This is a genomic window from Jatrophihabitans cynanchi, assembly GCF_027247405.1.
Taxonomy (GTDB): Bacteria; Actinomycetota; Actinomycetes; order Mycobacteriales; family Jatrophihabitantaceae; genus Jatrophihabitans_B; species Jatrophihabitans_B cynanchi.
Map to the genome: position 1 here is coordinate 3,516,451 of NZ_CP097463.1, position 55,709 is coordinate 3,572,159.

The following is a 55,709-nucleotide window of genomic DNA, read 5'->3' on the forward strand; positions in this document are numbered from 1 at the left end:
GCCACGTCGCTGCCGCGCGCGGATCCGCCGAGCCGTCCTACGCGGTGTCGGTCGTCTCGCCGCGCAGAACCGTGCGCGCCGCGGGCAGAGCGCGAATCGAGGTTGCCCGGCCGGGCCCGGTGGATGTGCTGCTCGTCCCCGGCTTCGAACTTGCGCCCCGGATCGACCTCGACGCGATGCTGGCCGACCTCGCCCCTGAGCTCGAGTGCATTCGGGAGCAGGCCGAGTCCGGCATCGCGGTCGTCTCGATCTGTGTCGGCGCGTTCCTGCTCGCCGAGGCCGGCCTGCTGAACGGACGCTCGGCGACCACATCCTGGCTGTTCGCCGACAGGTTCGCGCGGCGCTACCCCTCGATCCGGCTGCGACCCGACCGGCTTGTCGTCACCGACCGCGGCGTGACCACAACCGCAGCGTTCAGCGCGATGTACGACTTCGCGGTGCAACTGGTCCGCGGCCACGACGGCCCTGCAGTTGCCCGCAGCACGGCGCGCATCGCGCTCGTCGATGACGCCCGCTCGAGCCAAACGCCCTACGTCGACGCCTCACTGCTGCCGAGCGGCGGGCAGGAGTTCTCCGACGAGGTCCGCCGCTGGCTCGACCAGCATCTGCGCACCCGCTACGACCTGCCGGCGCTCGCGAGCCGCTTCCACGTCAGCACCCGGACGATGCTGCGTCGTTTCGGGGAGCAGACCGGGCAGAGCCCGCTCGCCTACCTGCAGTCGGCGCGGGTGCGCCGCGCCGCCCACCTGCTGGAGACGACCGACCGGACCGTCGCCAGCATCGCGGCCGCGATCGGGTACCGGGATCCCGGAACGTTCAGCGCGATGTTCGCCCGCCACACCGGCAGGCGGCCGAGCGACTACCGCGCCACCTTCCAGCCGTCCCGGCATCCTGCTGGCCGCTGGCCCAAGGATCGGGGCAGCAGGCTCGGCACCTCGACGCTTCGGACGAGGTGACGCTTCGGACGAGGCGACGCTTCGGACGAGGTCACCACCTGCCGCCGCACAACCGTATTCGACGCGTCACAGCGGCCCGATCCAGGCAGGCCCCAGCCTGCCTACTGCACGTCGAGGCCGTGTCGTCCGGCCGCGGCCGCGCTGAACTCCGGCCACCTTCAGGTTATGGCACGGTGGGGGGCTTGCGGCAAGGCCCCGGTGGTGCGCCAGACTCGCACGTCCCAACACAGCGAACGATAGGAGTGCGGGTGACGCGCCCACTCGACGCCGGACCGTTTTTCCACGGCACCATCGCGGATCTGCGCATCGGTGACCTCCTCACCGCGGGCCGCAGATCGAACTACCGTCCCGAGATCGTCATGAACCACGTGTACTTCACCGCCCGCGTCGAGGGGGCCGGACTCGCCGCGGAGATCGCGGCAGAACTTGCCGGGGGAACTCCGGCGCCGCGCGTCTACCACGTCGAGCCGACCGGAAATTTTGAGGACGACCCGAACGTGACCGACAAGAGGTTCCCTGGCAACCCCACCCGCTCCTACCGGAGCAGCGCGCCGTTACGAGTCATCAGCGAGATCACCGAGTGGACGCGATTGACGCCCGAAGAACTGCAGACCTGGCGCGAACGCCTCGCCGACCTTCTGGTCAGTGAGCGAGGAGTGATCATCAACTGAGCAGAGGACCGCACCGCGACAGACGAAGGTCGAGACCATCGCCTGGGACGCGCAGGGCGTCAGCGGGCTCGAACACGTCGGGCGACCCGGATGCGCCCGTACGCCAGCGGCGAAATCGCTACGCAGCGCGGATCGACTGCGATAGGCAGGAACGATGCAGACGGTCGCAGTGCCCGGTGGACGCGTGGCGTACGACAGCGCCGGACGTGGTCCGGCGGTCGTGTTCAGCCATGCGAGCCTGACGGATCGCCGCATGTGGCGCTACCAGTTCGACGCGCTGGCCACCGGCTACCGAGTGGTCGCCTTCGACCGGCTCGGCTACGGACAGTCCAGCCCGGCACCGCCCGCGGTGCGCCACGGCGCCGGAGTCCTCGAGGTGCTGGACGCGCTCGGGATCGAGCGGGCGGTATTGGTCGGCAGTTCGATGGGCGGCGGTTACAGCCTCGACGCCGCGCTGCTCGCACCGGATCGCGTACGGGCCCTCGCGCTGATCTGCCCGGGCGTGCCCGGCTACGAGTGGCCGGCCGAGATGCGCGCTGAGGTGCTGCCACTGCTGCATGCCGCGGTTCCCGCCGATCGGCTGGCGGCCTACGCCGCGCACGCCGCCGATGCCGTCCGCGACGACGACGTGCGCGCGATGGCCACGATGCAGTTGCGCTATATGGCGGTGGGCGCACGAGGATCGGAGTCGATGTTCTCAGCCGAGGCATGGGCGCTGTTGCAGGACATGGCGCGCGGCGTCTTCGCGCGCGGATGGGGCGAACCGGAGACGACCGAAACCGCCCCCGAACCGCCCGTCCTCGGCCGGCTGAGGGACGTCCGCGTCCCGACGCTCGTGATGAACGGCGGGCACGACGTGCGCTTCATCCAGGACCTGGTCCGCCAGGTGGCGAACGGCATCCCGGGTGCGCAACTGCTGGAGCTCCCCGAGGCCGGCCACCTGCCGCCGGTCGAGTGCCCGGAGGCGGTCACGAGCGCGCTTGCGACGTTCCTCGACGGCCTGCTTCTCGACGACCCGCTTCTCGACGACCCGCTTCTCGACGACCCGGCCTGATCGGTCGGCTCGACGGCCCGGCAGGGACGGCGCCCGCCCCGACTCGCCGTTGATCAAGGCACGGTGGGGGGCGCGTACCAGCGATCCGCACGGGGCTTGCCCACGCCGCGACGCTGTGCCTCGTCGCAGTTCAGTCGATGACCCGGCTACGGCGTTCGATGAGGACGACGTCGCGCCAGCGGCCATGATGTTTGCCGAGGCGCTCTCGGCGTCCGACCTCGCGGAATCCGGCCGCGCGGTGCAGTGCGGCGCTCGCGGCGTTCTCGGCGAAGATGCCGGACTGGATCGTCCAGATGCCCGCGGATTCGGTGGAGGTGATCAGCGCGTCGAGCAGGGCACATCCCACCCCGCGGCCGCGAGCCGAGGGGTGGACGTACACCGAGTGTTCGACGACGCCGGCGTAAACGCACCGGTCCGAGACAGCGACCGCAGCGACCCAGCCCAGCACCCTGCGCTCGTGATCGACAGCGACGAAACGGTGCTCGGGTAGATGGGTGGCGTCGAAGCGTGGCCACTCGGGCGCGGTGATCTCGAAAGTGGCGTTGCCTTCGTCGATGCCCGCCTGGTAGATCGCGAGTACCGCCTCGGCGTGCTCGGCCAGCATCGGCTCGACGTCGAACCCCGGCTGCTCGGTGCCCGGCGGCGCGGCCGGCGCAACGTCGTCCACCAGTCCTTGGACCCGCTCGCGGATCTCGTCCCGGATCCGGCGGACTACGTCGATGCTCTGCCCGGCCGGGTCGGCGAGGTCCCAATCCTCGTAGCGCTTACCGGGGAAGACCGGGCAGGTGTCGCCGCAGCCCATCGTGACGACGACGTCCGAGTCGCGGACGGTGTCGACGGTGAGCAGTGTGGGTGTCTCGGTGGTGATGTCGATGCCGACCTCGCGCATCGCCTCGACCGCTACCGGGTTGAGCCGGTCGGCGGGCTCGGATCCGGCCGAGCAGACCTCGATCGCGTTTCCGGCGAGGTGACGCAGCCAGCCCTGAGCCATCTGGGAGCGGCCGGCGTTGTGGACGCAGACGAAAAGAACGCTGGGTCTGTCGGCCATGGGGGATCCCTTCGCTCGGTCAGGAGGCTGCGACACTGTCGCGGTAATAACGGCAGCGGGCCCAGAGTGCGACGTAGACCAGGGCGACCAGTACCGGCACTTCGATGAGCGGGCCGACCACGCCTGCCAACGCCTGTCCCGACGTCACGCCGAACACCCCGATGGCGACCGCGATCGCCAACTCGAAGTTGTTGCCTGCCGCGGTGAACGCCAGCGTCGTGGTCTTCGGGTACCCCAGCCCAAGCCGGTGGCCGAGGGCGAACGAGCCGCCGAACATGATCGCGAAGTACCCGATCAGTGGCAGTGCGATGCGGGCCACGTCGCCCGGGTGCGCGGTGATGGTGTGCCCCTGCAGGGCGAACAGCACCACGATCGTGAAGAGCAGCCCGTACAGTGCGACCGGCCCGATCCGCGGCAGGAACCGCGTCTCGTACCAGTCGCGTCCGCGGCGTGCCTCCCCGAAGGTGCGGGTAACGAACCCGGCTGCCAGCGGGATACCGAGGAACACCAGCACCGAGACGACGATGGTGCCCGGTGAGAAGTGCGCCTCCGTCCGGGACAGCCCGAGCCAGCCCGGCAGGGCGTGCAGGTAGAACCAGCCGAGGCCGGCGAAGGCGAGCATCTGGAACACCGAGTTCAGCGCGACGAGAACCGCGGCCGCGTCCCGGTCGCCGCAGGCCAGTTCGTTCCAGATGAGCACCATCGCGATGCAGCGAGCCAGCCCCACGATGATCAGCCCGGTGCGGTAGGCGGGCAGGTCGGGCAGCAAGACCCAGGCGAGCGTGAACATCAGCGCCGGCCCGATCACCCAGTTCAGCAGCAACGAACTGACCAGCAGCCTGCGGTCGCCCATGACGTGATCGAGCTTGGTGTAGCGGACCTTGGCCAGCACCGGATACATCATCAGCAGCAGTCCGAGCGCGATCGGCAGGCTCACCGAACCGATCTTGACGGTGTCCAGGTCGTCGGCCAGCGAGGGGATCAGCCGGCCCAGCCCCAGCCCGGTAGCCATCGCGGCGAGAATCCACACCGGCAGGAACCGGTCCGACGTGGACAGCCTGGCGATGACGGGCTCGTCCGTCCCGGACCCGGTGTGGTCCGTGACCAGGTCGCTCATCCTCGGCTCGCTTGGTTCCGGATCACGGTCGGCAGGGGCGGCGCGCTGCCGCTCACGCGGGGACGGCGGCGGGGGAGCCGATCAGCGTGGCCAGGTTCGCCAACTCCTCGGTGCGGGCCCGGTAGTACACCCAGACACCACGCTTGTCCCGGTCGAGCAGCCCGCTTTCGTGCAGCACCTTCAGGTGGTGGCTGATCGTGGGCTGCGACAGGGTGAACGCGTCGGTCAAGTCGCACACGCACGCCTCGCCACCCTCGTGCGACGCGACCAGAGACATCAACCGCAGCCGCACCGGGTCTGCCAGCGCCTTTAGCAGCGGTGCGATCTGTTCGGCCTGGGGCTGGGACAGGGGTTCGCGCGACAGGGGCGAGCAGCAGGCCACCGTCTCCGACGGTGACGGCACCCGATGTGACTTCGACATGCATCTATCTTGACGGACGTCGATGTCTCATGGCAACCTGGCTCGTGCACAACACATAGACGCGCGTCTAACTCTTGGAGGTAGCAAATGTCCCGCGTCCAACTCGCCCTCAACGTCGACGATCTCGACCAGTCGATCGCCTTCTACGCCAAGCTCTTCGACACCGAGCCGGCCAAGGTGCGTCCCGGCTACGCCAACTTCGCGGTAGCCGAACCACCCTTGAAGCTGGTGCTCATCGAGAACCCGGGGCGCGGCGGCAGCCTGAACCACCTCGGTGTCGAGGTGCTGGACGTCGACACGGTTGACGCCGAGCAGGCCCGCCTTGCGGCAGCCGGGTTCGCCGCCGTCGAGGAGCGTGACAGCACCTGCTGCTACGCCAAGCAGGACAAGTTCTGGGTCGAGGGCGCCCCGAACGGTGAGCGCTGGGAGATCTACACCGTCCTCGCCGATAGCCCCACCTTCGCCGCCCCCGCCGAGGGCGGCTCCACCTGCTGCGGCACGGACGTCAGCGCCACCGACCGGCCCACCGCCGGCGCCTGCTGCTGAGGGCGGGCCCGGAGGCGAGCTCTGTGTCCGAGCGCGGCGTGCCGCTGCCCATGGCTACGGTGTAGCCGCGCGGTCCGGCACGGCGGGTATCAACGAGGTGGGCGCAGCGCGGCGAAGGGGTCGGTGACGGTGAGCTCACGCTCGCAGAAGCGGTAGATCGTTGCGGGCCGCCCGCCGGACTGGCCGGAGGGCGCGGTCCGCTCGGTGGGTTCGATGACGCGGCGGCGGGTCAGCACCCGGTTCAGGTTCGTCGCGTCGATCTCGTACCCGAGCGCTGCGCTGTAGATGCGGCGCAGGGCACCGATCGTGAACTCGCGCGGCGCCAGCGCGAAACCGAGGTTCGTGTAGGACAGCTTCGCGCGCAACCGCTCGACCGCGGCCGCGATGAAGTGGCGGTGATCGAACGCCGTGGTCGGCAGTGCGTCGACCGGGTGCCAGCGCGTGTCGGCCGGCAGGTGCGGCTCGACGTCGTCCGGGACCAGTCCGAGGTACGCGGTTGCCAGCACCCGTCCGCGCGGATCGCGGCGCACTGCACTGTGCGTCGCGAGCTGCTCCAGGTGGGCCAGTTCGCGCACGTCGACCTTCGCGGCCAGATGCCGATGGATAGCCGCGCGCAGCCGCTCGGTGCGCGCGACGCCACCGCCGGGCAGTGCCCAGCGCCCTGCCTGCGGCGCCAGCCCGCGCCGCCACAGCAGCACGCCGAGCCGTCCCTCGCGCACCGACAGGACGACGGCGAGCACCTCGTGCGGATAGCTCGGGAACGGCACCGAGGTAGGTCTCACACCGGTGGCCACGAGGGCCGATGGTAGCCTGTCCGACGAGTTAGCGACTATAAGTCGAAAACCGGAAAGGGGCGCCGTTATGTCGACCACGCAGACCCGAACCTGGCAGGACGAGGTGCGGGCACTGGCCGCCGAACGGGACGCGGTCATCCTCGCGCACAACTACCAGGAGCCGGCGATCCAGGACGTCGCCGACCACGTGGGCGACTCGCTCGCCCTGTCCCGGCTCGCGGCCACGACGGACGCGAGCACGATCGTCTTCTGCGGCGTGCACTTCATGGCCGAGACGGCGAAGCTGCTGAGCCCCGACAAGACCGTGCTCATCCCCACAGCGCGTGCCGGGTGCTCGCTGGCCGACACCATCGACGTCGAGCAACTGCGCGCCTGGAAGCGTGAGCACCCGGGCGCGGCGGTCGTCGCGTACGTCAACACCAGCGCGGCAGTGAAGGCCGAGTCCGACGTCTGCTGCACCTCCTCGAACGCCGTGGACGTGGTGAACTCGATCCCGGCGGACCGCCCGATCCTGTTCCTGCCCGACCAGTTCCTCGGCGACCACGTCCGTCGCCAGACCGGCCGCGACAACATCGAGGTGTGGCTCGGCGAATGCCACGTGCACGCGGCGATCAGCCCGACCGACCTCATCGACACCGTGCGCGCGCACCCGGACGCCGAGCTGTTCATCCACCCGGAGTGCGGCTGCGCCTCGTCGGCGATCTGGCTGGCCGGCCAGGGCGAACTGCCCGAGGAACGCGTCAAGATCCTGTCTACCGGCGGGATGCTCGACGCCGCGCGCCGCACGAGTGCGAGTACCACCCTCGTCGCGACCGAGATCGGCATGCTGCACCAGCTCGGCAAGGCGAACACCCGCACGTCGTTCCTGCCGGTGAACCCCAAGGCGTCGTGCCGGTACATGAAGATGATCACGCCGGAGCTCTTGGTGCGTTGCCTGCGCGAGGGACGCGACGAGGTGAGCATCCCGCAGGACGTGGCGGCTGCCGCCCGGCGCGCCGTGCAGCGGATGATCACGCTCGGCAGCCCGGGCGGCGGCGAGTAGCCGGACGCGCCTGCGGGGATACTCGCGGCATGCTCGGGATGTCCAGCAGCCGCGCGATGGCCATGCTTCGCGCCCTGGGCCGGCTGTAACGATGTTCGACCAGCTCACCCAGCTCGTCGCGGAGGCTTCGGCGTGGGCGTACGTGGTGGTGCTGCTGTTCGCCGTGGTCGACGCGGTGTTGCCGGTCGTGCCGAGCGAGACCGCGGTGATCACCGCCGGCGTCGTCGCAGTGTCCGGCGACCTGTCGCTGCCCGTGGTGATCGCCGCGGCCGCCGTCGGCGCCTTCGCCGGCGACAACCTCGCGTACGGCATCGGCCGCCGGTACGGCACGCGGGTGACGGACCGGTTCTTCCGGGGCGAGAAGGCGAAGCGACGTCTGGATTGGGCCAGCACGAAGCTCGAGGAGCGCGGCGGCGAACTGATCGCCGTCGCGCGCTTCATCCCCGGTGGCCGGACCGCGGTGACGCTCACCGCGGGGCTGACCCGGTTCCCGTGGCGGCGGTTCGCCGTGTTCGACGCGATCGCCGCGCTCATCTGGGCCGGCTATGCCGCGCTGCTCGGCTACTTCGGCGGCCAGGCCTTCGAGCATCAGCCGTGGAAGGGACTGCTCGTCGCGCTGGGCATCGCGTTCGCGGTCACTTTGGGCACCGAACTGGTGCGCTGGCTGCTGCGCCGGCGCCGACGGACCTGAGGCGACCGCGACCACGTCGGGACCGCGACCCTGTCGGCACCGACCGCGATACTCGGCTGATGGTGAACCTTGGCGTGATCTTTCCGCCCGACCGTCCGCCGGAGGAGTTGCGCGAGGTGGCGCAGCAGGCGGAGCGGTCCGGCGTCGCCGAGCTGTGGCTGTGGGAGGACTGCTTCGCCGAGAGCGGCATCGCCACCGCCGCTGCCGTGCTGGCGTGGACGCAGCGGCTACGTGTCGGCATCGGCCTGTTGCCGGTGCCGCTGCGCAACGTCGCGCTGACCGCGATGGAGCTGGCCACCCTGGCTCGGCTGTTCCCCGGTCGGCTCAGTCCGGGCATCGGTCACGGGGTACTCGACTGGATGGGTCAGGTGGGTGCACGTGCGCAGTCGCCGCTGACACTGCTCGGTGAGTACGCCACGGCACTGCGTGAGTTGCTCCGGGGGGCGACGGTGAACGCGGCAGGCCGCTATGTGCGGCTCGAGGACGTCACGCTGGCCTGGCCGCCCGAAGCGGTGCCCCCGCTACTGGTCGGCGCGGTCGGGCCGCGCACGCTCGAGCTGGCCGGATCAACAGGTGATGGCGTGATTCTCACCGGCGAGACCAGCGTCGAGCAGTTGGCCGCGGCGCTGCCCCGCATCCGGGCCGGACGCGACGGGGCCGGCCGCACCGGCGAGGCGGAGGTGGTGGTGTTCCACGCCGTCGAAGGCGCGCCGCCCGCGGGCGAGGTCGCGGCAACCGTGGCCCGTTACGCCGCGGCCGGCGCAACCACGGTCGCCCTGCACTCGGTCGGCGAGAGTGCGCCGCCGCTTCGCGAGTTCGCCGGCTTCGTCGGCAGCGAGGTCAGCCCACTCGTGCGCGGCTGACGGACGCGCGGCTCAGCCTCTGGCCGGCGTAGGCGAGTCGCAGAAGCGCACCTGGTCGCGGCCGCTGGCCTTGGCCGCGTACAGGGCCACGTCCGCAGTGGCGATCAGTTCATCGAGCGTTCGCGCGGCCTCGGAGGCGATGGCGACACCGATTGACGCGGTCAGCCGCATCCCGCCGCCGAAGGCCAGCCCGCGGATGCACGAGGTCAGGCGCAGCGCGATGCCCAGCGCGCCCGCCCGGTCGATGCCCGGCAGCAGCACGACGAACTCCTCGCCGCCGTACCGCCCGACGGCGTCGTGGCCGCGCAGATCGGTACGCAGGCACTCGGCGACCGCCCGCAACGCCTCGTCCCCGGCCAGGTGGCCGTGGGTGTCGTTCACCTGTTTGAAGTGGTCCAGGTCGATGAGCAGCAACGAGCTGGGCTCGCCGTTGTGCGAGCTGCGGGCCAGGTGCCTGTCGGCCAGCCGGCGCCACGCCCCGGCGGTGAGCAGCCCGGTCTTGTCGTCGGTCCCCGCCTCGACCTCGAGCACGCTGACCATCGCGCTGCGCTGCAGCACGCCGAGCAGGATGAGCAGAGCGGGTGTCAGCCAGGCGGTGTGCCGGATCACGTCGGCGGTGAGCGCGCCGACGATCAGCGAGGCGATCTCGAACGCGGCGACGTCCCGGTTGGGCAGCACGCTGCGCAGCGTCGGCGGCCGGACGACCAGCATGATGCCGGCCGTGAGCAGGCACAGGCTCAGCACCCCGGACGTGAGCACCGCCGCAACGGTAGCGGCAGCGCGAACCGGCTCATTGGCCGGAGCGAGGCCGCCGAGCGCGTGGTAGGTGGCGGACGCGGCGAGGATGCCGAGGGTAGCGGTGGTGGCGCTGAAGACTTCGCGGTACGGGCGCAGACCCTGGCCGCGACCGGTGCGGAGCACGACGTAGGCCGAGCCGAGCGCGGTGAGCAGGCCGGCGTACCCGGCGGGCACCAGCAGAGCGGCAGCCACGGTCCACACCGACAGGTAATCGGCGCGCACCCGGTCGCCGCCGAGCCAGTGCCGCAGCCGGGAGAAGTAGGCGACCGATTCGGTGAAAACTACGGCGAGCCCGGCCAGCGTCGCCAGCCGGGCAAGGTCGGTGCTGGTTGGGTCTGCAGCCGTCAGTGCGACGACCAGAATGATCACGGCCGCCAGCTCCACGGCCAGCATGAAGCGCCGGCCGGAAGCATCGAGCGACCACAAATCCCAGTCGCGCACGCGCAGGATCGGGCGGCGTGTGGCGTCGTCGCCTGGTGCCACCGTTCCTCCCGATGCAGATGCCGTGGCCATTTGTATGCATATGCCGTTTTCGAACAGCGACCCCGAGCGTGAGCACACGGCCGCTTTACTCGTGTTCATCGACCATAAAGAACCGGAGCTGAGTTCGGCGGCTGCTCCAGGATTCACGGCAGGAACCTGACCCGCCGCGTCCCGCTACGAGGAGGTGTCCTGATGCAGCACTGGAACTGGGGCTGAGCCGCCGCCGCCCGCCGCTGTCCCGGCCGTATGCCGGGACGGCGGGGGCACACCCGTCATGAGCCGCGCCCATCCGTCCATGGGACGGGCGCGGCTTTGCTGTGCCTGAAAGCTCAGCTGTGCTTGATCAGCTGCCACGGCGTCTGTCCGGGATCGGAGACGACCAGGCCGGGTACCTCGCCCTGGGTGAACCATTTGGCCTGGTAGCCGATCCCGTCGTACAGCACCCGCGCACCCGCGCGGTAGGTGGTCGTCGCCGACCACGCGGGATACGTACCGGCCGAGAGCGTCGGCGTCGGTTGCGGATGCTCGCCCGGCAGCACCGGCCCGATCAGCGTCCACGGCGTCTCGAAGGCGCTCGTGACCGGGGTGTCGGGCTGATCGCCCTGGGTCCACCACTTGGCCTGATACACGTTGTGCCGCCACACGATCTTGGTGCCCTGTGCGTAAGGCAGCGTCGGGTTCCAGATCGCGTAGGGCGAGGTCGCCGGGTCGTCCACGATCTGGGTGGCGACGGGCGCCGGAGCACCGGAGTCGACCGCGGTCGAGGGTGCGATCGCGGGCGTGACCTGCCCGGCGGTGAACGGCACGAAGATGCGGGTAAACGCGGCTGTCTTCTGGTCGATTCCGCTGCAGTTGACCGACACGATCGAGACGTTGGCGTAGTTCGGGCCGCACGCCTGGTCGCGGTTCACCGACCACATCGACAGGCGCCGCAGGTGGTGCGTCTGCGCGAACACGAGCAGCGACTTGGCATCCTCGAGCCCGAACCGCTCGGCGGCGACGTCGTTCTGCCCGATCATCGGCGTCGCGCCCACCCGCTGCCACGCCTGGGCGCTGCTCAGGTGTACCCCGGCCACCCGGTAGGCGTCGACCAGCTGGCCGGCGACCGCGGTGAGCGCGGAACGGTTCGCGCCGGCCAGGCTCTGGCCGTCCAGTGAGTTGCCGTAGTCCATCGTCATCGCGTTCACGCCGGCGAGCTCGACCTTGGCCCGCAGCATCGCGGCGAGGACGGCCTGCCCGCTGGCGGTCAGTCCGGACGGCGTGACCGGCAGGGTGAGCCAGACGGCGAGGCGGTGGCCGGAGCGCTCACGAGCTAGCTGCAGCGAGCGGATCGCCTCGGCGCGGCGGGTGGACACGTCGCTGCTGGAGGCGTCGGTGCCCTCGATGTCCAGGTCGACGGCGTTGACGGAGTATCGGTCCACGACCGCTCGATAAGCGGCGGCGAGGTTGCCGGTGTCCGCGCAGCCGATCGCGAGTTCGGAGTTCGCGGCGCCGCCGAAGGAGACCATGACCTGTCCGCCGCGCTGTCGCAGCCGGGCGATGCGGCGGTCGAGGTCCATCGTGCTCGCGGCCTGGTCCAGCGAGTAGCTCGCGCCCCAGCTCGGCTCGCAGGCGTTCGCCTTCGAGCTCACCACGAAGCCCAGTACGAGGTTGGCCGATATCGCCTTGGACGCGTCCTCGAAGGCGTACTGCGGCGTCGCGGTCACGTCCACGTACGGCATGAACGAGGACACCGGCGCGGCGACCCGGGCGCTGTGCGAGGCAGTGCGGAAACCGACTACGGCTGCCGAGCCGGCGACCAGTAGCACGATGAAGCCGGCGATGCGCAGCCAGGACAGCCGGCGCACCGCATCAGGTTGTGCTGAGCCGCCTTCGCGGCGCGCGGCCGCGTAGGCGCGCTCCTCAGGTGTCACGCCAGCACTGCTCTCGGGTTCGCCAGATCGATTCGCTGCACGACCTACGAATCGGCGGACGGCTGCCGAAGTTAAGGGTTCGAGACCGCCTGAGGCGGCCAGCACCCGTGGGGAGCGCACTATATGAATCTGCGCCGCAAGCCTGGCGTCCGCGTGAAGAAGCAGTGGGGCGCCGACAAGCGGACCCAGCCCGCGTCGCCGGTAGCGCCGGCGGCCAGCGATGCGCTGATGACGCTCGGCAGGCTCGGCATCGTCGTCACCCTGCTCGCCTGGCTGGCCTATTTCAGCGTGACGGTCCTGTCGCAGCTGGTCAACAAGGGCTTTCAGGGAATGCGGTACACCTCCGAGGCCACGCTGTACGTGATAATCATGTCGTTCTTGACGCTGTCCTCTCTGCTGTACCTGGTGGCCCGCCAGGGCGCGCTCTACCGCACCCGGGCCCACCGCCGGATCCCGCGGGCCGTCATCGACGACGCGTTCGAGGAGACCCGGCCCACGATGACCGCGCTCGTCCCGTCCTATCGGGAAGAGGTCGCGGTCGTACGCAAGACGCTGTTGTCCGCCGCGTTGCAGGAATACCCGTTCCTGCGGGTCGTCCTGTTGCTCGACGATCCACCCAACCCGCAGCCCGGCCCGCACGCCGACTCGCTGGCCGCCGCGCGTGCCCTCGCGGGCGAGTTGACCGCCTGGCTCGCCGAACCGGCCACCCGCTTCGCCCGCGTGCTCGAGGGTTACGAGACCTCGGCGCCGGACGGCCCGGCGAGTGTCGCGGACGTCCTCGACCTGGCTGCCGAGTTCGGTTGGGCCGCTGCCTGGCTGCACGCCCGCGCCGAGGAGGAGGTCATCGCCGACCACGTCGACCGGTTCTTCGCCGACCAGGTCCTGGGCACGCTCGCGGCCGACTTCGACGCCGCCCAAACCGCGCTGCGCGCGGCGGCCGCCCAGGGCGGCCGGATCGAGCGCAAGCGGATGGTGCAGCTGTACCGCCGCCTGGCGTGGACGTTCCGCGCCGAGATCACCTGGTTCGAGCGCAAGCTCTACGCCTCCCTGTCGCACGAGGCGAACAAGGCGATGAACCTGAACAGCTACCTCGGCCTGATGGGGCGCAGCGTCGAGCCGCGCCAGACGCCGGAAGGGCTGATCCTCGCGCCCTCGACGGGCAGCCGGTCCATCGCCTTCCCGGACGCCGACTTCGTGCTCACGCTGGACGCCGACAGCATCCTGCTGCCCGAGTACTGCCTGCGCCTGGTGCACCTGATGCACCAACCCGAGAACCACCGGCTGGCTGTGGCGCAGACCCCGTACTCGGCGTTTCCCGGCTCCCGCACCCGGATGGAGCGGCTGGCCGGCGCGACGACGGATCTGCAGCACATCATCCATCAGGGGATGAGCTATCACGACGCGACGTTCTGGGTCGGCGCCAACGCGGTCATCCGCAAGCGCGCCCTCGAGGACATCGTCGAGGTCGAGCACAGCGGCGGCCACGAGATCCGCCGCTACGTCCAGGACCGCACGGTCATCGAGGACACCGAGTCCTCGCTCGACCTGGCGATCCACGGCTGGTGGTTGCTGAACTACCCGGAGCGGCTCAGCTACTCGGCGACGCCGCCGGATTTCGGTTCGCTGAGCATCCAGCGCCGCCGCTGGGCGAACGGCGGTCTGCTGATCCTGCCGAAGCTCTGGCGCAACGGGCGCGAGCGCGCCAAGCGCGGCCAGCACGGTAGCACCTCGCAGACGCTACTGCGGGTGAACTACATGGCCTCGACCTGCTGGAGCAGCCTCGGGCTGCTGTTCCTACTTGCCTACCCGTTCGACAGCAAGCTGCTGAGCCCGCTGATCGTCCTGGCCGCGCTGCCCTACTTCCTCGCGATGGCCAGCGACCTCAAGCGCTTGGGCTACAAGCGGACCGACGCGATGCGCATCTACGGCTTCAACCTAATCCTTCTGCCGGTGAACCTCGCCGGGGTGGCCAAGTCGCTGCAGCAGGCGATCAGCGGCAAGAAGATCCCGTTCGCGCGCACCCCGAAGGTCGCGAACCGGACCGCGACACCGCTGCTGTTCGCCCTGTCGCCGTTCCTCATCATCGCGTACTCGGTGTGGACGGTGGTGCGCGACGTCCACGAGCACAACTGGGGCAACGCCGCGTTCGCCGGGATCAACACCCTCGCCGCCGCCTACGCGATCGTCGCGTTCATGGGCGTGCGCAACGCGCTCGTCGACGTGCTGCTCGGCTTCGTCGAACACTTCTACGTGACCGACCAGCGCCGCGACGTCCAGGTCGTGCGGCGCAACCGCGTGCTCGCTCCCGCGCCGACGCGGGAAGCGGATTGGCAGGAGATGCTGTATCGCGGCGCGGCCGGCACCCAGACCGGCGAGTACTCCTACGGCGACGGCGGGTTCCGCATCCTGGCCAGCCCGCCCGTTGCCCCGAAGCTGAACCGGCGGGCAACGGACCGCCGCCGCGCCACCGACGTGCGGCACGATACCGCCGCCGGACCCGACACCGTGGCCGGACCCGACGCCGTGGCCGGACCGCAGCGCAGGGAGGCCGATCGCGCGCCGTCGTCATAGCCTGGACGCAGCGTGGCCGGCAACGCCGCGCCCAGGTGAAGGAGATGGCCGAGTGAGTACGTCCGGCGAGTTGTTGCGCACCGCACGGGATCTGCTGCTTGCCGCCCGTACCGACTACGAACGCGCGCGCGCCGAGTTCGCCTGGCCGCGCCCGGAACAGTTCAACTTCGCACTGGACTGGTTCGACGGCGTGCTCGCGGTCGAGACGCCCGATGCGATCGCGCTGCGCCTGATCGAGAGCGACAGGTCCGAGGCGAGCTACACCTTCGCCGACCTGGCGCGCCGCTCGGACCGGCTCGCCGGCTGGCTGCGCGCGCAGGGCGTGGCGCGCGGGATGCGGGTGCTGGTGCTGCTCGGAAACCAGGTCGAGCTGTGGGAGACGACGCTGGCCGCGATGAAGCTCGGGGCCGTGATCATCCCGGCGACCACGCTGCTGGCGCCCGCCGACCTGCGCGACCGGATCGGCCGCGGGAACGCCGGCGCGGTGATCGCCCGTTCGGACGTGACCGCGGGCTTCGCCGACGTCGCCGGCGACTACCTGCGGATCGCGGTCGGGGAGCGCGTGCCGGACTGGCTGGACTACGCCGAATCGTCCGGCTTCGACGAGCCGTTCGAGCCCGACGGTGTGACGCGGGCGGACGACCCGCTGCTGCTCTACTTCACCTCGGGCACCACGGCGCTGCCCAAGCTGGTGGAGCACACCCACGCCAGCTACCCCATCGGGCACCTGTCCACGATGTACTGGATCGGCCTGCAACCCGGCGACGTGCACCTGAACGTGTCCAGCCCCGGCTGGGCGAAGCACGCCTGGTCGTGCGTGTTCGCGCCCTGGCTGGCCGGTGCGACGATCGTGCTGTTCAACTACGAGCGGTTCGACGCGCGCGCGATGCTGGACGTGCTGCGCGAGGCGAAGGTGAGCACGTTCTGCGCGCCGCCGACAGTGTGGCGCATGCTCATCCAGCAGGACCTCGGCCGGTGGCAGACGTCGTTGCGCGAGCTGGTGGGCGCGGGCGAGCCGCTCAACCCGGAGGTGATCGAGACCGTGCAGCGCGCCTGGGGGCTGACCATCCGCGACGGCTTCGGGCAGACCGAGACGACGCTGCAGATCGGCAACCCTCCCGGCCAGCGGCTCAAGCTCGGCTCGATGGGGCGGCCGATGCCCGGCTTCGCGATCGACCTGGTCGACCCGGTCAGCGGCGAACTCGCCGACGAGGGCGAGATCTGCGTGCGCTGCGATCCGCGTCCGGTCGGGCTGATGGTCGGCTACCGCGACGACGCCGAGCGCAACGACGCCGCCTTCGCAGGCGGCCGCTACCACACCGGCGACGTCGCGAACCGCGATGCGGACGGCTACATCACCTACATCGGGCGCAGCGACGACGTGTTCAAGGCCAGCGACTACCGGATCAGCCCGTTCGAGCTCGAGTCGGTGCTGCTGGAGCACCCGGCGGTGGCCGAGGCCGCGGTCGTGCCCGCCCCGGACGAACTGCGGCTGGCCGTGCCGAAGGCATACGTGGCGCTCGTCGCCGGGCACACGCCTGGCCGCGAGCTCGCAGGTGACATCCTGCGACACTGCCGCGAGAATCTGGCGCCGTACAAGCGGATTCGCAGGTTGCAGTTCGCTGACCTGCCGAAGACGATCAGCGGGAAGATCCGCCGTGTGGAGCTGCGGGTGGCCGAGGTCGAGCAGGCCGGGTCGCGTCCGGAGGGCGAATACCGGGAGGAGGACTTCGCCGCGCGCTGACCGCATGCACGGCCCTGAGCGCGGGCAGCGCGAGCAGGGTCACCGCGGCGAGCGCGAGGAACGCAGGCAGCGGGTGGTGCACCGACGTCCCGATCGCACCGGTGATCACCAGCGCGCCGAGCTGCCCGGACAGCCAGATCAGCCCGGCCGCCGTGCTCGCAGTCGCCACGGCGGCCCGTTCGGTGAGCTCCAGGACCATCGGCAGGCAGGGCAGCAGCACGAACCCGATCACGGGGAACACGACAAGCGCGAGCGCGAAACCGGGGGCGAGCGCCAGCAGGGCGCATCCCGCCGCGGTCACCATGACCGCGGCGGCCATCACGTGCAGTTGCCGCCCGCGCCGCGCAGCCGCGACCGGCAGCAACGCCGAGCCGCCGACCCCGGCGACGATGTTGAGCAGCAACAGGACGCCTGCCTGCGTGCTGCTCACCCCGGCCGGGTCGAGTAGCGCCTCTGCCCAGGTCGTCAGTGCGGTGAAGGTCCCGAACGGCACGAACACGAGCAGCGCGAGCCGGCGCAGATACCTGTCGTTCCACGTCGCGCGGAATGCGCTGACGCCACCGGCGGACGGCGCGGCACCGTACGTGGGCGGGCGGCGTAGTGCCACCGCGAGGCCGGCGACGGCAGTGGCGGCGAGCAGCGCGTTCACCACCAGCAGCCCGCGCAGCGGCAGCGCGGTGCCCAAGGCGAACGCGACCACCATGCCGGCGAACGTGCTCGCGGTGCCGAGCGCGATGCCCTTCGCCCGGTCGTCATCAGCCAGGTACCGTGCCGCGACTCCGGTGATCGCGTTGAGCACGAGCGGCTGCCCGATCGCGACCAGCACCTGACCGGCGAGCGCCCAGCCGAAACTGTCGCCGGCCAGCCGCAGCCCGCCACCCGCGGCGGTCAGGAGCGCGCCCAGCAGCACGCCGCCGCGCAGCCAGCGGTCGAGCACCAGCCCGGCGGGGATCGCGAGCACCACGTAGCAGAGCGGGAACACGTTGGCGAGCCAGCCGATCGCCCCCTCGGACACGCGGTAGTGCTTCGCGGCGTCCGTCGTGATCGGCGCGAAGGTCAGCCACAGCAGCTGGGTGGTGGCAGCGGCGGCGGCGAACCCGGCGAGCGCGGCCCAGTTGCTGCGCGCAGGTGCGGGTCCGGACACGGCGGCTTCCTGATTCGGTACGAACGGCTGGGTTCGGTGAAGAACCGTTGACCGACGGATTGTGCCCGGTCCGGGCGGCCGTTCGCCCGGCACCCCGGCGACCGCACGCTCAGCCGGCCGGTGTCCGCCCGTGGGACCCGAGCAGCCGGGCCAGGTTGCCGCCGAGGATCGCGCGCAACTCGTCGGTGTTCAGGCCGCCGGCGCGCAGCGCCGCCGGCGTGTTGCTCGTGACGAACGTGTTCGGGTACGAGTAGATATCGCTGCCGAACAGCAGCCGACCGGCGCCGACGGCGCGCACGAACTGGCCGATCGCGCTCGCGTTGAACGCCATCGCCGAGTCGAACACGAGGTTCGGATGCCGTTCGGCGAGCGCGATGCACTCCAGCGTGTGATGGTAGGTCGACATGCCGTCCAGCACCACGATCGTGAGCTCCGGGTGCGCCCGCGCCAGATTGCCCACCAGCACCGGCGCCTCCAGTGTGGAGTCTGCGTAGCAGTGCACGAATGGGACGAGGCCCAGCGCGGGCATCAGCTCGAGGTGCCGGTGGATCCAGGCGTCGTCGGTCGCCACGCCCTGGAAGCGGGCGTGGTAGCTGACCCCGACCAGACCGAGTTCGGCGATGCGGCGCACCTCTGCCAGGCCCGCCGCACCGTAGAGCGGCTCCACCACGCCGGCACCGGCAGCGAACCGGGTCGGGTCGGCGGCGCAGTAGCGCGCGATCGCGTCGTTGACCGCACAGGTGTCGCGCAGCCCGTCGGGGCGCAGGTAGGAGTTGCCGGGGAGTACGAGGGTGCGGCCGATGCCCAGCCGGTCCATCGTCGAGACCCGGGCCGCGACCTCCGCCTGCAGCCACTGCGCGGCGTCCGTCGGCGCAGCCGCTCCGGCCACTGCCGAGTGTGCCACCGTGCCGTGATGCTGATGGACGTCGAACACGTCGAACCCGTCGAGGACGTCGAACCCGGCCATGCCCGCATCGCTCGCCGTCTGCATCGGGCCAGGTTAGCAACCTAGTTGACGGTCCGTCAGATGTGCTGCAGAGTGCGAGGATCCCACCGAGAGAGGAGCACACGTGCTCGTCGCCGACCAGTGTGCGATCGTCGGAATCGGCAACACGGCCTACACGCGCGGCACCGCGCGGAGCACGGTCGAGCTGCACCTGGAGGCATCGCTACGGGCGCTGGCCGATGCCGGGCTCACTCCGGCGGACGTCGACGGCGTCATGCCGAGCGCGACCGCCGGCCGCTGCGCCGAGGACTTCATCGCGAATCTGGGGCTGCGCGATCTCGCGTTCAGCTCGACGGTGCACATGGGCGGCAGCAGTTTCATCGCCTCGGTCCAGAGCGCCTGCCTGGCCATCAGCGCCGGGGTCGCGTCGTGCGTGCTGATCCCGGCCGGTCGGCGCGGCTACTCCGGTGAGCGGATCTCGACCGGTCAGGGGCCGGTCGAGCCGCTGCTGAACGCGGTGCGCGAGTTCGAGGCCCCGTACGGCAACCTGGTCGCCGTGCAGTGGTTCGCCCAGGCGGCCCAGCGGCACATGCACCTGTACGGGACGACCAGTGAGCAACTCGGCCACGTGGCGGTGAGCGCCCGGGCGAACGCGAACCTGAACCCGCAGGCGCTGATGCACGGGCGGCCGATGACGCTGGCCGATCACCAGAACTCGCGGATGGTCTCCAGCCCGTTCCGGCTGTTCGACTGCTCGCTGGAGTCCGACGGTGCCGGAGCGGTGGTGGTGACCAGCGCTGAGCGCGCGCGAGACCTCGCCCAGCCGCCGGTGCTGATCGGCGGTGTGGGGGAGGGGCACGGTTATCCGCCGACGTCGCTCACCCAGAAGCCCGACATCGCCTCGGTGCCCAGCCTGAGTGCCGCCGCCCGACGCGCGTTCACGATGGCCGGCGTCACGGTGGCCGACCTGCAGTGCCTGCTGATCCACGAGGGGTTCACCTGGTACGTCCTCGCGGCGCTGGAGGCGCTCGGGGTCGTAGGTCCCGGCGAGGCCGGCCCGTTCGTGGCGGACGGGCACATCACGCTGACCGGTTCGCTGCCGGTGAACCCGCACGGCGGCGCGCTCTCGGAAGGGCACGTGTCCGGCATCAACCACGCGATCGAGGCGGTGCGCCAGTTGCGCGGCAGCGTCGAACCGGAGCGGCAGATCGCGGACTGCCACCAGGTGGCGGTGGTCAACGAGGGCAACTTCTTCGACGCCGCCGTGATGGTGCTGCGGAGCCGGTCGTGAGCGCGGGCCGGCCGATGCTCGAGCCGGGCGCGCTCACCGAGCCGTTCTGGGCAGCGGCGGCACGGCACGAACTCGTCGTGCAGAAGTGCGCGTCCTGCGGCGCGCTGCGCCACTATCCGCAGCCGATGTGCCCGGATTGTCACGGCATCGAGTACGCCTGGCAGCCGCTGTCCGGCCGGGGCACCGTCTACACGTTCACCGTCTCGCACCAGGCGTTCCATCCGGCGTGGCGCGACCGCGTTCCCGTCGCGATCGCCACGATCGAGCTCGAGGAGGGCGTCCGGATGCTCAGCGACCTTCCCGCGCAGGACGTGGACCGGGTGCACATCGAGATGGCGGTCGAGGTCTTCTTCGAGGACGTAGTAACCGAGTCGGGCCGCGCCGTCACCCTGCCGCGATTCCGGTCGGTCGAGGATTCCTAACAATCGACCAAGCGTTTGCTCGTCTGGCTGACGGTTGGTCAGATTCATGGATTCCAGGTGATGACCAAGCGCTTGGTTGTGTCGTAGAGTGACGGCCATGACACGGCAGGGGACCGCGCAATGATGACGACACTGCTGGCCGGGCTGGCCCTCGGCGCCATCTATGCCCTGATCGCCCTGGGCTACCACATCGTGTTCGTCAGCTCGAACGCGTTCAACTTCGCGCACGCGCAGCTGGTGATGCTGGGCGTGTTCATCTCGTACTGGGGCCTGGTGACCCTCAAGCTGCCGACGGGCATCGTGTTCGTGCTGGCGGCCGTGATCGTCGCAGCGGTGGCCGTGGTCGAGGAGCGCATCGCGATCCGCACCGTCGTCGGCACCGAGGGGCAACTGATCACCACGGTCGGCTTCGCCACCCTGCTCGACGGCGTCACCCAGGTGATCTGGGGGGGTGAGCCGCTGCAGGTGCCGTTCTTCGGGCCGGACGGCGTGTGGAACGTCCTCGGCGGGCGGGTCTTCCCCGTCGAGCTGCTGCTCATGCTGATCGCGATCGCGATCGCCGTCGTGATCGCGTTCACCGGGCGCAATACGATGCTCGGCCTGGCGATGCTCGCCGTTTCCGAGGACCGCGAGGCGGCACTGATGCGCGGCATCAACGTGCGCGCGCTGGCTATCGGCGCGTTCGCCGTGTCCGGCGTGATGGCCGGCCTGATCGGACCGGTGATCGGGCCGAAGACGTTCGCGGTCGCGACGCTGGGTTCGGCACTCGCGCTCAAGGGCTTCGTGGCGATGGCGATCGGCGGCTTCGGCAGCGCGGCCGGCGCGCTGATCGGCGGCTTCGCGGTCGGGCTCATCGAGTCGGTGGCCGGCCGCTACCTGGGTGCGACCTACTCGACGCTGATGGTCTTCGCCGCGCTGCTCGTGGTGCTGCTGCTCAAACCGACCGGACTGTTCGGCACGACACGAGAGCGGGCGGTGTGATCATGTCGCTGAAGGCTCTGGTCTGGAGGGTGCCGTCGTGGACGGTGCCGCTGATCGCCGCCGTCGCGGTGATCCTCATGCCGGTCGTCGGCATCGAGTCGAACGTGCAGCGCCAGCTGGTGCTGATCTGCATCCTCGCCCTCATCGTGAGCGGCCTGAACCTCAGCCTCGGCTATGCGGGCGAGCTGGCCCTGGGGCAGGCCGCGGTCTACGCCGGTGGTGCGTACGTGAGCGGTTACCTCGGGGCGCACGGCCACACCGAACTGCTCGTGCAGCTCGCGGCCGCGGTCGGCGTGGCCCTGTTGATCGGGGTCGTGACGGGCATCCCGGGATTGCGGCTGGGCCACTGGTCGCTGGCGATGGTGTCCTTCTTCCTGGTGCTCCTGGTGCCGGATCTGCTGGAGATGTTCAAGGACGAGACCGGCGGTTCGTTCGGGCTCAGCGGCATCTTCCCGGCCACGCTGTTCGGGCACACCCTCGACCCGCGGGAGTACTGCATCGCCGTCACCGTCGTCACGGCACTGTGGCTGCTGGTGCTGCGCAACCTGGTCCGGTCACGGCACGGCACCGCGTTCCGGGTGCTGCGCGAGAGCCCGGTGCTCGCCTCGTCGATGGGCATCTCGGTGTTCCGGATGAAGTTCGCCGCATACGCGATCGGCGCGATCCCCGCGGGGCTTGCCGGTTGCCTGTTCGCCAACCTCGACCACTTCCTCGCGCCGTCCTCGTTCGGGTTCAAGCTGGCGATCTCGATCCTGGCGGCGTCGATCCTGGGCGGCTCGGCGAGTGTGTACGGCGCGGTGGTCGGCGCGATGCTGCTGCAACTGGGCCCACTGGAGTCGACCGACTTCCAGGAGTACGCGCTGGTCGTCTACGGCCTGCTGCTGCTGGTCGGCGGCGTCGTGCTCGCCAAGGGAATCGCCGGGCTGCTGGAGCTGGCCGGCAAGCGGGTCGAGCGGCGCTGGTTCCCTCGGCCGCGCTCGGCGCCCTACGCCGGTGACCTGCTCGACGGCGTCGACGGGGTCGCGCTCGACGTGGCCGGCGTGTCCAAGACCTTCGGTGGCCTGCACGCCCTGTCCGACGTCTCGCTCACCGCCGCCGCCGGCAGCATCACCGCGCTGATCGGGCCGAACGGTTCGGGCAAGACCACGCTGCTGAACATGATCTGCGGCTACTACCGCCTCGACGAAGGGGCCATCCGGCTCGGTGACGGCGAGCTGTCCCGCGTCCCGTACAAGGCGGCCCGCGCCGGGGTCGCACGCACCTTCCAGACGCCGACCATCCCGCCCGGCATCAGCGTCGGCGAGGCGGTGCGCTCGGGTCGTTACACCACGCAGCACGCCTCGTTCCTGTCCGCCGTGCTTCGGCTGCCCAGTTACCGGCGCGCCCGCGCCCGCGACCTGGAGGAGTCGCGGCGCGTTCTTGCGCTGGTCGGGCTGGCCGACCTCGAGAACGAGGAGGCCGTCTCGCTGCCGCTCGGCACCAGGCGGCTGCTGGAGGTGTCGCGCGCCCTGATCGCCAAGCCGCGGCTGCTGTTGCTCGACGAGGTGGCGTCCGGGCTGGACGAGGACGAGGTCGACCGGCTGGCCGAACTGATCCGCCGGATCCGCGACGCCGGTGGAACCGTCGTGCTGGTGGAGCACAACTTCCGGCTGGTGCTGTCCCTCGCGGACAAGATCTACGTGCTGGCGCGTGGCGAGATCCTCGCTGCCGGCTCACCGGCCGAGATCGAGGCACACCCGCAGGTGCTCACCGAGTACCTCGGGGTCAAGGCGCCCGAGGCCGAACAGCTGCTGCAAGCAGGCGGCGTCACCGAGGGGGGTCAGCATGAGTGAACCGTTGTTGAGCGTGCGCAACCTGGCGACCGGTTACGGTGACCTGCGGGTCGTCTGGGACGTCTCCTTCGACGTGCTGCCCGGCCAGGTCACGGCACTGCTCGGCCGCAACGGAGCGGGCAAGACCACGACGCTGCGGGCGATCGCCGGGCTGAACAAGGTCCAGGGCGGATCGGTGCTGCTACGCGGCAGCGACATCTCCGGGACGCCGGCGCACAAGCGCATCCGCGCCGGTATCGGCATGGTGCAGGAGAACAAGCGCGTCTTCAAGCGCCGGACGGTCGAGGCGAACCTGCTGCTCGGCGGATACGCGCGCGGTGTGGGCCGCAAGAGCCTGCGCACCGCGCTGGATGAGATCTACGAGTTGTTCCCGGTGCTGCGGACGCGTGCGAGCAACCCGGCCGGGCAGCTGTCCGGCGGGCAACAGCAGATGCTCGCGATCGGGCAGGCGCTGATGGGCAAGCCGGACCTGTTGCTTCTCGACGAGCCGTCCGCCGGGCTCGCGCCCGCGATCGTCGGCGAGGTGATGGCCAGCGTCCAGCAGCTGAAGCAGACCGGGCTCGGCGTGCTGCTCGTCGAGCAGGCCGTCGAGGCAGCTGTCGGCGTCGCCGACCAGGTGACCGTGCTGGACATCGGGCGGATCGTGATGTCCGGCAGCGCGAGCGAGCTCGACGACGTCGAGATCATCAAGGACGCCTACTTCGGGCGGGCGCCGAAGCCGACCGCATGAACGAAGCCGGGCCGGCCGGGTCCGGCCGCCGCGAGGTGATCGTCGCGCGTGCAGCGGAGTTGCTCGCCCGCAAGGGGATCGCGGGCACCACGGTGCGCGAGATCGGCGAGGCCGTCGGGATCTTGTCCGGAAGCATCTACCACCACTTCGAGTCCAAGGACGCGATCGTCGACGTGCTCATGTCGGCCTACCTGCAGGAGCTGCAGGCGCAGTATCGCGCGGTGCTGGACGAGGCGACGGACGTGTCGGCGACCTTCGAAGGCCTGGTGCACGCGTCGCTGCGCACGATCGAACTGCACCCGCACGCCACGCTGATCTACCAGCACGAGGCGCAGTACTTCCGGGAGACGCCGCGGTACCGCTACGTGCGGGTGGCCGGCGAGCGGGTGCGCGAGACCTGGATGGGAGTGCTCGAGACCGCGGTCGCCGACGGGGTCTTCCGCGCGGACCTGCCCACCCGGCACCTGTACCTGCTGCTCCGCGACGGGCTGTGGCTGTCGGTGCGCTGGTTCCGCCCCACCGCGGGCTACGGGTACCCGCAGCTCGCGACGGACTGCGCGCGGCTGTATCACCAGGCGTTCGCCTCGCAGTCGACCCTGCGGCGGATGCTCGCCCGACCCTAGGATGTGAGACCGTGCCCGACTCAGAAGCAGAACGACTGCCCCGCGAACCCGGCGGACGCATCCCCGGCCGGCGCGGGACGGCAACGCGGGAGCGGCTGCTCGCCTCGACCGCGGAACTGCTGGCGCGCAAGCCGTACCGCAGCATCACCGTCACCGAGATCGCCCGCGGCGCGCGCACGTCGCCCGCGACGTACTACCAGTACTTCCTGGACATCGAGAGCGCCGTGCTCGCCCTGGCCGAGGCGTCCGCCGCGGAGGGCGCCGAGCTGTCCGCACCGCTGCTGGCCAAGCGGTGGCGCGGTGCCGACGGCTGGCAGAACTCGCTGGCGGTCGTGGACGCGTTCCTCGACTTCTGGCGCAGCCACCAGCCGATCCTGCGGGTGGTAGACCTGCTCACCGAGGAGGGCGACGAGCGGGTTCGGGCCGTGCGGGTGGGCATGCTCAACGTCGTCACCCGCGAGTTGGCGAGCGTCATCACCGAGGTGCGCGGTGCCGCCGACGGGCGGCCCGGCGCGGATCCGATGGCGACCGCCGCCGTGCTCGTGTCGATGCTCGCTCACGTCGCCGCGCACCAGGCGAGGTACGAGGACTGGAGCATCAGCATGGCCAGCATCCGCGACGCGATGGCCGACGTCGTCTACTGGGCGATCACCGGCCCGCGCGTGCCCGAACACGAGCGTCCGAAGCCCGCCACCAAGCGCGGCGTGCGCGCCTGACGTAGTCCCGCTTCCCCCATGCCCCGCCGAGAATCCGGCCGGAATATTGGGAACGGGGTGGGGGAAGCGGCGAGCGTCTCGTCGGGCGGTGGGGGAAGCGGCGACGGCCAGCGCCGACCGGTCGGCCAGGTCACGCGCCGCCTGCTGCGCCGACCGGTCGGGGGACGACGGCTGCTGATCAGCCGAACAGCAGCTCGGCGTTGCCGACGAAGAACTGCTCGAGCATGTCCTCGCCGAGGCTGCCGACACTCTGGAGGAACCGGCCCACCGGATCCTTGCCACCTTCGACGTGCGGGTAGTCGGTGGAGAACATGAACGTCTCGGCGAGGCCGTACCGCTCGATGTAGCGGTCCACGGGCTCGCTCCAGAACGGGGTGACCCGCACGTTGCGCGCCACGTACTCGCTCGGCTTCAACGGCAGCCCGACACCCACCTTGGTCAGCAGCGCGGCGTGCAGGTCCATCCGCTCGACGAGCGGGCCGAGCCACTGCGCGCCGAACTCGATGATGCCGAACCGCAGTGCCGGTACCCGCTCGAACACGCCGCCCATCACCATCGCGGTCAGCACCACCTCCATGCCGATCGGCGCGATGATCGTCCAGATCGGGCCGATGCGCTCCTCGGCACCGGGCTGGTCCGGGAACGCCGAGCGCAGCGTGGGGGAGTCCCACAGCTCGCGCGGCAGCAGCATCGGGTCGTCGCGGTCGGCGGAGAACTGCCCGGTCGCGCCGAGGTGTGCGAGCAGTGGCACGTTCGCGTCGGCGAGCAGGTGCCAGAGCGGGTCCCAGACCGGATTGGCCGGCGAGGTGCCCGCGGGTGCCGGCGCGAACGACACGCAGATCCCGCGCGCTCCGGCGCCGATGACGCGTTCGGCCTCGGCGAGTGCCTTGGCCGGATCGCTCAGATTGAGCTGGCAGACGCCGATCGAGCGGCCGCCGGTGTCGCGCGTCCACTTCAGGCAGTAGTCGTTGTAGTTGCGCACCACCTGCCAGGCCTGCGGCGTGGCCAGCCGGGCTTCGCGGCCGAGCGTGTTCGGGAACGCGAACTGGCGCGCGATGCCCATGCGATCCATCGCGTCGACCCGGCCCGCGGGGTCGGCCGAGCCGAGTGCGGCGAGGCCTTTCACCGTCCACGGGTCCTCCTCGGCGCGCAACCGGTCGGCGGCGAACGTCTCGGCGTTGCGGAAGCCCGCGAGCATGTCGATCACCCAGTCCGAACCGATCGGCTCGAGCAGTTCGGCCATCACCTCCGGCTCCATGTACAGATGCGAGTCGGCGTCGAGCAGGCGGCCGGCCACGTGGGACGGCGCTGATGTCGCCATCGAAACCTCCAAGGCTGATCGGTGTCCTGACACTATCAAGCGCTTGCTTGATCGGCTAGTGATGCCGGATCCCGCAGCGACAGCCTGCTGATCAGTAGGCTGTCGCCGTCGATTCGTGAGCGGAGCAACCATGGTGGAGACCAGCAGTCGTCGGGACCTGATCCTGGACAGGGCGGCCGAGTTGTTCGCGCGCAAGGGCGTTGCGGCGACGACTGTGCGCGAGATCGCCGACAGCGTCGGGCTGCTCTCCGGCAGCCTCTACCACCACTTCGAGTCCAAGGACGCGATCGTGGACCAGTTGCTGCGCAGCTACCTCGACGACCTGCTGCAGCGCTACCGCGCGGCGATGGCGGAAGATCTCGGCCCGCGCGAGATGTTCGACCGACTCGTGCACGCATCCTTCGAGGCGGTCGACGCCCACCCGCACGCGACCGAGATCTTCCAGAACGACTTCAACCTGCTGCGCAACGAGCCACGCTTCAAGTACCTCGAGAAGGCTGCCGGCGAGGTGCAGAAGACCTGGCTCGCGGTGATCGAGCGCGGCAACGAGACCGGCGTGTTCCGCACCAGCATGCAGCCGAAGGTGATCTACCGGATCGTCCGCGATGTGGTGTGGCTGTCGGTGCGCTGGTACGACCCGAAGCCGGACTACGGCTTGCGCGAACTGGCCGACGACTGCACCTCGACGTTGCTGGACGGCATCTCGGCCAAGGCGGCGCCCCGGCGAAAGGCCGCTCGCTAGCTCACGCGTTGGGACGGGCGCCGGTCTGCGCAGCGGCGGCGCGCTGCGCGATCAGATCCAGGCTGGGCATCCGGTCCTGACCGACAGCGGCCGGCAGCCGCTCGGCGAGTTCTTGCGGCGTCCACCGGCCGGCGCCGTACATCGTGCGCAGCTCGCGCGGTTGCGCCCAGACCGCCACCTTCGAGCCGGCAACCGTGTACACCTGCCCGGTCACCTCCGCCGCGGCGTCCGAGAGCAGGTACACCGCCATCGGCGCGACGTCCTCCGGGCCGCCCATGTCCTCGATCGCGAACGGCACCAACTCGGACATCCGGGTCCGGGCGACCGGCGCGATCGCGTTCGCGGTGATGCCGTACCGGTGCAGGCCCAGGGCCGCGCTGCGCACCAGCGAGATGATGCCGCCCTTCGCGGCGCTGTAGTTCGCCTGCGCCACGCTGCCGGTGAACGCGCCCGACGCGAAGCCGATCAGCCGCCCCGAGCCCTGCTTGCGCATCACCGCGGATGCCGCCCGGAACAGGGTGAACGTGCCCTTCAGGTGTGTGGCAACCACCGAGTCCCAGTCGTCCTCGGTCAGGTTGAACAGCATCCGTTCGCGCAGGATCCCGGCTACGCAGACGACCCCGTCCAGGCGCCCGTACGTGTCGAGCGCGGCGCGCACGATGTTCTCGCCGCCGTCCATCGCCGTCACGTCATCGCCGGACGCGACGGCCGATCCGCCGCCGGCGCTGATCTCGTCGACGACCGACTGGGCCACCGAGGACGTCGGGTCGCTGCCGTCCAGGGCGACGCCGAGGTCGTTGACGACGACCCGCGCGCCGTGTTCGGCGCAGGCTAGCGCGATCGCGCGCCCGATTCCGCGCCCGCCTCCGGTCACGGCGACGACCTTGCCTTCGATGAACCCAGCCATCAGTTCTCCTCTCGTGGCGCGTGTGCAGGACGGAAGACCGGAGCGGCCGGTGCGCCGGCGTCGTGCCGGAACGTGACCTGCAACGGCATGCCGACGGTGAGCTCGTCGGGTTCGCAGTCGACGAGGTTGCTCATCAGCCGCGGCCCTTCGGCGAGTTCGACGATCGCCGCGACGTACGGCACCCGCCCGGCGAACGGGGGCAGGTCGTTGAAGCGCACGACCGAGTAGGTGTACAGGCTGGCCGCGCCGCTCGCCTGCTCCCAGGCGACGTCCTCGCTCCAGCACGACGGGCAGAACGGGCGCGGGTAGAGGTGTGCCGCCGTGCACGAGCGGCAGCGGCGCAGCAGCAGCCGCCCCTCGGCGGCGGCCTGCCACCAGAGCGCGGTGTCCGCCTCGATCGTCGGCAGGTCGGTGCGCGGCGCGCTCATCGCGGCTCGATCGCGTGCAGCAACGGCTCGCCGCGGCGGGCGGGGATCGCGTCGACCTGCCGGCCGCACCCGGGGCAGTAGAAGCGGCGGACCGTGAAGCGCTCGGCGCCGGCGTAGCCGAGCCGGAAGGGTGCGAAGGTTCGCGCCGGCTGCTCGTCGAGCAGCAGGTGCGCGAAGACGTTCTCGGTGGCATCGCACAGGGCCAGCGCGCATCGGCTGCAGGTGATCACCGGGGTTCCACCGTCCTCGTCCAGCCGCAACGTCGCGCTCAACCGGCGCCCGGTCGGCGTCGGCGCCACCGGCCGCGGAACGCCTCCGCCCAGCCGGGTCCGCAGCCGCTCGGTGCGCAGTGCCTCGGTCGCGGCGCGGTCGACGGTCGGGCCGCTCGCGGTGTCGGCGAACCGGACTGCGTAGTCGGACGCCGCCCGCTCACGGCTCACCAACGAGTCGAGGACGTCCTCGAGCACTGCGTCCGGGTCGCGCTCGAGCGGATCGCCGTACCCGCCGCCGCCCTGGGAGACCGCGACGTGCACGTCGGACCCGGTCAGCGCGGCGTCCGGGCCGGGAATGGGTAGCTCGCGGGGTCCGAGTCCACCGGCCACGAGCGCGCGCGCCTCGTCCGGGCCGAGGATCGCGAACGCGCCCGAGCCGCCCGGCTCGCCGCCGGCCAGCCCCATGGCTCCCGGGTGCTGCAGCCCCTGGGCGAAGGAGAGCACGCCGACCGGCCCGCGGACGTCGTGCGGGGTGAGCAGGTGCAGCGAGCCGACGCCGCCGCGCAGCCGGCCGGGTCCCGCGCTGTCGGCCAGTTCGGCCCGCATCAGGTACCGCACCGGCAGGTAGCTCTCGTTCACCTCGATGTTGGCGCACCCGCCACCGGGCGACGTGGTCGGGCCGGACGAGTCGGCGCCGTCGGCGAAGGTCCGCGCGCCGCCACCACCGGCCACCTCGTCGAGCGTCATCCCGGCGAACAGCCGGCCGTCGTCGGTGTGGCCGGTCAGCACCACTCCGCCACCGCCGGCGAGCTGGCAGCCCGCCATGACGTGCTCGGCGTGCTCACCGCTGCCGTCGAGCATCCGGGCCAGGCACACGTTGACGCAGGTCCGGACCGCCTGCGCGACGGTCGCGGTGCTCATCGCGACGCCGGCCGGCCACTGCGCGTCGACGACCGAACCCTTGCGGCTCACGATCCGGACCGCCGGCCACAGCGCGCCCGGCACCCACGGCAGCCCGCCGCACAGGTAGACGAGCACCGCCGCCATGGTGAACCCGGCGAGCGCCGGGTAGGCGGTGTTGATCGCGCCGGCAGCCTGGTCCGAGCTCTGGGAGAAGTCGAGCTCGAGCTGCTCGCCCCGCTTCGTGGCCGTCAGCCGCACGGCGTAGACCGCCCCGCCCGGCGACCCGTCCGGATCCGGCCCGTACTCGAGGTGCGCCACGTGCCGCCACCGCCCGTCCGGCAGCTCGGCGAGCCGCTCGCGTATCCGGCGCTCGGTGCCGGCCAGCAGTCGCGCCATCGCGCCCTCGACCTGGTCGGCGCCGTACCGTTCGCACAAGCGGAGCAGCGCCGCGACCGAGGCGCGGTTGGCGGCGACCTGGCCGGCCAGGTCGAGCGCGTTCAGCTGCGGGGTGCGCGAGCGGATCAGGTACTCGCGCTCGAGATCGCGCCGGATCCGGTCGGCCTCGACGATCTTCACCGGCGGCATCGGGATGGGTTCGTCCCAGATCGAGCCCGCGGCCATGCTCATTCCGCCGGGAGTGGGGCCGCCGACGTCGGCCTGGTGCACGGTCGAGCCGACCCAGCCGATCAGCCGCGACCCGGCGAACACCGGCGCGACCAGCACCACGTCCGGCTGGTGCAGGGTGCCGACGTACGGATCGTTGGTCAGGAACTGATCGCCCGGCCCGATGCCGGGGTTGTCCTGGTAGTTCGCCAGGATGTCGGCGACCACGAGGTGGATCGAGGCGACCTGCGCGAGGATGTAGCGGCCACAGGCGACGACCCGGCCGTCGGCCGCGGTGATCGCGGTGTTCAGGTCGTTCGACTCGACGGCGATCTGCGAGCCGGACACGTGCTGCAGCGTGCTCGCGGCCTCGTCGTTGATGCTGTCCAGGCGGTGCCTGATGATCTCGAAGGTGACGGCGTCCGGGGTCATGACCGCGCTCGGATCGTCAGCCGAAGGTGCCCGTCGGTGCCGATGCGTGCGCTGTGGCCGGGGTGCACGACGACGGTGGTGCTCTCGGACTCGACGAAGGCCGGCCCGGGTACGCACTGGTCGGCGCCCAGGTCGTCCCACGCGTACACCGGGCACTCCTGCCGGTGCCCGTCGAACAGCGCCGCCCGGTGCCGCCGCGGTGCCGCGGTCCCCGCTCGTCGCGGATCGCCCGCCGGGAGCGGCATCGGCAACAACGCCTCGGCAGACACCGCGACCACCTCGATCGGGGTGTCCGCCTTCCCGCTGCCCGGGCCGACCACCTGCTCGTAGCGCTGCCGGAACCGATCGGTCAGCGCAGCGACGTCGTCCGGGCCGATCGCACGCTCGGGCAGCACGATGTCGACGCGATGCACCTGCCGGTAGAAGCGCAGCCCGATCCGGCGCCGGACGGTGACCTGCCGGCCGGGCGGGAGCGGCGCCTGGCCGAGTTCGAGCTGCGCGCGCACGCTCGCGGCAAGCCGCGCGGCCGCGGCGTTCACGGCGTCGAGCGATTCGTGCAGCGATGCCGGCGCGAGGTCGTGCTCGGCCGCGGCGCGGATGTCGCTGGCGATGGCGCCGAACGCGGAGAACTGCGCCGCGAACGCGGGCACCAGGATCTCGCGCACCCCGAGGTCTTCGGCGTAGCGGCCGGCGTACTGCGGTCCGGCGCCGCCGTAGGCGAGCAGCGCGAAGTCGCCGGGGTCGTGGCCGCGTTCGACGGTGGTGCGGCGCACCAGGTCCTTCATCTGCTCGCAGGCGACGTCCAGGATCCCCTCGGCCGCTGCGTCGACGCTCAACCCGAGCGGCCGCGCGATCATCCGGTCGATGGCCGCCGCGGCCGCGGCGACGTCGAGTTCGAGCGTGCCGCCCAACCGCTCGACGTACCCGGCCACGGCCGCTGCGTCGGTGAGCGTGGGCTGCGTCCCGCCGCGCCCGTAACAGGCCGGGCCGGGATCGGCGCCCGCGCTCTGCGGACCGACCCGCAACGCGCCCAGCACCGGGTCGACCCAGGCGAGGCTGCCGCCGCCGGTGCCGATCGAGGTGATGTCGACGACCGGCATGGCGAGCGCGAACCGGTCGATCATCGGCCGCGCCGCGTACCCGGGCTCGCCCGCCAGCACCAGGCCTACGTCGAAGCTGGTACCGCCGACGTCCGTCGCGACCACGTTCGGGTGGCCGAGGGCGGCGCCGACCTTGGCGGTCGCGGCCAGCCCACCGGCCGGGCCGGATCGCAGCGTCTGCACGGGGGAGCGTCGCGCGGCATCGACCGACTGCACCCCGCCGCCCATCCGGGTCACCAGCAGGGTGCCGCCGAACTTGCGGTCGGCGAGAGCGGCGTGCAACCGGCCGAGGTAGGACGAGACGAGCGGGGCGACGTAGGCGTCGAGCACTACCGAGCAGGTGCGCTCGTACTCGCCGATCCGCGGCGCCAGCTCGCTGGACAGGCTCACGTGGCAGCCGGGCAACTCCTCGGCGGCGATCGCGGCCACCCGCTGCTCGTGGGTGGGGTTCACCGGCGACCAGAGCAGGGCGACCGCAACCGCGTCGACCCCGCTGGCCGCGAGCGAGCGCAGCGCGGCGCGCACGCCGGCCTCGTCCAGCGGTTCGACGACCTGACCCGACCGGTCGATCCGTCCCCGGACGCCGAGAACGCGCCGCCGCGGCACCAGCAGCGGCGGCTTGTCCCAGCTCGTGGGGCGGCGAAGGTCCTCGTCGGTGAGCCCGTGCACCTTGTTCGCCTTGGCGATCGCGAGGGTCGACTCGAACCCGGCCGTGGTGAGCACGCCCACGGTGGCCCCGGTGCCGGTGAGCACCGCGTTGAGCCCGACCGTCGTGCCGTGCGCGAACACGTCGGTGCCGGCCAGCAGCTCTTGCGGGCTCAGCTCCAGCTCGGCGGCGAGGAGCTCGATCGCTGCCAGCACGCCGGTCTCGACCTGCGCGGGCGTCGACAGCGCCTTGCTCGCGACCACGCGGCCGTTGCCGGTGACCGCCACCGCGTCGGTGAACGTGCCCCCGGTGTCCACCCCGATCAGCTGCATCAGGCGCCGTACCCGCCGTCGACGTCGAGCTTCTGCCCGGAGATGAAGCCGGCCCGGTCCGAGGCGAGGAAGCAGACCGCCTCGGCGATGTCGGCGGCGGAGCCGAACCTGCGCAGCGGGATGTTCGCGCGGGTGACCTCGAGCGCCCGCTCGTCGAGGTCACCGGATCCGATCAGCGTCTCGGCCATGCCGTCGGTGAGCATGCCGGGCCCGACGCAGTTCGCGCGGACGCCGAACCTTCCCTCCTCGGCGGCCAGGCCGCGCACGAGCGCCTCGACCGCGCCCTTCGGGCCGGCGGACAGGCCGTCGCGGACCGGGAAGCGTGTGGTGGCCGCGGTGGTGACCGCGACGATGTTGCCGCGTGCGGCGCGCAGTGGCGGCAGCGCGGGATGGGCGATGTTGAAGAAGCCGGCCGCGTCGGCGAGCAGTTGGCTGCAGAACTCCTCGGGGGCGACCCGGCTCAGGTGCACCATCGGCACGTGCGGGCCCGCGGCGTACACCAGGGTGTGCAGGCCGCCGAAGTCCGCCATGACGGTGTCGACGAGTCGGGCGCACGCGTCGGCGTCGGTGAGTTCGAGCTGATAGCTGCGCAGCGTTCCGTCGGGCGTCCTCATCGCAGTGAGCCGGGCCGGGTCGGGGCGGCGGTGGGTCGCGGCCACCCGGGCGCCGCGCGCGAGCAGCAGCGCCGCGATCGCCGCGCCCAGACCGCCGCTGGCGCCGACCACCAGTGCGGCGCCGGTCCGGGCCGCGAAGTCCGTCGTCTCCATCGTGAGTCACCCTATCAAGCGCTTGGTCAATGGCCTAGGGGCGTGTACGGCTCAGTACATGCCCGCGCCGAGGCCGCCGTCCACCTCGATGGCGGCGCCGTTGACGTAGCCGGCGTACTGCGAGCTCAGGAACAGGATGGCCGCGGCGACCTCGTCCGGGCTGCCGTACCTGCGCACCGGCACGTTCGCGCCGCGCTGCGCGAAGACGGCCTCGGCGCTGGTGCCGGTCGCGCTCGCCACCTCGGCGGCGGTCCGCTCCCACATCGACGTGCGGATCAGGCCAGGCAGTACCGAGTTCACCAGGACGCCGTCGGCCGCGTACTTCTTGGCCAGCGCGCACGCCGTGGCGACCATCGCCGCCTTCGAGGCCGCGTAGTCGACGAGCGCGGGGTTCGGGTACTTCGCGCCCGCGGTCGCCACCATCACCACGCGGCCCCAACCCGTCTTGCGCATCGCGGGCAGCATCCGGCGCGTGCAGCGCACCGCGGACATCAGGTTGAGCTCGAACAGGCCGGTCCAGTCGGCGTCAGTCATATGCAGGAAGTTGCGCGAGGGCGAGGCTCCGACGTTGTTGACCAGGATGTCCGCCGGCCCGAGGTCGGCCTCGACGGCGTCGAGGAAGGTGTTCACCGCGGCGGCGTCGCTCATGTCGGCCACGTACGGGTGCCCGCTTCCAGGCAGGCCGGACAGCCCGCCGGCGAGCGCTTCGCCGTTGCCCGCAGAGCGGGAGCAGAACGCGACCTGCGCGCCGTGGGCGGCGAGCGCCCGCACCGTGGCGGCGCCGATGCCCTCGCTCGCGCCGGTCACCACGGCCACGCGGCCGGACAGGTCGATGGTCATGGGCCAGCTGATCGGCAGGTTCACGGCGCAACCGTGCCACAGGCACAAACGGCAAGCAAGCGCTCGCTTGACCGCAGCGGCACAAACCTGACGGTTCGTCGGGTGAACCTGACGCCCCGTTGGTAACGGTCCGGCTAAGGTCTCGACGGATGGCCCCCGGCGCACTTATGCTGGCCGCGACCAAGCGTTTGGTTGGGAACCCCTAGGAGGCCTTCGGTGCGCAAAACTCTCGGGGCGGCGCTGGCTGTCGCTGCTCTCGCAATCACTGCCTGTAGTAGTTCGGGCAGCGGCGGCGGGAACAAGTCGGACCAGCCTGCGCTGCGGATCGTCATGACCTCGTCCATCACGTCCGCGGGCGTCGGGGCGAACGACAAGACCGCCATCATGGCAGCCAAGGCGGCGGTCGCCACGATCAACGCCGCCGGCGGCGTTCTCGGCAAGCCGGTCGAGCTGTCGGTGATCGACATCGCCGGCGACGCGACCACCGCCGTCACCAAGCTGCAGCAGCAGTGGACGAGCAGCAAGAAGCCGATCATCTACCTGCAGGTCGGCCAGTCGACGATCGCGAAGGCGACGCTGCCGATCGCCACGCAGAACAAGGTCGTCTCGTTCAACCAGTCGCCGACCGACACGTCCGGTGACCCGAGCAAGACGCCGTACAACTTCGACCTCTCGCCGTCGACGCCGAACTACGCCGAGGCGTTCTGTCCCGAGATGAAGAAGATGAACGCCAAGACCTTCGGCATCATCTACAACGACTCGCCGTTCGCCGAGGGCCTGACCAGCGAGGTGGCCAAGCAGTGCCAGGCCGCCGGTCTGACGATGGTCGGCCGCGAGAAGTTCAAGCTCGACGCGCTCGACGTCACCCCGCAGCTCTCCGCCCTGCAGGCCAAGCACCCGGACGTGCTCGTGGTCTCGTCCTACGGTGCGCCGTCGGGTTACGTGCTGCAGGGCCGCGACAAGCTCGGCTGGGACGTGCCGATCCTCGGTGACAACGCGTTCATGGTCTCGCCGGTCGTGAACACCCCGCCGCCGGACGGCATGCTCGGCACCGACAAGGAGAAGAACGTCAGGGCCGAGGTCTTCCAGAGCACGGTGTACGACGCGAACGCGCCGGCGCCGCTGAAGGACATGATCACGGAGATGAAGAAGCAGGGCACCATTCCGGCACCGCTGATCGTCGCCTACATGCACGATGCCGTGGTGCTGGCGGCCGCCGGTGCCGAGGCCGCGGGAACCACCACCGACGCCGCGAAGATCGCCAAGGCGATCGAGGGGCTCAAGCCCGGTGGCCCGAAGACCGCGATCTTCCCGGCGTACCACTTCACCTCGTCGTCGCACTCGGCGAACGTGGACGTGACCTCGTTCCTGTTCACCGCCCCGACCAAGGTCATCGACGGTCAGTTCGGGGCGCCCGGCGCCTGATTCACCCAGCTGGACCGAGCCGCCCCACGACGCCGATGTCGTGGGGCGGTTCGCGTTCAGTCGAGTTCGTCCAGCACCTCTCGCGTGTCGGCGCCGAGCGGCCGCACGGCGCCGGACGCGCCGAGTGCCGTGCGGGACATCGCGATCGGGATCCGGGCCGCGCGGTACCGCGCCGCTGCGCCGGGCGTCGCGGAGTGCGAGAGCTCGACGAGCATGCCGCGGGCCTCGGTCTGGGCGTGCGTGCGCGTCGTCCACGGCACGTTGACCGGTGCGCTCGGCACGTCGATCGCGTCGAGGCGGCGCACCAGCTCGTCGGTGGGTAGCGTGCGCGTCCAGTCCGCGATGGCTTCGTCGATCTGCTCGGCCGCCGCGACGCGCGCTGCCAGGTCCGGGTAGCGCGCGGCGAGCTCCGGCCGGCCGAGCACGCCGCACAGCCGGTCGAAGTGTGCCTGGCTCAGCCCCATCACGACGACCCACCCGTCGGCCGACGGATACACGTTCAGCGGCGCGCCACGCAGGTCGGTGTTGCCGGTGCGGTGCGGGTACCCCTCGTCCTCGTACTGGTCCAGCGGCTCGTCCCACAGCAGGTTGGTCATGACGTCGAACATCGAGACGTCGACGAACTGGCCGACACCGTGCGCGTCTCGCTGGCGCAGCGCGGCCAGGATCGCGACCACCGCGTAGACCGACGCGGCGTGATCGGCGACGGGAAACCCCGGGGCGACGGGGGCACCGTCCGGGAACCCGGTCTTGGCGATCGCGCCGGACATCGCGGCGACCAGCAGCGCCATGCCGTGCCGCTCGCGGAACGGCCCGTCGTGCCCGTAACCGGTGATCGAACAGTGGATCAATCGCGGGTTCGCGGCACTCAACACGTCATAGCCCAGGCCCAGGGCCGCCATGACGTCGGGACGGAAGTTCTCGACGAGCACGTCGGCCGTACCCACCAGGCGCAGCAGCCGCTCGCGGCCCTCCGGGCTGGTGTAGTCGAGCTCGACGCTGAGCTTGCCGTGATCGCGCTTGGCGTGGCTCAGCGCGATGTCCCGCGGCCCGCGGCGGTCGTCGTCGATCGACCCGTCCTCGTGCAGGAACGGAGGCAGCTGCCAGCTGGAGTCGCCGCCGGGCTTCTCGACGCGGATCACGGTGGCGCCCAGTTCGGCGAGGGTGAGCGAGCACAGCGGGCCGGAGATGACCCGGCCCAGGTCGAGCACCGTCACGCCGGCGAGCGGGGCGGGCAGCGGCGCGCGGGCGCTGTCGTCTGGTCTCATGTGAGGCGATGCTAAACAACCAAACAAGCGATTGCTAGGGAGGCGGGCGATGCGTAGGGTCTCGGACATGTTCACCAGCGAACCCGTGCGCGAGGACGAGATCGTCAGCTCGCTCCGGGACGGTGTGCTGCGCCTGCGGATCGACCGGCAACAGCGCGGCAACGCGATCTCGCCGCCCCAGCGCGACCGGCTCGCCGCGCAACTCGACGCGGCCTCGACCGACCAGCGGGTGCGCGCCGTCGTGCTCACCGGATCGGGTGATCGGCACTTCTGCACCGGCGGCGACCTGCGCCACGAGGGGGCCGCGCCCCCTGATCCCGATGCGCCGCGGCCGGTGGGCGACATCGTCAACCTGATCACGCACGGCATGCACCGGCTGATGGCGGCGGTGCTGGACTGCACCAAGCCGGTGCTCGCCGCCGTGAACGGCACCGCCGCCGGGATCGGCGTGCACCTCGCGCTGTGCTGCGACCTGGTGATCGCCACGCATGAGGCGACGTTCATCGAGATCTTCGCCCGCCGCGGCCTGGTCGCCGACGGCGCCGGCGCCTACCTGCTGCCCCGCCTGATCGGACCGCAGCGGACCAAGGAGCTGATGTTCTTCGCCGACCCGCTGACCGCGCCCGAGGCCGAGCGGATCGGGCTGATCAACCGTGCGGTGCCGCGCGCCGAGTTCGCGGCCCTCGTCGAGGAGTGGGCGCAGCGGCTCGCGAACGGACCCACCGTCGCACTCGGCCTGATGAAATCGCTCGTCAACCACGCCCTGGACCAGGACCGGGGCAGCGCGCTGCGCGAGGAGGCGCTCGCGATCGAGGTCAACTCGCGCGCCGAGGACTTCACCGAAGGACTGCGCGCCTTCGTCGACCGCCGTCCGGTCTCGTTCTCCGGGAAGTAGCGATGAGTGCACCCATTTCGTTCGGCTTCGCGGCGCAGGACGCCGTGATCGTCACCGGCGCTGCCAGCGGGATCGGCCGGGCGACCGCGCTCAACGCGGCGCGGCTCGGGCTGGCCGTGATCGCCTGGGACCTGGACGAGGCGGGCGTCGCCGCGACCGCCGAGACGATCCGGGCGTCCGGTGGACGGGCCGCCGCGGTGCCGGCCGACGTCACCGACCAGGCCCAGGTCGAGGACGCGCTCGCGCGGTCGACCGGGTTCGGCCGGGTGCGCTACCTGGTGAACAACGCCGGCCCCGCCAGCGCGTCCGAGCTCGAGTTCGACGCCGCGCTGACCATGGCGGTCGGCAGCATGCGGCGGGTCACGATGAGCTGGCTCGAGCGCGCCGCGGCCCCGGAACCCGCGCTGGTGAACGTCTCGTCCGTCGCCGGCAACGTGATCGGCACGGCGCCGGACTGGTACCCCGCCGCCAAGGCGGCGATCATGGGCTACACCAGGCACCTGGCGGCATATCGCAGCGACGACGTGCGGGCGAACGCGGTGGCACCGGGCATGACGGACACGCCGCGGCTGCAGGGCTTCGCCGCGAGCGACGTGGGACAGCGGGTACTGCAGCGCGTTCCGCTGCACCGGCTGGGGACACCGGAGGAGATCTCCTGGGCGATCCTGTTCCTGCTCTCGCCGCTGGCGTCGTACATCAACGGCGTGCTGCTGACCGTCGACGGCGGCTGGACCGTGACGCAGTAGGCGGGATCGCCTGGTCGCAGCTACCAAACAAGCGCTCAACCGGTACGATCCGGCAAAGCGGAACGGAGTTCGGTCCGCTCCGGTCGGGAGGCAACGAAGATCATGGTCGAGACGCAGAGCCGGCGCGCGCAGATCCTGGCCAGCGCGGCAGAACTGTTCGCGCGCAAGGGTGTTGGCGCCACCACCGTGCGCGAGATCGCGGACTCGGTAGGCGTGCTGTCGGGCAGCCTCTACCACCACTTCGAGTCCAAGGACGCGATCGTCGACGAGGTGCTCGGCGACTACCTCGACGCGCTGCGTGCTCGGTACGCCGAGGCCGTGGCCCGCGGCACGAACGCAGCCGACTGTGTGCGGCAACTCGTGCTCGCCTCCCTCGAGGTGGCCGAACAGCAGCCGTTCGCCACCGCGATCTACCAGAACGAACTGCACTACCTGCGTGAGCAGCCGCGCTTCAAGCAGGTGCAGACCGCGGCCGCCGCGGTGCAGAAGACCTGGCTCGCAGTGATCGAAGCAGGCGTCGCCAACGGCGAGTTCCGCAGCGACATCGAACCGCGCGTGTTCTACCGGCTGATCCGTGACGCCCTGTGGCTCTCGGTGCGCTGGCACCGCCCGAACGGCGACTACCCCACGACGACCCTCGCCGAGGACGTCACGTCCGTCTTCCTCGACGGCTACACGGCGCGGCGCAAGAGCGCCGCCCGTTCCCGCACCGGCAGCACCCCCAAGCGGGCCGTCAAACGTTAGGAGCGCACGTGCCACGGCCGGACGACCCGCAGCCGACCCGCCTCGGCATCACCATCCCGCTGGACCTCCCGCTCGCCGAACACCCACCGGTGCTTCGTGCGCTGCAGGCGGCGGGCTACAGCGACTTCTGGACCGCCGAGACGGCCCGCTGCGACGCGTTCGGCCCACTCGCCCACGCCGCGGCGGTGATGGCCGACGCGCGCTTCGGCACCGCGATCGCCTCGGTGTACGCGCGCGGTCCGGCTGCGCTGGCGATGGGTGCGGCGGCGGTCGGCGAGGCCGCACCCGGCCGGTTCGTACTCGGCATCGGGGCCTCGTCACCGACGCTGGCGACGGACTGGAACTGCGTCGCGTTCGAGCGGCCGCTCGCCCGGGTCAGGGACACCGCGCGGTTCCTGCGGGCGGCGCTCGCCGGCGAGCGGGTCGACGCCGCCTACGACACGTTCGCGGTGCGCGGCTTCCGGCTGGAGCGCCCACCCGCCGACGTGCCGCCGGTGCTGGTCGCCGCGTTACGTCCCGGCATGCTGCGCGTCGCGGCGCGGGAGGCGGACGGGGCGGTACTGAACTGGCTGGCCGCGCACGACGTTCCGCTCGTGCGCGCGCACCTGGACGAGGACTCCATCGTGACCGCGCGCATCTTCTTGTGCCCCTCGACCGAGCGTGCCGTGGTGCGCAACGCGGCGCGGCGGTTGATCGCCACCTACGCGAGCGTGCCCGCCTATGCGCGCTTTCACGAGTGGCTCGGCCGCGGTCCCGCGCTCGCCCGCTGCTGGGACGCCTGGGCCGCCGGCGACAAGCGCGCCGCCGCGGCAGCCGTGCCCGACGAGGTGGTCGACGCGCTGATCGTGCACGGGCCGGTGGCCGAGTGCGCCGCGCGGGTGCGCGAGTACGTCGCGGCCGGGGTGGACGTCCCGGTGCTGAAGTTCCTGCCGCTCGACCCCGCGCGCGAGCTGATCGGTGACGCGCTTGCGGTCGGCTCAGCGCTGGCCGGCGCGCGTGGCTGACCGCGCCGAGGTGCCGCTGCGGCGCATCGCGGCATTGCTGGCGCAGCAGCTACCGCAGGTCCGGCCGCCGCTGCGGTTCACCCGGCTGGCCGGCGGCAACTCGAACCTGACCTACCGGGTGCAGGACGCGACCGGCGCGTCCTGGGTGCTGCGCCGGCCACCGGTCGGCGGCGCGCTGGCGACGGCGCACGACGTGCTGCGCGAGGCGCGGGTGCTGCGGGCGCTCGCCGGATCGCCGGTACCGGTTCCGGGCGTGCTGCTGACCTGCGCGGACGAGACGGTCGCCGCGGCACCGTTCGTGCTGATGGAGTACGTCGCGGGCACCGCGTGCGCCGGTGCCGAGGACGCCGCACGGCTGTCGGTGGCGCAGCGGCAGGCGGCCGGCCTGGCGATGGCACAGACCCTGGCGGACCTGCACGGCGTCAATCCGGACGACGTCGGGCTGGGCGAGTTGGGCCGGCGCGAGAGGTACGTCGAGCGGCAGTTGGCGCGCTGGCACGCGCAGTGGCACGCGGACCGCAAGCGGCCCCTGCCCGCGCTGCAGGCCGCCCACGACAGGCTGCGCGCGTGCGTCCCGGAGCAGCGCCGGGTCGCGCTGGTGCACGGTGACTTCCGGCTGGACAACTGCATCGTCGGAGCCGACGGATCGGTGCGCGCGGTGCTCGACTGGGAGATCTGCGCCCTCGGTGATCCGCTCGCCGACCTCGGCGTGCTGCTGGCGTACTGGGCCGAGCCGGGCGACGAGCTGTGCGCGCTGCAGGATCCGCCCACGCGGGTCGGCGGCTTCCCGTCCCGCGCCGAGCTGCTGTCGGCGTATCTGGCCGCAGCCGGGCGCGATCCCGATGCGAACGTCGACTTCTTCGTGGCGTTCGCGTGGTGGAAGCTGGCCTGCATCGTCGAGGGCGTGTACTCACGGGCCACCCGGACCCCGCCGGCCACCGGCCGCACCGCGCAGAGCTACGCCGACCAGGCCGCCCGGCTCGCCGCCCACGCGCTCGAGCTCGCCGCCGCGCTCTGACCCGCTCGTGCCACCGGGTGCGCCGCAGGTTGCACACACTCGGGTCAGGAGAGCCGCTCGAGCACCATCGCCATGCCCTGCCCGCCGGCGGCGCACATCGTCTCCAGGCCGATCTGCTTGTCGCGCCACTGCAGCGCGTGGATCAGCGAGGTGGTGATCCGCGCCCCGGTCATGCCGAACGGGTGCCCGACGGCGATGGCGCCGCCGTGCACGTTGACGATGTCCTGGTCCAGACCGAGCTCGCGCACGCACGGCACCACCTGGGCGGCGAACGCCTCGTTGATCTCGACCAGGTCGAGGTCGGAGACGCTCATGCCCGCGTTGGCCAGTGCGTCGCGAGTGGCCGCGATCGGCGTGACCCCCATGATCTCCGGCGAGATCGCCGCGACACCGGTGCTGACGATTCGCGCCAGCGGCGTGACGCCCAGCTCTGCCGCCCGCACGTCGGACATGATCACCAGCGCGGCCGCCCCGTCGTTGAGCGGGCACGCGTTGCCGGCCGTCACGGTGCCGTCGGCACGAAAGCTCGGCTTCAGCGCGGTCAGGCCCGCCAACGTGCTGCCGGAGCGAGGGCAGTCGTCGGCGTCGATCACGGTTCCGTCCGGGCTGGTCACCGGCGTGATGTCCCGCGCCCAGAACCCGTCGGCGATCGCCTTCTGCGCGTTCGTCTGGCTGCGCAACGCGAACTCGTCCTGTGCGAGCCGGCTGACGTCGTAGCGCTGGGCGACGTTCTCGGCGGTCTGGCCCATCGCGACGTACACGTCGGGCAGCGTGCCGCTCACGCGCGGATCGACCCACCCGTCGGAAGCCCCCGTCGCCCGCGCCGCCGTGCGCGCTTCGGCCGGCGCGAACAGGCTGTTGTGCGTGCCGGGCATGCCGTCGGCCTTGCCGGCGGCGTAACGAGACACGGACTCGACGCCGGCCGAGACGAACACCGAGCCTTCCCCGGCCCGGATCGCGTGCAGCGCCATCCGGGTCGACTGCAGGCTGGACGCGCAGTAGCGCTGCACGGTGGTGGCCGGCAGGTCGTCGCGGCCGAGCAGCACCGCCACGACGCGGGCCAGACCGTGGCCCTGCTCGCCTGCCGGCTGTCCGCAGCCGAGGATCAGCTCGTCGACGTCCGCCGGATCCAGCTCCGGAACCTGGGCGAGTGCGGCGCGGACCATCGCCACGGCCAGATCGTCGGCGCGCAGGTCGCGCAGCGATCCCTTGTACGCTCGGCCGATCGGCGAGCGGGCGGCGGCGACGACGACGGCTTCAGGCATGAGCATCCCTGCGCAGTTCGAACTTGAGCACCTTGCCGGACGCGTTGCGGGGGAGGGCGTCCACGATGACCACCGACGCCGGAACCTTGAAGTTGGCCAGCCGCTCGCGGCAGAACGCGATGATCTCGGCTTCGCTCAGGCTCATGCCCGGCCGCGGGATCACGTAGGCGCGGCACACCTCGCCGAGCCGCTCGTCCGGCACGCCGATCACCGCGGCCTCGGACACCTTCTCGTGCCGGGTGATCGCCTGCTCGATCTCGGCCGGGTAGGCGTTGAACCCGCCGACGACGAACATGTCCTTGAGCCGGTCGGTGATGCGCAGGTTCCCGTCCGGCCTGATCACGCCGACGTCGCCGGTGTGCAGCCAGCCGTCGGCGTCTATCGCGGCCGCGGTGGCGTCGGGGTCGTCGAAGTAGCCCCGCATCACGTTGTAGCCGCGCACCAGCACCTCGCCGCTCTGCTCCGGCGGCAGCGGCCGGCCCTCGGCGTCGGCGACGATCACCTCGGTGCCCTCGATCGCGGTGCCGACGGTGCGCGCGATCGTCTCGGAGTCGGCGTCCGGGTCGCCCACTGTCGCGGTGCCGCACGACTCGGTCATCCCGTAGGCGATCACCACCTTGGGGAACAGTTCGGTGCGCATCCGCTCGACCAGCGCGACCGGAACCACCGACGCTCCGGTGATGGCCAGCCGCAGCGAGCCCAGGTCGGCGCGTTCGCGGGCGGGGTGGTCGAGCATCGACGAGTACAGCGTCGGCGGGCCGGGGACGACGGTGATCTGCTCTGCACTGATCGCGGCCAGGGCGCGCTCGACGTCGAACACCGGCTGCGACACGATGGTGGCGCCCTGGATCAGGCAGGCGAGCAGGCCCGCCTTGTACCCGAACGTGTGGAACAGCGGGTTGATCAGCAGGTAGCGGTCACCCTGGCGTAGCCCGACGCCGTCGATCCACGCGTCGTACACCCGGATGTTCTGGCCGTGCGTGGTCATCACCCCTTTGGGCCGCCCGGTCGTCCCAGAGGTGAAGAACATGTCCGAGAGGTCATCCGGCGTCACCTGCGCCGCGCGGTTCAGGACGTCGGCCACCGGAACCGATTCCGCGCGGGCCAGGAAGTCCTGCCAGTCGCCCGCTCCCGCGTGCAGGTCGATCACCTCGGCGAGCGCGGGCAGGCCGACGACTGGGCGGTGCCCGTCGTCCGGCGCGCTCGCACGCAGCATGGCGAGGTAGTCGTTGCCGAGGAATCCGTTGTCGACCAGCAGCAGCCGGGCGCCGCTCTTGCCGATGATCCAGCGCGCCTCGTCGCCCTTGTACCGCGTGTTCACCGGCACCAGCACCGCTCCGGCCATGACCGCGCCCAGCGAGGCGACCACGAAGCGGTGGCCGTTGGGCGCCCAGAGTGCGACCCGGTCGCCGTGCCGCACGCCGGACGCGATCATCGCGGCGGCGCACCGCTGCACCTGCTCGCCGAGTTCGGCGAACGTCCAGCGCACATCGTCGTCGATGAAGGCTTCCTGGCCGCCGTAGGCGACGCGTGCGTGTGCCAGGACATCGGGGATGGTGCGCGAACCGGGCATGATGCAGTCGTACCTCCGTACGGGGACGTCCGATACTCTAGCGGCTCGGAGCAAGCGCTTGGTAGGCTATCTCGCATGGCCGAGGCATTCATAGTCGAGGCCGTCCGCACGCCGGTGGGCCGGCGCGGCGGCGGTCTGTCCCACGTCCACTCCGCCGATCTCGGCGCAGCGGCGATCACCGCGTTGATGAATCGCTCGGGCATCGACCCGGGTGCCGTCGAGGACGTCGTGTTCGGCTGTGTCGACACGCTCGGGCCGCAGGCCGGTGACATCGCCCGGACGGCCTGGCTGGCCGCCGGGCTCCCGGACCACGTGCCTGGCACGACCGTTGACCGCCAGTGCGGTTCGTCCCAGCAGGCCGTGCACTTCGCGGCGCAGGCGGTGCTGAGCGGCACCGCGGACGTGGTCGTCGCGGGCGGGGTGCAGAACATGAGCGCCGTGCCGATCGGCTACGCGATGACGGCCGGGCAGGCGCTCGGCTTCGAGGACCCGTTCCGCGGCTCGGTCGGCTGGCAGCAGCGCTACGGCGACCAGGAGGTCTCGCAGTTCCGCTCCGCGGAGATGATCGCCGAGAAGTGGGGGATCACCCGCGACGCGATGGAGCAGTTCGCGGTGCGTTCGCACGAGCGCGCCTTCGCCGCGCAGGCCGAGGGGCGGTTCGACCGCGAGATCGAGCCGGTGTTCGGGCTCGCCGTCGACGAGGGCCCGCGCGTGCCCGACTGGGCGAAGATTCGCTCGCTACCGCCGCTGGTCGAGGGCGGCAGGGTGACCGCCGCGGTGTCCAGCCAGATCTCGGACGCCTCGGCCGCGCTGCTCATCGTGAACGAGCGCGGGCTGCGCACGCACGGGCTGACACCGCGTGCCCGGATCCATCACCTGTCGGTGCGCGGTGCCGACCCGGTGTGGATGCTGACCGCGCCCATCCCGGCGACGGCGCACGCGCTCGCCAAGACCGGGATGAACATCGGTGACTTCGACCGCATCGAGATCAACGAGGCGTTCGCGTCGGTGGTGATGGCCTGGCTCGCCGAGACCGGTGCCGACGAGGACCGGGTGAACGTCAACGGCGGCGCGATCGCGCTCGGGCACCCGCTCGGTGCCACCGGCGCCCGGCTGATGACCACGCTGCTGCACGAACTGGAGCGCACCAGCGGCCGTTACGGTCTGCAGACGATGTGCGAGGGCGGCGGCCAGGCCAACGTCACCGTCATCGAACGACTCGGCTGAGGAGCGCAGGTGGACAACCCGGTCGAGTTCACGGGGCGGGTTGCGGTCGTCACCGGCGGCACCCGCGGCATCGGCCTGGCGATTACCCGGGCGTTCCTGGCCGCGGGCGCCGACGTCGTGGTCTGCGGGCGCACCTCGCCCGCAGAGTTGCCTGCGGCGTCCGGCCGCACCGCATCGTTCGTCGCCGCCGACGTGCGCGATCCGGAGCAGGCGCGCGCCGTCGTCGATGAGGCGGTCGCGCGGCACGGACGGCTGGACGTGCTGGTGAACAACGCGGGCGGCTCGCCGAACGCCGATTCGGCAACCGTGTCACCGCGCTTCGTCGAGCGGATCGTCGCACTCAACCTGCTGGCCCCGTTCTACGTCGCGCAGCCGGCGAACGCGGTGATGCAGCAGCAGGACTCCGGCGGCGCGATCATCAACATCGGCAGCGTCGCCGGACGCGATCCCGAGCCGGGAACCGCGGCGTACGCAGCCGCGAAGGCCGGCCTGGCGCACCTCACCCGCGGGCTCGCGCTGGAGTGGGCGCCGAGGGTGCGGGTCAACCACATCACCACCGGGCTGATCCGCACCGACAGCGCTGCGGAGTACTACGGCAAGGACGGCGGCGCGTCGGTCGCGGCGACCATCCCGATGGGGCGGCTGGCCGAGCCGGCAGACGTCGCGTCCGCCTGCCTGTTCCTCGCCTCGCCGCTGGCCGCCTACGTGACCGGAGCGGACCTCGCCGTGCACGGCGGCGGGGAGATCCCGGCGCGCTACCTCGCGGCGCGGCAGGCCGACCGGTCGTGAGCACGCTCGACGACCTGCTCGCCAAGCAGGCGATCGGCGAGATCGTGCTGCGCTACTGCCGTGGCATCGACCGGCTGGACCTGGATCTGGTGCGCTCGGCGTACCACCCGGACGGCATCGATCACCACACCGGGTTCGACGGCACGATCGAGGAGTACCTGGTCTGGGTCGCTTCCGCGCTGCACCGGCTGGGCGGCACGATGCACCTCGTCGGCAACCAGTTGATCGAACTGCACGGTGACGACCTGGCCGTTGCCGAGACCTACGGGACAGCCGTGCATTGGGGCGATCCGCCCGACGACCCGCAGCGCAACTTCACCAGCGGTTTCCGGTACGTCGACCGGATGGAACGGCGCTCCGGCAGGTGGGCGATCGCTGAGCGGTGGGCGGTCCGGGAGTGGACCCGCTCGGATGCCGGCCTCGCCCTGACCAAGGAAGGCGCCGGGCCGAGCGGCAGGCGCGATCGCACCGATCCGCTGTACCACGCGCTGGGCCGGCGCTGACGGATCGACGCCGCTGCGTGGTGACGTCCACACCCGGTCGTCAAACAACCAAGCGCTTGCTACGCTGCGGTCGTAGACGTACTTCGACGGGACGGCGGGACACGTGGCTGACAAGCGAATGACCGAGGACGAGGTGATCGGCCGGCTCCGCTCCGGGATGACCGTCGGCATCGGTGGCTGGGGTTCGCGGCGCAAGCCGATGTCACTGGTGCGGGCGATCCTGCGCTCGGACCTGCGTGATCTGACCGTGGTCTCCTACGGCGGCCCGGACGTCGGCCTGCTCTGCGCGGCCGGCAGGGTCAAGCGGCTGGTCTACGGCTTCGTCTCGCTGGACTCGATTCCGCTCGAACCGCACTTCCAGGCCGCCCGCCAGGCGGCCGCGATCGAGGTCACCGAGTACGACGAGGGCATGCTGCAGTGGGCGTTGTACGCCGCCAGCATCCGGTTGCCGTTCCTGCCGACGCGCGCCGGTCTCGGCTCGGACGTGATCCGGGTGAATCCGCAGTTGCGCACCGTGGTCTCGCCGTACGACGACGCCGAGGAGTTGCTCGCGGTGCCGGCGCTGCCCCTGGACGCCGCGCTGGTGCACCTCAACCGCGCCGACGCGTCCGGCAACGCGCAGTACCTCGGCCCGGACCTGTACTTCGACGACCTGTTCTGCACCGCCGCCGAGCAGGCGTTCGTCTCGTGCGAACGCATCGTGCCCACCGCCGAGCTGGCCGAGCTCGGCGGTATCGCCTCGCTGCGGGTGCCTCGCTGGATGGTCGACGGAGTCGTCGAGGCGCCGAACGGCGCGCACTTCACCTCGTGTGCCCCCGACTACGGCCGGGACGAGACGTTCCAGCGCGAGTACGTCGCCGCCGCCAAGGATCCGCAGGCCTGGCAGGAGTTCGTGCACACCTACCTGTCCGGGTCCGAACGCGACTACCAGCAGGCGGTCGCGGCGCGAGGGAACGCAGCATGAGCACTGTGTCCCGTGGCGACGTGTGCGCCGTGGCCTGCGCCGAGGTGTGGCGCAACGACGGCGAGCTCGTGGTCAGCCCGATGGGCACCACGCCGAGCGTCGGTGCCCAGCTCGCGCGCGCCACGTTCGCACCCGACCTGCTGTTCTCCGACGGCGAGGCGACCTTGGTGGCCGGCACCTGGGCCGTCGGCAGCCCGCCGCCCGGACCTGCCGAGGGCTGGCTGCCGTTCCGCTCGGTCTTCGACCTGGCCTGGGGCGGAAGGCGGCACGTGATGATGGGGCCCAGCCAGCTCGACCGGTTCGGCAACGCGAACATCTCCGCGATCGGCGACTTCGCCCGCCCCACCCGTCAACTGCTCGGCGTCCGCGGCGCACCCGGCAACACGGTGCATCACCCGACCAGCTACTGGGTGCCGCGCCACACCACGCGCTGCTTCGTCCCGCGCGTGGACATGGTGTCCGGCGTCGGCTACGACAGCGCGGCGAAGGCCGGACCCGCCGCGAGCCGGTTCCTCGACCTGCGCCGGGTGATCACCAACCTGGCGGTGCTCGACTTCGGCGGCCCCGACCACGCCATGCGGCTGGTGTCCGTGCATCCTGGCGTCAGCATCGACGACGTGGTCGCGAACACCGGCTTCGAACTCGCCATCGACGCCGAGGTGCCGCAGACCCGAGAGCCGACGGCCGAGGAGCTGCAGCTGCTGAACGAGGTCATCGACCCGGAGGGCCTGCGCAACAAGGAGGTTCGCGCGTGAGCGACGAGCTGCACCCGGCCCTGCGCACCCGCGCTTGCGAGCTGTTCGGCGTCAAGTTCCCGGTCGTGCAGACCGGCATGGGTTGGGTGTCCACGCCCGAGCTCACCGCCGCCACCGCGAACGCCGGCGGCCTCGGCATCCTGGCCAGCGGCACGCTCACCGTCGCCGAGACCGAGGCCGCGATCCTGCGCACCAAGGAGTTGACGGACGCGCCGTTCGGCGTCAACGTCCGCGGTGACGCCCCGGATGTCGGCGAGCGGGCGGAGCTGCTCAAGAAGCACGGCGTCCGGGTCGCCTCGTTCGCGCTCGCACCCAAGGAGCGGGTGATCCGCGACCTCAAGGACGCCGGCCTGGTCGTCATGCCCTCGATCGGGGCCAAGCGGCACGCGGAGAAGGTGGCGGCGTGGGGCGTCGACGCCGTGATCGTCCAGGGTGGCGAGGGCGGTGGCCACACCGGCAGCGTCCCGACCTCGGTGCTGCTGCCGCAGGTGGTCGACGCCGTGGACATCCCGGTGATCGGCGCCGGCGGGTTCCACGACGGACGGGGCCTGGTCGCGGCGCTCGCGTACGGCGCCGCGGGCGTCGCGATGGGCACCCGGTTCCTGCTCACCAGTGACAGCCCGGTGCCCGACGCCGTCAAGCAGGAGTACCTCAAGCGCGGCGTCAACGACACCGTCGTGACCTCGGTGCTCGACGGCGTCCCGCAGCGCGTGCTGCGCACCGAGCTGGTCGATCAGCTGATCGGCCGCGGCGCCGCCTCGCGGCTCACCCGGTCGGTCAGGCACGCGGTCGCGTTCCAGAAGATGTCCGGCACGCCGTGGCGCGACATCGTCCGCGAGGGCCTGGCGATGAAGAAGACGCACGAGCTGTCCTTGGGCCAGGTGATCATGGCCGCCAACACGCCGATGATGCTGCGCTCCAGCATGGTCGACGGACGGGTCGATCTCGGCACGCTCGCGAGCGGCCAGGTGGCCGGTGTGATCGACGACCTGCCCAGCTGCGCCGAGCTGCTGGCGCGCATCATCGCCCAGGCCGAAGCCGTGCTCGCCCGCATGCAGGCGTGAGCTAGCCCGCCGGCCGGTGCCGGGCCAGCTCGCGCTGCGCGACGGTGCGGATGTGCACCTCGTCCGGGCCGTCCGCGATCCGCAGGATCCGCGCTGTGGCCCACATCCGCGACAGCAGCAGGTCCTCGGTGACTCCCGCGCCGCCGTGGATCTGGATCGCCCGGTCCAGCACTGCGGACGCCACCCGCGGTGCGATCACCTTGATCGCCGCGACCTCGGTGCGCGCGCCCTTCGCGCCGAACCGGTCGACGAGCCAGGCGGTCTTGAGCACCAGCAGCCGGGCCTGCTCGATCTCCATCCGCGACTCGGCCAGTTGCGCCTGCACGACCCCCTGCGCGGCGATCGGCCCACCGAACGCCTCGCGGGACAGGGCCCGGCGGGTCATTTCGGCCAGCGCGCGCTCGGCCATCCCGATGCACCGCATCGCGTGGTGGATCCGGCCCGGCCCGAGCCGGGCCTGCGCGATCGCGAAGCCCTCGCCCTCGCCGGCGAGCAGGTTCGTGACCGGCACCCGAACGTCGGTGAAGGTGATCTCGCAGTGCCCGTGCTGGTCGTGGAAGCCGAACACCGGCAGTGCGCGCACGATCTGGACACCGGGCGTGGCGGTAGGCACCAGGATCATGGACTGCTGGCGGTGCGATGCGGCGTCCGGATCGGTCTTGCCCATCACGATGAGCAGTTCACAGCGCGGGTCGGCCGCTCCGGTCGTCCACCACTTTCGCCCGTTGATCACGTAGTCGTCGCCGTCGCGGACGATCGAGGTGGCGATGTTGCGGGCGTCGGACGAGGCCACGTCCGGCTCGGTCATGCAGAAGCCGGAGCGGATCACGCCGTCCAGCAGCGGTGCCAGCCAGCGCTCCTTCTGCGCTGCCGTGCCGAACAGGTGCAGCAGTTCCATGTTGCCGGTGTCCGGCGCGGCGCAGTTGAGTGCCTCCGGAGCCAGATAGGGCGAGCGGCCGGTGACCTCGGCCAGGTGCGCGTAGTCGAGGTTGGACAGCCCGGACAGGTCGGGCAGGAAGAGGTTCCACAGCCCGAGCGCCCGGGCCCGCGCCTTGAGTTCCTCGACGATCGGCGGCAGGGTGTGATCGTCCGGCCCGGCCGCCCTGCGCTGCTCGGCGTAGTCGGCCTCGGCCGGATGTACCTGCTCGCGCATGAACGTCTCGAGGGTGGCGAGGTGCTCTCGGGCGGCGGCGGACGGGCTCAGCTGCATGGGGTCCCCTGTTCGGCGGTCGGCTGTGACGCCGATCCTAATGACCAAGCGCTTGCTTGATAGGTAGGCTACGTCACATGCACGAGCGGCTGTGGGTCAGCACGATCGGCTTCGGTGCGGTCCCGGTCGCCGACGTGCTCGGCCCGCTCGCCGCGCACGGGATCACGCGCCTCGGCGTGCCGGTCGTCCAGCTCGAGACGGGCGATCGCATTGCCAACCTGGCCGCGCTGCGCTCGTCCGGGTGCAGCGTCCTCGATCTGGTCGAACCGACCGCGTTCACCCTCGACGATCCGGCACGTTGGCCTGCCGAGCGTGACCGGCTGCGGCACTGCGTCGAACTCGCCGCGGCGGTAGCGGCACCGGTTCTGTACCTCACGACCGGGCCGTCGCGGCGGCTGCTCTGGGACGAGGCGGCGGACGCGTTCCGCGACGCGATCGCGCCGGTACGGGCGGACGCCGACGCCGCCGGGGTGCGGCTCGCGATCGAGAACACCACCACGATGCGGGCCGATCTCGGCTTCCTGCACGGCCTCGCCGATACGGTCGAGGCCGCCGCGCTCGCCGGGATCGCCGTGTGCGCAGACCTGTTCGCCGCCTGGACCGACCGCGACCTGCAGGCGGCGATCGCGGCCGGCGCGCAGCGGTTCGCGCTGGTGCAGGTCGCCGACTTCGTGCTCGGCACCACCAGCACGCCGGACCGCGCCGTGCCCGGCGACGGGGACATCGCGATCGGCCGCCAGCTCGGCTGGCTCGCCGAGGCCGGGTACACCGGCCCGATCGAGCTGGAGCTGCTCGGGCCGCGAATCAGCGCAGAAGGGCCGGCCGCGGCGGCGGCGCGCGCGGCTACCATCGTGTCTGCGCTAATGTAGCAAGCGCTTGGTCGACACGTACCCGGATGACACAGTTGGAGGATGTCCGTGGCTGACACGCCGACCGGTCCGGTGCCCGCGCCGCGGCCGCACCCGAACCACGACCTGCTCGCCGGGCGCACCGTGCTCGTGACCGCCGCCGCCGGGACCGGAATCGGCTTCGCGACCGCCAAGCGGTGCATCGAGGAGGGTGCCCGGGTGGCCATCAGCGACCGGCACGAGCGGCGCCTCGGCGAGTCGCTCGAGCAGCTGGCAGCACTCGGTGGCGCCGAGCCGTACTCGGTGCCGTGCGACGTGACGCGCGAGGCCGACGTGCGGCACATGTTCGACGCGGTGATCGCCGAGTTCGGCCGGCTGGACGTCGTGGTCAACAACGCCGGGCTCGGCGGCGAGACCCCCGTCGTGGAGATGACCGACGAGCAGTGGTCGACGGTGCTGGACGTGACGCTCAACGGCACGTTCCGCTGCACCCGCGCCGCACTGCGGCACATGCTGCCGCGCCGCACCGGTGCGATCGTGAACAACGCGTCGGTCATCGGCTGGCGCGCCCAGGCCGGCCAGGCGCACTACGCAGCCGCGAAGGCCGGCGTGATGGCGCTGACCCGGTGCGCCGCGATCGAGGCCGGCCCGCACGGCGTCCGGGTGAACGCGGTGTCGCCGAGCATCGCGATGCACCCGTTCCTCGCCAAGGTGTCCTCGGACGAGCTGCTGGCCGAACTCGCCTCGCGTGAAGCGTTCGGCAGGGCCGCCGAGCCGTGGGAGATCGCCGACGTCATCGTCTTCCTCGCCAGCGACTACTCCTCGTACATGACCGGCGAGGTCGTGTCGGTCAGCAGTCAGCACCCATAGGGGAGTCGATGGCAAACCACGAGGCACAAGGGCGCACCGGAACGCCGTATCCGGTGCCGATCGAGCGCGGCAAGATCCTGGAGTTCGCCGCCGCGACGCGCTCGGCGAACCCGGCGTACTGGACGTCGGACGCACCGGTGGTGCCGCCGACGTTCCTGACCACCCAGCTGTTCTGGCAGGAGTGGGCCGGTGACGACGCGAACCCGTGGCGGCACGTCGAGCTCGACCGCAAGCGCGGCATGCACGCCGAGCAGGAGTACGTGTTCCACGGGCCACCGCCGCGCGCCGGGACCACCCTGACCGCGCAGTCGCGCATCGAGGAGATCTTCACCAAGCAGGGCCGCCGTGGCGGCACGCTGACCTTCGCGGTCATGGTCACCGAGTTCCGTGACGCGGACGGCCGGCTGGTCGCCGAGGCCAGGCTCACCGGCGTGGAGACCGAGCGCGCGCCGGAGGCGGACTCGTGACGCGGCAGCCGCCCGAGCCACTGGTGATCGGGCCACTCACCCGGACCGACTTCGTCCGCTACCAGGGCGCGTCCGGCGACATGAACCCGGTGCATCACGACGAGACGTTCGCCCGCGCCGCCGGCTACGACGCCCCGCTCGCCGTGGGCATGTTCAACGCCGGGCTGCTCGCGACCTACGCGACCGACTGGCTCGGCGCCGAGGCGGTGCGCGGCTTCCGGATCAGGTTCCGCGAACAGGTCTGGCCGGGTGACACACTCACCTGCACGGGCTCGGTCGTACGCGAGTACGAGCGCGACGGCGAGCCGATGGTCGAGGTCGAGCTGGCCTGCACCCGGCAGACCGGGGGTATCGCGGTACAGGCCTGGGCGACGTTCACGCGCGAGGAGGCAGCATGATCAGCTGCACTGTCGACGAGCGCGGGATCGCCGAGATCGTCGTCGACCACCCGCCGGTCAACGCGCTTCCGGTCGCGGGCTGGTTCGAGCTGGCCGAGACGGTCCGCGCGGCCGGCGCCGATCCGGCCGTGCGGGTCGTGGTGCTGCGCGCCGAGGGCCGCGGCTTCAACGCCGGCATCGACATCAAGGAGGTCCAGGCGAGCTCCGGCTTCGAGGTGCTGATCGGCGCGAACCGTGGCTGCTTCGCCGCCTTCGCCGCCGTGTACGAGTGCGCGGTGCCGGTGATCGCCGCGGTGCAGGGCTTCTGCCTGGGTGGCGGAATCGGCCTGGTCGGCAACTCCGACGTCATCGTGGCATCTGACGATGCCACCTTCGGCCTGCCCGAGGTCGACCGCGGCGCGCTCGGTGCGGCCACCCACCTCTCGCGCCTCGTACCGCTGCACAAGGCGCGGGCGATGATGTACACCTCGGCCACCGCCACGGCCGCCGAGCTCGCGGCGTTCGGGTCGGTGCACACGGTGGTGCCACGCGAGCGGTTGCGCGACACCGCGTTGGCCCTCGCCGCGCAGATCGCGGCGAAGGACCCGGCAGTCATCCGGATGGCCAAGGAGGCGTTCAACGGCATCGACCTGTGGGACGTCAAGCGCAGCTACCGCTACGAGCAGGGCTTCACCTTCGAGCTGAACCTGTCCGGCGTGTCCGACCGGCTGCGCGAGGGCTTCGGCGGACCGGGATCGGACGGGCCGCGCTGATGGACCTGCGCTGGTCGGCCGAGGACGACGCCTTCCGCCACGAGGCCCGCAGCTGGCTCGAGGCGCACGTCCCGCACGGGCTGCCTTCCGGCGATACCCGCGAGGGCTTCGTCGCGCACCTGGAGTGGGAACGCGCCCTGTTCGCCGCACGCTGGTCGGCCGTCTCCTGGCCCGAGCGGTTCGGCGGTCGCGACGCCTCGCTGTGGCAGTGGCTGATCTTCGAGGAGGAGTACTACCGGGCCGGCGCCCCGCAGCGGATCACCCAGAACGGGATCTTCCTGCTGGCGCCGACGATCTTCGAGTTCGGCACGCCCGAGCAGCAGGAGCGGCTGCTGCCGCGCATGGCCGCCGCGCAGGACCTGTGGGCGCAGGGCTGGTCCGAGCCCGGTGCCGGCAGCGACCTAGCAGCGGTGTCCAGCCGCGCGGTGCGCGACGACGAGCGCGGCGGCTGGCTGCTGTCCGGGCAGAAGACCTGGACGACGCGCGGCGCGTTCTGCACGCACCTGTTCGGCCTGTTCCGCACCGATCTCGAGGCGCAGCGGCACCACGGCCTCACCTACTTCCTGGTCCCGCTGGACGCGCCGGGTGTGACGGTCCGCGGCTTCGAGCGGCTCGACGGCGACGAGGGATTCGCCGAGGTCTTCCTGGACGAGGTGTTCGTGCCGGATCGCGACGTGCTCGGTGGCGTCAACGAGGGCTGGCGGGTGGCGATGGCCACCACGGGGTCCGAGCGCGGCCTGACGCTGCGCTCGCCCGGCCGCTTCCTGCGCAGCGCCGAGCGGCTCGTCCAGCTGGCCAAGGAACGCGACGAGCCGGCGTTGCGCGATCGGGTGGTGCAGAGCTGGATCGACGCGCAGGCGTACCAGTGGTTCACGCTGCGCCAGGTGACGTCCATCGTCGACGGACGCGCCGTCGGTGCCGAGTCGAGCCTGAACAAGCTGTTCTGGTCCGAGCTGGACGTGCGGCTGCACGAGACCGCGATGGACCTGCTCGGCGAGGAGGCGCAGCTGGACGGCCCGTGGTCGCGCGGCTTCCTGTTCTCCCTCGCCGGACCCATCTACGCAGGCACCAACGAGGTGCAGCGCAACGTCGTGGCCGAGCGCCTGCTCGGGCTGCCGAGGAGGTAGGCCGGGGTGCGGTTCGAACTCGATGCCGACGCGGCGGCGCTGCGCGATGCCGTCGCCGCCGTGCTGACCAAGGAGGTGACCGGCTCGGTGATCCGGGCCGGCTGGCCGGACGGCGACGGCGCCGTCGTGAGTGCCGCATGGCGCAAGCTGGCCGACGTCGGCGTGCT

Annotated in this window: 55 protein-coding genes and 1 pseudogene (2 of these 56 only partly in view); 36 read left to right on the forward strand and 20 right to left on the reverse strand. The window is 71.3% G+C overall.

Translation table 11 applies throughout. The annotated features are described in order from the left end of the window. From M6B22_RS17095 to M6B22_RS17105, 3 genes are all read left to right on the forward strand, one after another. Positions 1-956, forward strand: the 3' portion of a protein-coding gene (locus M6B22_RS17095) for a GlxA family transcriptional regulator (RefSeq protein WP_269442776.1). It extends 88 nt beyond the left edge of the window; 956 of the gene's 1,044 nt are visible here — the last part of the coding sequence; its start codon lies beyond the left edge, outside the window; the stop codon is at positions 954-956. Between the two features lie 248 nt (positions 957-1,204). Further along, positions 1,205-1,627, forward strand: a complete 423-nt coding sequence (gene arr, locus M6B22_RS17100; protein ID WP_269442777.1) for an NAD(+)--rifampin ADP-ribosyltransferase — start codon at positions 1,205-1,207, stop codon at positions 1,625-1,627. 154 nt (positions 1,628-1,781) lie between these two features. After that, the gene (locus M6B22_RS17105; protein WP_269442778.1) at positions 1,782-2,681 is read left to right on the forward strand and encodes an alpha/beta fold hydrolase; all 900 of its coding nucleotides are present in this window, start codon (positions 1,782-1,784) and stop codon (positions 2,679-2,681) included. Between the two features lie 130 nt (positions 2,682-2,811). On the opposite strand, the gene M6B22_RS22260 is transcribed toward M6B22_RS17105, so the two are convergent. The 4 genes and pseudogenes from M6B22_RS22260 to M6B22_RS17120 form a co-directional block, all read right to left on the reverse strand. After that, positions 2,812-3,285 (reverse strand): GNAT family N-acetyltransferase, encoded by a 474-nt coding sequence (locus M6B22_RS22260; protein ID WP_407935732.1) that lies wholly within the window; start codon positions 3,283-3,285, stop codon positions 2,812-2,814. Between the two features lie 45 nt (positions 3,286-3,330). Further along, a pseudogene (locus tag M6B22_RS22265) lies at positions 3,331-3,729 on the reverse strand (arsenate reductase ArsC); the annotation flags it as partial. Between the two features lie 19 nt (positions 3,730-3,748). Continuing rightward, positions 3,749-4,846 (reverse strand): ACR3 family arsenite efflux transporter, encoded by a 1,098-nt coding sequence (gene arsB, locus M6B22_RS17115; protein WP_269442780.1) that lies wholly within the window; start codon positions 4,844-4,846, stop codon positions 3,749-3,751. 52 nt (positions 4,847-4,898) lie between these two features. Then, a complete protein-coding gene (locus tag M6B22_RS17120; protein WP_269442781.1) occupies positions 4,899-5,267 on the reverse strand; it encodes an ArsR/SmtB family transcription factor in 369 nt (122 codons plus the stop codon). An 87-nt stretch (positions 5,268-5,354) separates the two neighbouring features. Between M6B22_RS17120 and M6B22_RS17125 the strand changes: the two genes are divergently transcribed. Continuing rightward, positions 5,355-5,813, forward strand: coding sequence for an ArsI/CadI family heavy metal resistance metalloenzyme (locus M6B22_RS17125; RefSeq protein WP_269442782.1), 459 nt, complete (start codon positions 5,355-5,357; stop codon positions 5,811-5,813). Between the two features lie 89 nt (positions 5,814-5,902). Here M6B22_RS17125 and M6B22_RS17130 read toward each other — a convergent pair whose 3' ends face one another. Further along, entirely contained in the window at positions 5,903-6,607 is a 705-nt protein-coding gene (locus tag M6B22_RS17130; protein WP_269442783.1) for an NUDIX hydrolase, read from the reverse strand. A gap of 67 nt (positions 6,608-6,674) precedes the next feature. On the opposite strand from M6B22_RS17130, the gene nadA reads away from it, so the two are divergent. The 3 genes from nadA to M6B22_RS17145 all read left to right on the forward strand — a co-directional run bounded on the left by nadA (position 6,675) and on the right by M6B22_RS17145 (position 9,203). Beyond that, entirely contained in the window at positions 6,675-7,649 is a 975-nt protein-coding gene (gene nadA, locus M6B22_RS17135) for a quinolinate synthase NadA (RefSeq protein WP_269442784.1), read from the forward strand. 91 nt (positions 7,650-7,740) lie between these two features. Continuing rightward, positions 7,741-8,340 carry a DedA family protein gene (locus M6B22_RS17140; protein ID WP_269442785.1) on the forward strand — a complete coding sequence of 200 codons (600 nt, stop codon included), beginning with the start codon at positions 7,741-7,743 and terminating at the stop codon, positions 8,338-8,340. Positions 8,341-8,399: 59 nt separating this feature from the next. Continuing rightward, positions 8,400-9,203, forward strand: coding sequence for an LLM class flavin-dependent oxidoreductase (locus M6B22_RS17145; protein ID WP_269442786.1), 804 nt, complete (start codon positions 8,400-8,402; stop codon positions 9,201-9,203). A gap of 12 nt (positions 9,204-9,215) precedes the next feature. Here the strand turns inward: M6B22_RS17145 and M6B22_RS17150 are convergent, their stop codons facing one another. Both M6B22_RS17150 and M6B22_RS17155 read right to left on the reverse strand, forming a co-directional pair. After that, positions 9,216-10,484 carry a GGDEF domain-containing protein gene (locus M6B22_RS17150; protein ID WP_269442787.1) on the reverse strand — a complete coding sequence of 423 codons (1,269 nt, stop codon included), beginning with the start codon at positions 10,482-10,484 and terminating at the stop codon, positions 9,216-9,218. A 329-nt stretch (positions 10,485-10,813) separates the two neighbouring features. Further along, positions 10,814-12,397 carry a chitinase gene (locus tag M6B22_RS17155; RefSeq protein WP_269442788.1) on the reverse strand — a complete coding sequence of 528 codons (1,584 nt, stop codon included), beginning with the start codon at positions 12,395-12,397 and terminating at the stop codon, positions 10,814-10,816. A gap of 123 nt (positions 12,398-12,520) precedes the next feature. Here M6B22_RS17155 and M6B22_RS17160 point away from each other — a divergent pair, with 123 nt between their 5' ends. Together M6B22_RS17160 and M6B22_RS17165 are read left to right on the forward strand one after the other, a co-directional pair. Further along, positions 12,521-14,968: a glycosyltransferase family 2 protein gene (locus M6B22_RS17160; RefSeq protein ID WP_269442789.1), complete on the forward strand. Its 2,448-nt coding sequence runs from the start codon at positions 12,521-12,523 to the stop codon at positions 14,966-14,968. A gap of 52 nt (positions 14,969-15,020) precedes the next feature. Beyond that, complete coding sequence (locus tag M6B22_RS17165) at positions 15,021-16,712, forward strand: AMP-binding protein (RefSeq protein ID WP_269442790.1); 1,692 nt, start codon at positions 15,021-15,023, stop codon at positions 16,710-16,712. Here M6B22_RS17165 and M6B22_RS17170 read toward each other — a convergent pair. Continuing rightward, the gene (locus M6B22_RS17170) at positions 16,609-17,856 is read right to left on the reverse strand and encodes an MFS transporter (protein WP_269442791.1); all 1,248 of its coding nucleotides are present in this window, start codon (positions 17,854-17,856) and stop codon (positions 16,609-16,611) included. The two genes, M6B22_RS17165 and M6B22_RS17170, sit on opposite strands and share 104 nt — an antisense overlap. Positions 17,857-17,965: 109 nt before the next feature. Beyond that, a complete protein-coding gene (locus M6B22_RS17175) occupies positions 17,966-18,847 on the reverse strand; it encodes an amidohydrolase family protein (protein WP_269442792.1) in 882 nt (293 codons plus the stop codon). A 79-nt stretch (positions 18,848-18,926) separates the two neighbouring features. On the opposite strand from M6B22_RS17175, the gene M6B22_RS17180 reads away from it, so the two are divergent. The 7 genes from M6B22_RS17180 to M6B22_RS17210 all read left to right on the forward strand — a co-directional run bounded on the left by M6B22_RS17180 (position 18,927) and on the right by M6B22_RS17210 (position 25,397). Continuing rightward, positions 18,927-20,093, forward strand: a complete 1,167-nt coding sequence (locus M6B22_RS17180; RefSeq protein ID WP_269442793.1) for a thiolase C-terminal domain-containing protein — start codon at positions 18,927-18,929, stop codon at positions 20,091-20,093. Further along, positions 20,090-20,515 (forward strand): Zn-ribbon domain-containing OB-fold protein, encoded by a 426-nt coding sequence (locus tag M6B22_RS17185; protein WP_269442794.1) that lies wholly within the window; start codon positions 20,090-20,092, stop codon positions 20,513-20,515. The genes M6B22_RS17180 and M6B22_RS17185 overlap by 4 nt, the downstream gene beginning before the upstream one ends. Positions 20,516-20,635: 120 nt before the next feature. Continuing rightward, positions 20,636-21,496 (forward strand): branched-chain amino acid ABC transporter permease, encoded by an 861-nt coding sequence (locus tag M6B22_RS17190; RefSeq protein ID WP_269442795.1) that lies wholly within the window; start codon positions 20,636-20,638, stop codon positions 21,494-21,496. A 2-nt stretch (positions 21,497-21,498) separates the two neighbouring features. Beyond that, a complete protein-coding gene (locus M6B22_RS17195; RefSeq protein ID WP_269442796.1) occupies positions 21,499-23,328 on the forward strand; it encodes a branched-chain amino acid ABC transporter ATP-binding protein/permease in 1,830 nt (609 codons plus the stop codon). Then, a complete protein-coding gene (locus M6B22_RS17200) occupies positions 23,321-24,058 on the forward strand; it encodes an ABC transporter ATP-binding protein (protein WP_269442797.1) in 738 nt (245 codons plus the stop codon). The genes M6B22_RS17195 and M6B22_RS17200 overlap by 8 nt, the downstream gene beginning before the upstream one ends. Then, positions 24,055-24,681, forward strand: a complete 627-nt coding sequence (locus tag M6B22_RS17205; RefSeq protein WP_269442798.1) for a TetR/AcrR family transcriptional regulator — start codon at positions 24,055-24,057, stop codon at positions 24,679-24,681. The genes M6B22_RS17200 and M6B22_RS17205 overlap by 4 nt, the downstream gene beginning before the upstream one ends. A gap of 11 nt (positions 24,682-24,692) precedes the next feature. Next, entirely contained in the window at positions 24,693-25,397 is a 705-nt protein-coding gene (locus M6B22_RS17210) for a TetR family transcriptional regulator (protein ID WP_269442799.1), read from the forward strand. 178 nt (positions 25,398-25,575) lie between these two features. Here M6B22_RS17210 and M6B22_RS17215 read toward each other — a convergent pair whose 3' ends face one another. Then, the gene (locus M6B22_RS17215; RefSeq protein ID WP_269442800.1) at positions 25,576-26,718 is read right to left on the reverse strand and encodes an amidohydrolase family protein; all 1,143 of its coding nucleotides are present in this window, start codon (positions 26,716-26,718) and stop codon (positions 25,576-25,578) included. A 115-nt stretch (positions 26,719-26,833) separates the two neighbouring features. Between M6B22_RS17215 and M6B22_RS17220 the strand changes: the two genes are divergently transcribed. Beyond that, positions 26,834-27,460, forward strand: a complete 627-nt coding sequence (locus M6B22_RS17220; protein ID WP_269442801.1) for a TetR/AcrR family transcriptional regulator — start codon at positions 26,834-26,836, stop codon at positions 27,458-27,460. A 1-nt stretch (position 27,461) separates the two neighbouring features. On the opposite strand, the gene M6B22_RS17225 is transcribed toward M6B22_RS17220, so the two are convergent. Genes M6B22_RS17225 through M6B22_RS17250 form a run of 6 tightly spaced genes read right to left on the reverse strand, consistent with a single transcriptional unit; the run spans position 27,462 to position 34,654 of the window. Beyond that, positions 27,462-28,367: an SDR family oxidoreductase gene (locus M6B22_RS17225; RefSeq protein WP_269442802.1), complete on the reverse strand. Its 906-nt coding sequence runs from the start codon at positions 28,365-28,367 to the stop codon at positions 27,462-27,464. Then, entirely contained in the window at positions 28,367-28,795 is a 429-nt protein-coding gene (locus M6B22_RS17230; protein WP_269442803.1) for a Zn-ribbon domain-containing OB-fold protein, read from the reverse strand. Before M6B22_RS17230 ends, M6B22_RS17225 begins: the two co-directional genes overlap by 1 nt. Next, positions 28,792-30,945 (reverse strand): hydantoinase B/oxoprolinase family protein, encoded by a 2,154-nt coding sequence (locus tag M6B22_RS17235; protein ID WP_269442804.1) that lies wholly within the window; start codon positions 30,943-30,945, stop codon positions 28,792-28,794. Before M6B22_RS17235 ends, M6B22_RS17230 begins: the two co-directional genes overlap by 4 nt. Then, positions 30,942-33,023: a hydantoinase/oxoprolinase family protein gene (locus tag M6B22_RS17240; protein WP_269442805.1), complete on the reverse strand. Its 2,082-nt coding sequence runs from the start codon at positions 33,021-33,023 to the stop codon at positions 30,942-30,944. The genes M6B22_RS17235 and M6B22_RS17240 overlap by 4 nt, the downstream gene beginning before the upstream one ends. Continuing rightward, on the reverse strand, positions 33,023-33,790 hold the full coding sequence (locus M6B22_RS17245; protein ID WP_269442806.1) for an SDR family NAD(P)-dependent oxidoreductase: 768 nt from the start codon (positions 33,788-33,790) through the stop codon (positions 33,023-33,025). The genes M6B22_RS17240 and M6B22_RS17245 overlap by 1 nt, the downstream gene beginning before the upstream one ends. Before the next feature lie 51 nt (positions 33,791-33,841). Next, positions 33,842-34,654, reverse strand: coding sequence for an SDR family NAD(P)-dependent oxidoreductase (locus M6B22_RS17250; RefSeq protein ID WP_269442807.1), 813 nt, complete (start codon positions 34,652-34,654; stop codon positions 33,842-33,844). A 306-nt stretch (positions 34,655-34,960) separates the two neighbouring features. Between M6B22_RS17250 and M6B22_RS17255 the strand changes: the two genes are divergently transcribed. Continuing rightward, complete coding sequence (locus M6B22_RS17255) at positions 34,961-36,055, forward strand: ABC transporter substrate-binding protein (protein ID WP_269442808.1); 1,095 nt, start codon at positions 34,961-34,963, stop codon at positions 36,053-36,055. 56 nt (positions 36,056-36,111) lie between these two features. Here the strand turns inward: M6B22_RS17255 and M6B22_RS17260 are convergent, their stop codons facing one another. Continuing rightward, positions 36,112-37,323 (reverse strand): CaiB/BaiF CoA transferase family protein, encoded by a 1,212-nt coding sequence (locus M6B22_RS17260; RefSeq protein ID WP_269442809.1) that lies wholly within the window; start codon positions 37,321-37,323, stop codon positions 36,112-36,114. Between the two features lie 49 nt (positions 37,324-37,372). Here M6B22_RS17260 and M6B22_RS17265 point away from each other — a divergent pair, with 49 nt between their 5' ends. The 5 genes from M6B22_RS17265 to M6B22_RS17285 all read left to right on the forward strand — a co-directional run bounded on the left by M6B22_RS17265 (position 37,373) and on the right by M6B22_RS17285 (position 41,730). Then, complete coding sequence (locus tag M6B22_RS17265) at positions 37,373-38,218, forward strand: enoyl-CoA hydratase/isomerase family protein (RefSeq protein ID WP_269442810.1); 846 nt, start codon at positions 37,373-37,375, stop codon at positions 38,216-38,218. Between the two features lie 2 nt (positions 38,219-38,220). Continuing rightward, on the forward strand, positions 38,221-38,964 hold the full coding sequence (locus M6B22_RS17270) for an SDR family NAD(P)-dependent oxidoreductase (protein ID WP_269442811.1): 744 nt from the start codon (positions 38,221-38,223) through the stop codon (positions 38,962-38,964). Between the two features lie 102 nt (positions 38,965-39,066). Beyond that, the gene (locus M6B22_RS17275) at positions 39,067-39,708 is read left to right on the forward strand and encodes a TetR/AcrR family transcriptional regulator (protein ID WP_269442812.1); all 642 of its coding nucleotides are present in this window, start codon (positions 39,067-39,069) and stop codon (positions 39,706-39,708) included. A 47-nt stretch (positions 39,709-39,755) separates the two neighbouring features. Next, complete coding sequence (locus M6B22_RS17280) at positions 39,756-40,712, forward strand: LLM class F420-dependent oxidoreductase (RefSeq protein WP_407935733.1); 957 nt, start codon at positions 39,756-39,758, stop codon at positions 40,710-40,712. Continuing rightward, positions 40,705-41,730, forward strand: a complete 1,026-nt coding sequence (locus M6B22_RS17285; RefSeq protein ID WP_269442814.1) for a phosphotransferase family protein — start codon at positions 40,705-40,707, stop codon at positions 41,728-41,730. The genes M6B22_RS17280 and M6B22_RS17285 overlap by 8 nt, the downstream gene beginning before the upstream one ends. A gap of 44 nt (positions 41,731-41,774) precedes the next feature. Here the strand turns inward: M6B22_RS17285 and M6B22_RS17290 are convergent, their stop codons facing one another. After that, the gene (locus M6B22_RS17290; protein WP_269442815.1) at positions 41,775-42,995 is read right to left on the reverse strand and encodes an acetyl-CoA C-acetyltransferase; all 1,221 of its coding nucleotides are present in this window, start codon (positions 42,993-42,995) and stop codon (positions 41,775-41,777) included. After that, on the reverse strand, positions 42,988-44,568 hold the full coding sequence (locus M6B22_RS17295) for a FadD3 family acyl-CoA ligase (RefSeq protein ID WP_269442816.1): 1,581 nt from the start codon (positions 44,566-44,568) through the stop codon (positions 42,988-42,990). Before M6B22_RS17295 ends, M6B22_RS17290 begins: the two co-directional genes overlap by 8 nt. 75 nt (positions 44,569-44,643) lie before the next feature. Between M6B22_RS17295 and M6B22_RS17300 the strand changes: the two genes are divergently transcribed. The 6 genes from M6B22_RS17300 to M6B22_RS17325 all read left to right on the forward strand — a co-directional run bounded on the left by M6B22_RS17300 (position 44,644) and on the right by M6B22_RS17325 (position 49,870). Further along, positions 44,644-45,795, forward strand: a complete 1,152-nt coding sequence (locus M6B22_RS17300; RefSeq protein ID WP_269442817.1) for an acetyl-CoA C-acetyltransferase — start codon at positions 44,644-44,646, stop codon at positions 45,793-45,795. Positions 45,796-45,804: 9 nt separating this feature from the next. Next, positions 45,805-46,584 (forward strand): SDR family oxidoreductase, encoded by a 780-nt coding sequence (locus M6B22_RS17305; protein WP_269442818.1) that lies wholly within the window; start codon positions 45,805-45,807, stop codon positions 46,582-46,584. Beyond that, a complete protein-coding gene (locus M6B22_RS17310) occupies positions 46,581-47,087 on the forward strand; it encodes a nuclear transport factor 2 family protein (protein WP_269442819.1) in 507 nt (168 codons plus the stop codon). The genes M6B22_RS17305 and M6B22_RS17310 overlap by 4 nt, the downstream gene beginning before the upstream one ends. Positions 47,088-47,190: 103 nt before the next feature. After that, positions 47,191-48,051: a CoA transferase subunit A gene (locus M6B22_RS17315; RefSeq protein ID WP_269442820.1), complete on the forward strand. Its 861-nt coding sequence runs from the start codon at positions 47,191-47,193 to the stop codon at positions 48,049-48,051. After that, entirely contained in the window at positions 48,048-48,806 is a 759-nt protein-coding gene (locus M6B22_RS17320) for a CoA-transferase subunit beta (RefSeq protein WP_269442821.1), read from the forward strand. The genes M6B22_RS17315 and M6B22_RS17320 overlap by 4 nt, the downstream gene beginning before the upstream one ends. Positions 48,807-48,883: 77 nt before the next feature. Beyond that, positions 48,884-49,870, forward strand: a complete 987-nt coding sequence (locus M6B22_RS17325; RefSeq protein WP_407935734.1) for an NAD(P)H-dependent flavin oxidoreductase — start codon at positions 48,884-48,886, stop codon at positions 49,868-49,870. A gap of 1 nt (position 49,871) precedes the next feature. On the opposite strand, the gene M6B22_RS17330 is transcribed toward M6B22_RS17325, so the two are convergent. After that, positions 49,872-51,080: an acyl-CoA dehydrogenase family protein gene (locus M6B22_RS17330; RefSeq protein ID WP_269442823.1), complete on the reverse strand. Its 1,209-nt coding sequence runs from the start codon at positions 51,078-51,080 to the stop codon at positions 49,872-49,874. Positions 51,081-51,157: 77 nt separating this feature from the next. Here M6B22_RS17330 and M6B22_RS17335 point away from each other — a divergent pair, with 77 nt between their 5' ends. The 7 genes in view from M6B22_RS17335 to M6B22_RS17365 are tightly spaced (at most 42 nt apart) and all read left to right on the forward strand, a layout consistent with a single transcriptional unit that may run on beyond the window. Next, on the forward strand, positions 51,158-51,949 hold the full coding sequence (locus M6B22_RS17335) for a sugar phosphate isomerase/epimerase family protein (protein WP_269442824.1): 792 nt from the start codon (positions 51,158-51,160) through the stop codon (positions 51,947-51,949). A gap of 42 nt (positions 51,950-51,991) precedes the next feature. After that, the gene (locus M6B22_RS17340) at positions 51,992-52,798 is read left to right on the forward strand and encodes an SDR family oxidoreductase (protein WP_269442825.1); all 807 of its coding nucleotides are present in this window, start codon (positions 51,992-51,994) and stop codon (positions 52,796-52,798) included. An 8-nt stretch (positions 52,799-52,806) separates the two neighbouring features. Further along, entirely contained in the window at positions 52,807-53,265 is a 459-nt protein-coding gene (locus M6B22_RS17345; RefSeq protein WP_269442826.1) for an FAS1-like dehydratase domain-containing protein, read from the forward strand. Then, on the forward strand, positions 53,262-53,663 hold the full coding sequence (locus M6B22_RS17350; RefSeq protein ID WP_269442827.1) for a MaoC/PaaZ C-terminal domain-containing protein: 402 nt from the start codon (positions 53,262-53,264) through the stop codon (positions 53,661-53,663). The genes M6B22_RS17345 and M6B22_RS17350 overlap by 4 nt, the downstream gene beginning before the upstream one ends. After that, positions 53,660-54,415 carry an enoyl-CoA hydratase family protein gene (locus M6B22_RS17355; RefSeq protein WP_269442828.1) on the forward strand — a complete coding sequence of 252 codons (756 nt, stop codon included), beginning with the start codon at positions 53,660-53,662 and terminating at the stop codon, positions 54,413-54,415. Before M6B22_RS17350 ends, M6B22_RS17355 begins: the two co-directional genes overlap by 4 nt. After that, positions 54,415-55,542 (forward strand): acyl-CoA dehydrogenase family protein, encoded by a 1,128-nt coding sequence (locus tag M6B22_RS17360; protein ID WP_269442829.1) that lies wholly within the window; start codon positions 54,415-54,417, stop codon positions 55,540-55,542. The genes M6B22_RS17355 and M6B22_RS17360 overlap by 1 nt, the downstream gene beginning before the upstream one ends. 6 nt (positions 55,543-55,548) lie before the next feature. Then, positions 55,549-55,709, forward strand: partial view of an acyl-CoA dehydrogenase gene (locus tag M6B22_RS17365; RefSeq protein WP_269442830.1) — the 5' end (the start) only. Its footprint extends 841 nt past the window's final position; only the first 161 of its 1,002 coding nucleotides appear in the window; it begins with the start codon at positions 55,549-55,551; its stop codon lies off the right edge, out of view.

What these genes read in the sequence shown, in the direction of transcription:
- M6B22_RS17105 (WP_269442778.1), top strand. Translation starts at nt 1,782, where the DNA reads ATGCAGACGGTCGCAGTGCCCGGTGGACGCGTGGCGTACGACAGCGCC.
- M6B22_RS22260 (WP_407935732.1), bottom strand. Translation starts at nt 3,285, where the DNA reads ATGCTGGCCGAGCACGCCGAGGCGGTACTCGCGATCTACCAGGCGGGC.
- arsB (WP_269442780.1), bottom strand. Translation starts at nt 4,846, where the DNA reads ATGAGCGACCTGGTCACGGACCACACCGGGTCCGGGACGGACGAGCCC.
- M6B22_RS17120 (WP_269442781.1), bottom strand. Translation starts at nt 5,267, where the DNA reads ATGTCGAAGTCACATCGGGTGCCGTCACCGTCGGAGACGGTGGCCTGC.
- M6B22_RS17125 (WP_269442782.1), top strand. Translation starts at nt 5,355, where the DNA reads ATGTCCCGCGTCCAACTCGCCCTCAACGTCGACGATCTCGACCAGTCG.
- nadA (WP_269442784.1), top strand. Translation starts at nt 6,675, where the DNA reads ATGTCGACCACGCAGACCCGAACCTGGCAGGACGAGGTGCGGGCACTG.
- M6B22_RS17140 (WP_269442785.1), top strand. Translation starts at nt 7,741, where the DNA reads ATGTTCGACCAGCTCACCCAGCTCGTCGCGGAGGCTTCGGCGTGGGCG.
- M6B22_RS17145 (WP_269442786.1), top strand. Translation starts at nt 8,400, where the DNA reads ATGGTGAACCTTGGCGTGATCTTTCCGCCCGACCGTCCGCCGGAGGAG.
- M6B22_RS17160 (WP_269442789.1), top strand. Translation starts at nt 12,521, where the DNA reads ATGAATCTGCGCCGCAAGCCTGGCGTCCGCGTGAAGAAGCAGTGGGGC.
- M6B22_RS17175 (WP_269442792.1), bottom strand. Translation starts at nt 18,847, where the DNA reads ATGCAGACGGCGAGCGATGCGGGCATGGCCGGGTTCGACGTCCTCGAC.
- M6B22_RS17190 (WP_269442795.1), top strand. Translation starts at nt 20,636, where the DNA reads ATGATGACGACACTGCTGGCCGGGCTGGCCCTCGGCGCCATCTATGCC.
- M6B22_RS17195 (WP_269442796.1), top strand. Translation starts at nt 21,499, where the DNA reads ATGTCGCTGAAGGCTCTGGTCTGGAGGGTGCCGTCGTGGACGGTGCCG.
- M6B22_RS17200 (WP_269442797.1), top strand. Translation starts at nt 23,321, where the DNA reads ATGAGTGAACCGTTGTTGAGCGTGCGCAACCTGGCGACCGGTTACGGT.
- M6B22_RS17205 (WP_269442798.1), top strand. Translation starts at nt 24,055, where the DNA reads ATGAACGAAGCCGGGCCGGCCGGGTCCGGCCGCCGCGAGGTGATCGTC.
- M6B22_RS17215 (WP_269442800.1), bottom strand. Translation starts at nt 26,718, where the DNA reads ATGGCGACATCAGCGCCGTCCCACGTGGCCGGCCGCCTGCTCGACGCC.
- M6B22_RS17225 (WP_269442802.1), bottom strand. Translation starts at nt 28,367, where the DNA reads ATGGCTGGGTTCATCGAAGGCAAGGTCGTCGCCGTGACCGGAGGCGGG.
- M6B22_RS17230 (WP_269442803.1), bottom strand. Translation starts at nt 28,795, where the DNA reads ATGAGCGCGCCGCGCACCGACCTGCCGACGATCGAGGCGGACACCGCG.
- M6B22_RS17235 (WP_269442804.1), bottom strand. Translation starts at nt 30,945, where the DNA reads ATGACCCCGGACGCCGTCACCTTCGAGATCATCAGGCACCGCCTGGAC.
- M6B22_RS17240 (WP_269442805.1), bottom strand. Translation starts at nt 33,023, where the DNA reads ATGCAGCTGATCGGGGTGGACACCGGGGGCACGTTCACCGACGCGGTG.
- M6B22_RS17245 (WP_269442806.1), bottom strand. Translation starts at nt 33,790, where the DNA reads ATGGAGACGACGGACTTCGCGGCCCGGACCGGCGCCGCACTGGTGGTC.
- M6B22_RS17255 (WP_269442808.1), top strand. Translation starts at nt 34,961, where the DNA reads ATGACCTCGTCCATCACGTCCGCGGGCGTCGGGGCGAACGACAAGACC.
- M6B22_RS17260 (WP_269442809.1), bottom strand. Translation starts at nt 37,323, where the DNA reads ATGAGACCAGACGACAGCGCCCGCGCGCCGCTGCCCGCCCCGCTCGCC.
- M6B22_RS17265 (WP_269442810.1), top strand. Translation starts at nt 37,373, where the DNA reads ATGCGTAGGGTCTCGGACATGTTCACCAGCGAACCCGTGCGCGAGGAC.
- M6B22_RS17270 (WP_269442811.1), top strand. Translation starts at nt 38,221, where the DNA reads ATGAGTGCACCCATTTCGTTCGGCTTCGCGGCGCAGGACGCCGTGATC.
- M6B22_RS17275 (WP_269442812.1), top strand. Translation starts at nt 39,067, where the DNA reads ATGGTCGAGACGCAGAGCCGGCGCGCGCAGATCCTGGCCAGCGCGGCA.
- M6B22_RS17290 (WP_269442815.1), bottom strand. Translation starts at nt 42,995, where the DNA reads ATGCCTGAAGCCGTCGTCGTCGCCGCCGCCCGCTCGCCGATCGGCCGA.
- M6B22_RS17295 (WP_269442816.1), bottom strand. Translation starts at nt 44,568, where the DNA reads ATGCCCGGTTCGCGCACCATCCCCGATGTCCTGGCACACGCACGCGTC.
- M6B22_RS17300 (WP_269442817.1), top strand. Translation starts at nt 44,644, where the DNA reads ATGGCCGAGGCATTCATAGTCGAGGCCGTCCGCACGCCGGTGGGCCGG.
- M6B22_RS17320 (WP_269442821.1), top strand. Translation starts at nt 48,048, where the DNA reads ATGAGCACTGTGTCCCGTGGCGACGTGTGCGCCGTGGCCTGCGCCGAG.
- M6B22_RS17325 (WP_407935734.1), top strand. Translation starts at nt 48,884, where the DNA reads ATGGGTTGGGTGTCCACGCCCGAGCTCACCGCCGCCACCGCGAACGCC.
- M6B22_RS17330 (WP_269442823.1), bottom strand. Translation starts at nt 51,080, where the DNA reads ATGCAGCTGAGCCCGTCCGCCGCCGCCCGAGAGCACCTCGCCACCCTC.
- M6B22_RS17335 (WP_269442824.1), top strand. Translation starts at nt 51,158, where the DNA reads ATGCACGAGCGGCTGTGGGTCAGCACGATCGGCTTCGGTGCGGTCCCG.
- M6B22_RS17340 (WP_269442825.1), top strand. Translation starts at nt 51,992, where the DNA reads ATGTCCGTGGCTGACACGCCGACCGGTCCGGTGCCCGCGCCGCGGCCG.
- M6B22_RS17345 (WP_269442826.1), top strand. Translation starts at nt 52,807, where the DNA reads ATGGCAAACCACGAGGCACAAGGGCGCACCGGAACGCCGTATCCGGTG.
- M6B22_RS17355 (WP_269442828.1), top strand. Translation starts at nt 53,660, where the DNA reads ATGATCAGCTGCACTGTCGACGAGCGCGGGATCGCCGAGATCGTCGTC.
- M6B22_RS17360 (WP_269442829.1), top strand. Translation starts at nt 54,415, where the DNA reads ATGGACCTGCGCTGGTCGGCCGAGGACGACGCCTTCCGCCACGAGGCC.